Below are 55,426 nucleotides of genomic sequence, written 5' to 3'. Positions count from 1 at the left end.
GCTTCCAGGCGGGGAAGGCCCAGGAAGCCGCAAGTCCCTTTGATGGTGTGGAGAAGGCGGAAAATGTTGTCGAGAATGGCCCGGTCTTCCGGGTTGTTCTCGAAACGCACCAGCTCCGCGTCGATGACGTCCAGGCTTTCGGCTGTTTCCGTCAAAAACTCGCTGATGAGATCATCCATGGCAGGCCCCGTGCGGTCTTGATTCCAGCACAACCTGCCAGCCCTTAGTTAACGGACTGTTGGCTCGGGTAGCCTATTCTCATCTACAATACGAATAGAATATTATCTGGTTTGGCCTCGCCTTGCAGGCCTAGCCGATCATGCCTTCCGGCGGTTTGACCAGGGCCACGAATTCCACACGCTCGCCATCCACGTGTGCACTGACGCGGCCGCCGGCCGAGCGCGCGATGAGCGCCGTGTAGTAGGGCTGGATCGAGCGTCCGTCGAAACCGTGCTCCGGCGCCTGGCCTTCCAGGGCGAGCGCGGTGCCCGCTTCCAGCCGGGCCCGCGGGCCCTCCGTGACAATACGCAGACGCGCGCCGCCGGCGGCATCCGTCGCCTCGACCGTCACCGTGCCGCCGCGCGGGGCTGCATCGACGCCGAGCGTGCACAGATTGAGGAGCAGGCGTGCGGCGGCCTTCTCGAGACCCGAAGCCTCGACTTTCCAGACAATATCCGGCTTGAAGGCCGAGAACATGTTCTCGGTCAGCCGGCGCAGTTCCCGGGTATCCAGAATGCCCGGAGCCGATCCGCCGGCCCCGAATGCGAGACGCGAGAATTCCAGCTTCGCCTGGGCCTGGCGGGCGCTTTCGCGCACCAGTCCCATCGCATCTTCATGCATGTCCGCCGAGTCCTGGTCGTCCAGAACGCTCAGGGCAGCCCCCAGTGCAGAAACGGGGCTGACAAGGTCATGACACAGCCGGGCACACAGCAGTGCGGCAAGCTGTTCGGCGGTCAGTTCGGAGGGAAATTCGTCGAGCATGTCGTCATCGATACACGATTCTCGCTGCCTCTCGCCCCTTTTCGCAGTCAAATCTGCAATGCTCCGCCGTAAAGGACTTGGCAACCGGATCGGTCCAAGCCATGGTTTGCACGGCTTTCGAGGGGGCGCTCGGCCATTCCGGAGTGTTACAGCTTCGGACGGCGCGAGACTTGCTAGACATCACGTGTGACACGCCGTGTGTTAACGAGCTGACCGGAGTATGGACGCCGACATGTCCGGATTTGACGTATCCCGTGCCGACACCCACCGCACCCGTGGCCTTGTGGCTGCTGCCAGCCTGACGCTCTCCGCGGTGCTTCTTATAGCCCTCATGACCAGCAACGAGCCGCAAAGCGATGCGTCTCCGATCGACCGACAGACGGCGATCGACACGCCGGTCGCCGACAACAGCCAGCTGCTGACCGAAGCAAGCCAGATCGCGTCGAGCCAGGACGTGCTGCAACCGCCGCCGATGACGCTGGCGGTGGCGCTCGACCCGGTCGAACTGAATTATTCCGCTTTCACCGATTGCGTGAACTGTGCCACGACGATCCAGGTCGAACGGGTGGTGCCCAGCGGCGGTACGCTCGCCGGCCTGCTCGACGATGCGGGCATTGATCGCGTCGAGGCCGCGCGTGCGATTTCCGCGCTCAGCACGGTCTACGACCTGCGCCGCCTGCCCGTCGGTGAACGTATCCGGCTCTATGTCGAGACGACGCCGGACGCCGAAGGCGGCGACGAGGCTTCGGCGGTTCGCCTGAACGGCCTGTCTTTCCGGCCCGATGTCGAACGGTCGATCACCGTTGCCCGGACGTGGGACGACAACTACCGCGCCCGCGAAACCCACGCGACATTCGAACGGGAACTCGTCCGCGCGACCGGCGAGATCAACACCTCGCTCTATGTCGACGCGCTCAATGCCGGTGCCACCGATCGTGTGGTCGTCGAACTGGCCGGCGTTCTGGGCTATGCGATCGACTTCCAGCGCTCGATCCAGCCGGGTGACGGTTTCGATATCCTCTTCGAGCGCATGATCGACGATGAGGGCGATGTCGCCCGCACCGGCGACATCCTCTATGCGCGCTATGCCGGCCGCGGCGAACCGAAGGAATTCTTCCGCTTCGAGACACCGGACGGTATTGTCGGATATTACACCGCCGATGGCGCCAGCGCCCAGCGCCTGCTGATGCTCACGCCGATCAATGGCGCCCGCCTGTCCTCGCACTTCTCGCGCGCGCGCCGCCACCCGATCCTGGGCTATACGCGCCGCCATAACGGCACCGATTTCGCAGCGCCGACCGGTACGCCGATCATGGCGGCGGGCAATGGTGTCGTGGAGCGGGCCAACCGGTTCGGCAGCTTCGGCAATTATATCCGTATCCGCCACGCAAACGGCTACCAGACCGCCTATGCGCACCTCAACGGGTTTGCGCGGAATATCCGGGCCGGGTCCCGGGTGACCCAGGGCCAGACGATCGGCTATGTCGGCACGACCGGCCGCTCGACCGGTCCGCACCTGCATTACGAAGTGCATCACAACGGCAATCCGGTGAACCCGATGACGCTCGACCTGCCGACCGGCCGCCAGCTGGCGGACAACGAGATCGCGCTGTTCGAAGCCGAGCGGGACCGGATCCTGGCGATCCGCGATGCGGCACCGCCGGCATCTCGCGGCGACGCGCCGCTCATGGCCGATGCCGGGAACGGCGCCCAGTAGGCCTGCAGGACACCCTCATACCGGACACATAGGTGCGACATTGGGGCAACATTGACGTTGCGCCAGCGTCGCACTATGTGACGCTTTCGGGCACGGGAGATGCCTGCCGCCCGCAGGCGCGAGCCACGGTGAAATTCTCCCGCACATGATCTTTGCCGAAACAGTTGCTGTGCGGCGGGATGGCAAGGCGGGCACCCATCGAGAAGACCGCATGCAGCATCTGCATGAGGCTGAAGACATGACGACCCAACTCCTCCCTGCGCTCGACGGGCTGAAGGCCCAGGCGAAACGCCTGCGCAAATCGCTCGAGGCGGAGGGCAATTTCATTTCCCATTCCGAAGCGCTGGAGCTTGTCGCCCGGCAATACGGCTATCGCGACTGGAACACGATCCACGCCGCGGCCGGCAACCGGCCGGCCGAACCCCTGTCGCTCGGCGCGAAAGTGTCCGGCAGCTATCTCGGCCAGGCCTTTACCGCCGAGGTGATCGGCCTGACCCGGCTGAATGACGGGGCGCGCTATCGTGTGACGCTGGATCTGGACGAGGCTGTCGATGTGGTGACGTTCGACAGTTTTTCCGCCTGGCGCAAGCGCGTGAACGGCACGATCGGCCGCAATGGCGTTTCGGCGTCGCGGACATCGGACGGACGCCCGCACCTGGAAATCCGGATGTAGAAAAGAAAGCGGGCCCGGGGATCACCCGGGCCCGCTCCTTCTCATCAGTTCACCACGGCCTGGAGCGGCGGTTTCACACCGACGGCGACGCCGTTGACGGTGAGCACGCCGGCCTCGGTGGAGACCCTGATCGTGTCGCCGTCCTTGATGCGGCCTTCCAGCAGCAGCCGGGCCAGCGGGTCCTGCAGCTCCTTCTGGATCACCCGCTTGAGCGGACGCGCGCCATAGGCCGGGTCATAGCCCTTGGCGGCCAGCCAGTCGCGGGCGCTGCCGTCCAGCTCGATCGTCATGCGGCGATCTTCCAAGAGGTGGGCGAGACGCTCGATCTGGATGTCGACAATGGCACCCATATGCTCCTGCGCCAGCTTGCGGAACAGGATGATCTCGTCGACCCGGTTGAGGAATTCCGGCCGGAAATGTCCGCGCACGGCCGTCATCACCTGGTCTCGCGCCTGTTCGGCATCCTCGACCTGTTGCAGGAATTCGGCACCCAGGTTCGACGTCATGATGATGATCGTGTTGCGGAAATCCACCGTGCGGCCCTGACCGTCGGTCAGGCGGCCATCGTCGAGCACCTGCAGCAGCACGTTGAACACGTCCGGGTGCGCCTTCTCGATCTCGTCCAGCAGCACGACCTGGTAGGGCCGGCGGCGCACGGCTTCGGTCAGGGCACCGCCTTCCTCATAACCGACATAGCCCGGCGGCGCGCCGATCATGCGGGCGACGGAGTGTTTCTCCATGTATTCCGACATGTCCATGCGCGTGACCGCGGTCTCGTCGTCGAACAGGAATTCCGCGAGCGCCTTGGTCAGCTCGGTCTTGCCGACACCCGTGGGGCCGAGGAAGAGGAAGGAGCCGATCGGACGCGCCGGATCCTTCAGACCGGCCCGCGCCCGGCGGACCGCGTCGGACACGGCTTCCAGCGCCGCCTGCTGACCGACAACGCGGCCATGCAGCGCCTCTTCCATGCGCAGGAGCTTGTCGCGCTCGCCTTCCAGCATCTTGTCGACCGGCACGCCGGTCCAGCGCGAGACGACATGGGCGATCTGCTCGTCATCGACGACTTCCTGCACCATCTGGCCGTCAGCGCCATCGCCCTCGGCTTCGGCCTCGGCGAGCTGGCGTTCCAGTTCCGGCAGGCGGCCATACTTGATCTCGGAGGCCCGGCCCAGATCGCCGCGGCGCTCCGCATCGACCAGCTCGTTGCGGGCCCGCTCCAGCGCTTCCTTGATCGTGGTCGCGGAGGCGAGCTTTTCCTTCTCGGCGCGCCAGGCCGCGGTCAGCTCGGCAGAGCGGCTTTCCAGTTCGGCGATTTCCTTTTCGAGCGTCTTCAGGCGTTCCTTCGACGCGTCGTCATTTTCCTTCTTGAGCGCCTCGGCCTCTATCTTCAGCTGGATCGCCCGGCGATCGATCTCGTCGAGTTCCTCCGGCTTCGAGTCCACCTGCATGCGCAGGCGCGAGGCGGCCTCGTCCATCAGGTCGATGGCCTTGTCCGGCAGGAAACGGTCGGTGATGTAGCGGTTGGAGAGATTGGCCGCGGCCACAATGGCGCTGTCGGCGATGCGCACGCCATGGTGCACCTCGTACTTCTCCTTCAGCCCGCGCAGGATGGAGACGGTATCCTCCACCGAAGGCTCGTCGACGAAGACCGGCTGGAAACGGCGGGCGAGTGCGGCGTCCTTCTCGACATGCTTGCGGTATTCGTCGAGCGTCGTCGCGCCGACACAGTGCAGCTCGCCGCGCGCCAGGGCAGGTTTCAGCAGGTTGGACGCATCCATCGCGCCATCGGTCTTGCCGGCGCCGACCAGCGTGTGCATCTCGTCGATGAAGAGGATGATCTGGCCATTGGCCGACTGCACCTCGTTCAGCACGGACTTCAGGCGCTCCTCGAACTCGCCGCGATATTTCGCACCGGCGATCAGCGCGCCCATGTCCAGCGCCAGCAGTTTCTTCTCTTTCAGGCTTTCCGGCACATCGCCATTGACGATGCGCAGGGCCAGTCCTTCCGCGATGGCGGTCTTGCCGACACCGGGTTCGCCGATCAGCACGGGATTGTTCTTGGTGCGGCGGGAAAGGACCTGGATGGCGCGGCGGATCTCCTCGTCGCGGCCGATCACCGGATCGAGCTTGCCCTCACGCGCGACTTCGGTGAGGTCGCGGGCATATTTCTTCAGCGCCTCATAGCTGTCCTCGGCCGACTGGCTGTCGGCGGTGCGGCCCTGGCGCAGATCATTGATCGCCGTGTTGAGCGCCTGCGGCGTGACGCCGGACGCCTTGAGCACGTCATAGGCCTTGTTGCCGGCCGTCAGGCTGATCGCCTGCAGCAGGCGTTCGGCGGTGATGTACTGGTCGCCGGCCTTCTTGGCCGCTTCCTCGGCGGCGCCGAAAATCTTGGCGGTGTCCGGCGCGAGGTAGAGCTTGCCCTGCCCGCCTTCCACCTTGGGAATGGCGGCGAGCGCCTGGGCGGTGCCGTCCTGAACCTGGCGGATGCGGCCGCCGGCGGCCTCGATGAGGTTTGCGGCAAGCCCGGCCTCATCGTCGAGCAGCGCCTTGAGCAGGTGCTCGGGGGCAAATTGCTGATGGTTCGATTTCAGCGCCAGGCCCTGGGCAGCCTGGACGATCGACCGCGCACGGTCTGTATATTTCTCAAAATCCATATCGATCTCCCAAATCAGGCGAGATAACGTGCGGCCTGTCGCCTTGATCAAGCACGACGGCACCGCGTTCCGACCCTGATGTAGGTGTGGCCATTGAGTCACACAAGTGGACGGGTCGCGACATTCTGCCCCTGCCTCACCAACAGGTTATTGCCATGCCCCAGCTTACCGCCATCACCCGCTTTCCGGTAAAGGGGCTGGGCCCCGATCGCATGGACGCTGTCGGGCTGCAGGCCGGCAAGGTCCTGCCTGACGATCGCCGCTGGGCGATCGAGAACGGCCCCGGTCCCTTCGATGCGGACAATCCCGGCCATGTGAAGAAGAAGCACTTTCTCATGCTCGCCGGACAGGCAGAACTGGCGCGGCTGGATTGCCGCTATGAGGATGCGGGCCAGCGCCTGTCCGTGGCGGTCGATGCCAGGGAAGCCGTGACCGTCGACCTGGAGGACGCGACGACGCATGCGCCCCTGTTCGACCGGCTGGCAGGGCTTCTCGGCGACCAGCTGCGCGGTCCGATGCGCATCGTGTCTGCGCCCGGCCAGGCGATGACGGATATTCCCCAGCCGCACATCTCGCTGATCAATGCCGCCTCGGTGCGCGACCTGGCGGCCCGGACCGGACACGAACTCGACCCGGTGCGGTTTCGCGGCAATCTGCTGATCGACGGGCTCGATCCCTGGGCGGAGTTCGACTGGATCGGCCGGGACATCCACATCGGCGATGCCGTGCTGCGGGCTCGGGACCCGATCGGCCGCTGTGCCGCAACGAGCGTCAATCTGGATACGGGCGAACGGGATATCGACCTGCCCAAGGCCCTGTTCGAACACTATGGCCACACCCGCTGCGGGCTCTATCTGAGCGTCGAGCAGGGCGGCCGTATCGCGGTGGGCGACCCGGTTTTGCTTGACGGGACCGGGGCGACCGCCTAGCCATTCGCCTTCCGGGCTCCTGGGTGCCCGCCGCTGGCAGAGAGCCTGCCCGGTGAAACCCGCTTTCCGAATTCAACTTGTCCTGCCCGGCTTCTCGCCAAAGCGAACGCCGCCTTATGGCCCGTGCAGGATGTCGCGCCGTCCGGTATCCGGGCGGTGCCCGACCGGGATGTGACCCACGAGCCAGACTGCTGCCCGCAAGACCGGGTACCTGGAAGGACCGATCGGTCCCCTGTTTGCCAGGACCGCCCTGCCCATCGTCTTCCTGATGAGCGTGAACGGGCTTCTCACCGTCGTCGATGCGATCTTCCTCGGCGTGTTCGTCGGCGCCGATGCCCTCGCCGCCGTCACCCTGATGTTTCCGATCGTGATGATGTGCATCGCCCTGGCCACGCTCGTGGCCGACGGCATGGCCAGCGTGCTGGCCCGCCAGCTGGGTGCATCCGATCATGCCGGTGCCGAGGCCAGCTTCGCCGGTGCGCACGGGCTGAGCGTGCTCACCTGCCTTGCCCTCCTCGCGCTCTTCTTCCTGGGCGGCGAGCCCCTGGTGCGGCTGGCGGCCAACGGCTCGGCCACGCTGGCCGAGTACGGCTATCGCTATCTGCAGATCACCGTCATCGCCGCGCCGCTGGCCTTCGCCCTCGGCCTGCAGACCACCGCCCTGCGCGTGGAAGGCCGGGTCGCCTTCATGGCGATCACCGGCGCGCTGGTGACCGTCGCCAATATGGCGATCAATTTCGTGCTGATCGCGGGCCTGGGCTGGGGTGTCGCCGGCTCGGCCATCGGCACCGCGCTCGCCCAGGCGGCCGGCCTCATCATCGTGCTCGCCTTCCGGGCCAGCGGACGCGGCGATCTGCCGGCCTTCGCCCTGCCCTGGCACCGCTGGCGCACGGGCTGGCGCGACTTCCTGGCCCTGGGTGCCCCGCAGAGCCTGTCCTTCCTGGGCCTGTCGCTGGGATCGGGCACGATCCTGGTCATGCTGCAGAACACGGCGCTGGAGGATTACGACACCACGGTCGCCGCCTATGGCATCGCCACGCGTCTCCTGTCGTTCAGCTTTCTCGGCCTGATGGGAATGGCGCAGGCGCTGCAGGCCATTGTGGGCAATAATTTCGGCGCCGGACAGCGCGACCGGGTCGCCCGCACGCTGCGGCTGGGCCTCGTTTGCGGGCTGGTCTATGCCGGCACGGCGCAGGCGATTTTCAGCTTTGGCGCGACCGGGCTGGCCGGGCTCTTCGTCGACAATCCGGTCGTGATCGCCGAGGTCGGCCGCCTGCTGCCGGTGATCGTGGCCGCCTATGTGCTGGCAGGGCCTGCCGTGATGATCTCGACCTGTTTCCAGGCCGTCGGAGACGCGTTGCGCGCCGCCCTGCTCAGCCTGTCGCGCACCTATCTGTTCGCGATCCCGCTGACGCTGGTCCTGCCGGTCTGGTTCGGGGAATGGGGAATCTGGATGGCGGGCCCGTCGGCCGAGGTGCTGCTGGCCCTGATGGCGCTGGCCGTGCTGGTCCAGGCGGCCCGCAGCGACGGGCATGATTTCGGCCTGGTGCCGCGCGGCCTGCGCGGCCGGGCCGAGCTCTAGACAGGATCGTTTCCTGCGAAATCGTTCCCGCTCCGGATTCTTGAGCGGTCGCGTGATCGAACCGGTGAACCGGTTCCCACTTCACCTGATCACGCTCCAGATACGAAAAGGGCGGCCGGGAAACCGGCCGCCCATCTTTCACAGTCCGCAATGCGGTGCGCCCGTCAGGCGGCTTCGCTTTCGGAATCGTCCCCACCGCCGGTCTTGCCGTCGGCCGAAGCGCTGGCGCTTTCCAGCGCGGCTTCCGCTGCGGCCTTGTCGGCGGCGATTTCAGCCTTGGTGCGGCGCGGACGGCGGGTCCGGCGGCGCGCGCCGTCTTCACCATCCTCGGCCTTGGCGTCCGGCTTGGCCTCTTCAGCAGCCGGCTTTTCGGCTTCCGGCGTCACGACACCGAGCGGATCTTCCTTTTCGCCGCCCCGGTCGGAGGGGCGCTGCTGGCGCTGACGGCCACGGCCACGGCGCGGTTCGCGCTCGCGATCCCCGCCCTGGTCATTGCCGGATCCATTGTTGGAGTGGCCACCGTTGGAGCCGCCGCCATTGGAGCCGTAGGACATGTCGTCATTGTCCTCGTCATCACCATTGGCCTCGGCATTGTCGCCATTATCGTCCTGGCCCGGCTCGCGCCTGGGCTGGCTGGCCTGGAGGATGCGGTAATAATGCTCGGCGTGCTGATACAGATTTTCCGCACGCACCCGGTCACCGGCCGACGATGCATCGCGCGCCAGCTGAAGATACTTGTCGTAGATCTGGGAGGCATTGCCACGGATCTTTACTTCCGGACCGTTGCTCTCATAGCTGCGGTTAGCCGAATTGCCGGACTTACGTCCTCGACCGCGTTGACGCTTCATATCGCCTATCCCTGTTTAACAGCGATGCTTATCTAAACTTCTGGCTTTGCTGTGCATTTGCAGGTGCAAGCCTGTGCGCCACTGAACACGATGATCGTCGAATTGGCCGGATAATGGCAGGTGGCTCATCCGGCCGCGCGAGACCCCCGTACTGGCGCGATCCACCTGCCTTGTCGGTGACCCTAGACCGGCAAGCCACGCATTCCAAGCCCTTTTAGCGGTTTTCGCCGTTGTATCCGATGACCACGCGGTCCTGGCCCGCCAGGTCGCGCAGGACGGCGACGTCCGCGAGGCCGGCCGCTTGCGCCAGCGCGCTCACCGCTGCGCCCTGATCATAGCCGATCTCGACCGCCAAGAGACCGTTTTCCTTGAGGATCCGCCGCACATCACGAAAGATGTCGCGATAGGCGTCAAGACCGTCCGCCCCGCCATCCAGCGCCATGGCCGGCTCATGGTCGCGTACTTCCGGCTCCAGTCCGGCCAGCACGTCCGACACGATGTAGGGCGGATTGGAGACGACAATATCGAAGGCCGCGTCCGCCAGACCGTCCGACCACCGGCCGCGTGCGAAGCGGGTGCGATTCGCCAGGCCGCAGCGCCCGGCATTGCCGCGTGCCACGCCAAGCGCCGCATCGGACAGATCGATCCCGGTGCCATGCCAGCCCGGCCGCTCGCTCAGAAGCGCCAGCAGGATGGCGCCGGAACCGGTGCCCAGATCGAGCAGTTCGGCATCGCCGTCCGGGCAGCGGGCCAGCACGGCCTCGACCAGGGTCTCGGTATCGGCCCGCGGGGTCAGCACATCGGACGTCACCGCCAGATCGAGGGTCCAGAAGGGCTGGCTGCCCAGAACCTGGCTCAGCGGTTTGCGCGCAAGCCGGTCCCAGGCGAGATCGGCGAGGCTGGCGATACGCTGCCAGGAGACAAGGGCCGGATCGGCCAGGGCCTCGGCCAGCGTTGCCGGGGCGAGGACATGAGAGAGCATGTGGCGCGCCTCGATCTCGGCCTCGTCGATCCCGGCGGCGAGCAGACGCTGCACAAGATCGCGCCGGATATCGGCCAGGCCCAGCCCCTGCCAGGCTTCGCGCAACGGCTTGCTCGGCGCCTTGTCGAACGCGGCCCTCGCATCGCCAACCAGCTTGTCGAAAGGCCCGGTCATCGCCGGATCAGGCGTCTTCCAGCGCCGCCAGGCGGGCCGCCTGGTCTTCCGCGATCAGGGCGGAGATCACCTCGTCCAGCTCGTCGCCGGCGACGATCTGGTCCAGCTTGTAGAGGGTGAGGTTGATGCGGTGGTCGGAGACCCGGCCCTGCGGATAGTTGTAGGTGCGGATCCGCTCGGAACGGTCGCCGGAGCCGATCTGGCCCTTGCGCTCGGCGGCGCGTTCGGCCGCGGCGGCCTCGCGCTGCATGTCGTAGAGCTTGGCCTTGAGGAGTTCCTGGGCGCGGGCGCGGTTCTGGTGCTGGGACTTCTCGGCGCACACCACCATGATACCGGTCGGCAGGTGCGTCATGCGCACGGCCGACTCGGTCTTGTTGACGTGCTGGCCGCCGGCCCCGGAGGCACGCATCGTGTCGACGCGGACCTCGCTCATGTCGAGGTCGAAATCCACCTCTTCCGGCTTCGGCATGATCGCCACCGTGGCGGCGGAGGTATGGATGCGGCCCTGGCTTTCCGTCGCCGGCACGCGCTGCACACGGTGCACGCCGCTCTCGAATTTCAGCCGGCCGAACACGCCATTGCCGGAGACCTGGGCGATGACTTCCTTGTAGCCGCCATGCTCGCCTTCCGAGGCCGAGACCAGTTCCCAGCTCCAGCCGCGCAGCTGGGCATAGCGCTGGTACATGGCATAGAGATCGCCGGCGAACAGCGCCGCCTCGTCGCCGCCGGTCCCGGCGCGGATCTCGATCAGGGCGTCGGCGCTGTCATCCTTGTCCTTGGGCAGGAGCAGCAGCGACATCTCGTGCTCGAGCTCGGGCAGGCGCTCCTTGAGGGCGTAGTATTCCTCGCGCGCCATGTCGGCCATTTCCGCGTCGCCGCCCTCCATCATCTCGGCGAGATCATCGAGTTCGGCGCGCGCAGCCCTCAGCTCGCTGGCCTTCTCGGCCACCGGCTTCAGCTCGGCGTGCTCCTTGGAGAGCTTGACGATTTCATCGGGATCGCCCGCGGCGCCCAGGCGGGCTTCCACCTGTTCGAACCGGTCGATCACCTGGGAGAGTCGGGCTTCGGGTGCGTGCATGGGCTCCGGTTATCACCAAGCGATGGCGAAGAAAATCCTGATCGGCTGTTCAGCCGCTTCCGGCAGGCTTTTCACCCCGTCACATCGCCGCGATCACATTGCGCACCGTCATCACGACCAGCACGATCGAGGACGCCATGAAGACGGCGAAGCGGACGGGGACGAAATTCCACAGGGCCTGGATCAGCGAGTGGAGGATGCGCAGCGCGACATAGCCCCAGGCGAGCATGATGTTCAGCTCGTCGGCGACGCCGGCCAGATGGCCGTAGATGCACAGCACGTAGAAGATCAGCGGCTGCTCGTGCAGGTGGTTATAGTTGTGCGCGATGCGGCGGACTTCGATGGGCAGCGTGTTCAGCTCTGCCGGGTCCTGGATCTTCGTCGCATCGATCCCGGCCTTCTGCATGGCCGGCAGGCGCGTGGCATACATCCACAGCAACATCACCAGTGTCCACGCCGCGAGCGCGAGCACAGGCGTCATGATGGATTGAAACATCGGCGTCCTCCCCCGTCTTGTTTTCGCGAGATTAGGTCGAACCGGGCCGGCCGCGCGACAGAAATCGCAAGCGGGGTGCAAAACGTGCCTCAAAAGTCACACATCACGGCGATCCAACCTCACCGTGCCGATTTCGTCTTGAACGCGAAGGCGGGCGGCGTCATAAGCCGCCTCCCGATCACCACCCGCCCGCGAACGGGCGCGCAAAAGAGAGACGATGATGAACGCAGTTCAGACCGCATATCGCCTCCCAGGCTCGGCCTTCTGGCCGGCCGTGACTGCGCGCGCGGAAGGGTCCGCGATCACCTGGTAGACTGACCCCCAACAGTCCCGGTGACCCGCCCTCCCGAGCGTTGCTCGCGGAGGGTTTTTTCGTTCCGGCCACGGCTCTCTCTCCCCCAGCGGCCGGCCGGAACCCTGCCCCGGGAGGGTGCGTGCCCCCAACGCGCACCCTCCCAATTCCGGGGCCGGACACATCACAACGAGAAAAGAGAAAGGTCCCGCAGGCGCTGCGGGATGGACGAACCATGTCTGTGCAGTTTGAAGCCATCGAGACCCGTTCCGGCGTAATCAAGGCCTGGACCCGCGGCGTTCCCGTCGAGGATGCTGCCATCGAGCAATTGCGCAATGTCGCCGGCCTGCCCTTCGTGCACAGCCACGTCGCGGCCATGCCGGACGTGCATTTCGGACGCGGCGCGACGGTCGGTTCGGTGATCCCCACGAAGGGTGCGATCATTCCTGCCGCGGTCGGCGTGGATATCGGCTGCGGCATGATGGCAGTGCGCACCAGCCTGAAGGCCGCGCACCTGCCCGACAGCCTGAAGGCCACCCGCGACGCCATCGAACGCGCCGTGCCGGTGGGCAATGGCAAGGGCGGCGATCACCGGATCAATCCGGCCTCGGTGGAGACGCAGCTGAAGGCCTCCGGCCTGATGGAGCGGCTGGCCACGATCAAGGCCAAGCACCACAAGATCGGCACCCACAAGGTGGACGGTCAGCTGGGCACGCTGGGCGGCGGCAATCACTTCATCGAACTGTGCCTCGACGAGGCCGGCGCGGTGTGGGTGATGCTGCACTCGGGGTCGCGCGGCACCGGCAACATGATCGGCACCTATTTCATCGAGCGCGCCCGCGAGGAGCTCGCCCGCCGGGTGCTGGACTTCCATGTGCCGGACAAGGACCTCGCCTTCTTCCTGGAGGGCGAGCCCCTGTTCGACGATTATGTCGAGGCCGTCGGCTGGGCGCAGGATTATGCCCGCGAGAACCGCGAGGCGATGATGATGCGCGTCCTCGGCGCGCTGCGCACTACGCTGGGCCGGTTCAAGACCGACAAGGCCGCGGTGAACTGCCACCACAATTACGTGGAGCAGGAACACCATTTCGGCGCCGATGTCTGGCTGACCCGGAAGGGCGCGGTCTCGGCCCGCGACGGCGAGCTGGGGATCATTCCCGGCTCGATGGGCGCGCGCTCCTTCATCGTCCGCGGCAAGGGCGCGGCAGACAGCTTCTGCTCCTGCTCCCACGGCGCCGGGCGGACCATGTCGCGCTCGAAGGCCCGCCAGGCCTTCACCCTGGCCGATCACCGCAAGGCGACGGAGGGGGTGGAGTGCCGCAAGGACGCCGGCGTCATCGACGAAACGCCGATGGCCTACAAGGACATCGACGCCGTCATGGCGGCCCAGTCCGACCTGGTGGAGGTGGTCCACACGCTCAAGCAGGTGGTCTGCGTGAAGGGGTAGGGCCTTGCGGCCCTGCCCCGCACCGCCCGGGAGGACATCTCATGCGCAAGGACATGTTCAAGGTGATCGTCGAGCGGCCGCGGGCCGGCTGGCGCACGCAGAAGCTGGCACGCGGCAAGCTGGACCGGGCCGGCGATCTCCTGCCGAAAAAGCAGGGCCTGCGCCGCCAGCGCAAGGAGAACGGCACGCATTCCAAATGGCTGAACGAGAATCTCGCCCCGCTGAAACGCTACCTCGACCGGCAGGTCGGCCGGCCCTGGGACAAGGTGCATGCGGAGATCTGCGAGCATCTCGATCCCGGCCACACGGTGAAGCAGCACGTGCTGGAGCATCTCGACGACTTCGTCGACCGGCCGGCCATCGGACGCGACGGCAGATGGCTGTGGAGCCGGCGCTACTATCTCGCCGACGGTCCCGAACCGGGGCGGCTCTACGTCCACCCGGTCGACGGCCTGCTGAAACGCTGGAAGCTGAAGACCGGCGAGGCCCCGCGCCGCGACGGCCGGCTGCCGAAACGGCGTTAGCTTCTGGGCGGTCGCTTTTTCGCGGCCTCATGTATCAAACGCGCCAAGAGGGCGCAGCACTTTCTCGCCTCCGCACAAGCCCGCACCCCGCCCTGAAGTACATTTGCAAGGCGGGTGAGGACGCGACCTGCCAGACGTTCAAGGTCATGCGCTGGGCCGAGCGGCGAGGCTGTTTGCCAGCGCTGCGGCTGTGTCGAGACCTACGACATTGCCACCCGCCGCAAGTTCAAGTGCGGGGCGGACCATATGATCCATGGCCAGCACCACGAGGCCAGCCCGCAATACCTGCGCCAGTATGCTGGCGAGGCCGCTTGGAAGGAAGACCATCGCTCCGAGGCGAACGGCACTCAGGCAAGCCGCGCGCTCCGCAGCGTAATGACCTCTCCGGTTAACCGGACGTGGGCCGGATACTGGCAGCGGACGGCGTGAGAAAATTGCCCGGCTCTAAAGCCGGGCAGAACTATGGAGAAAATTGCGATCGATCACCGCGGCGCGCGTGCGCCTAGTCTTCTTATTTGCCCGTCTGTGCGGGGTAGAGATCGATTTTCATAAGATGCCGGGCTAACGGGCTTTCAGGATATTCTCCCAATCCGAGTCCGAGAACGTGCCTTTATGGGCGTGCTCTTTCTTGGACAGGTTGATAACGCCCATAATGTCTTTGGACGCATTGAACTCGGAGTTGAAATAGAGGTGATCGACAAGCCCGCTTGCGGACTTCTCGCTCCTGAGCAGATAGAACGACGTGGTTTCCTTCCACCATTCCCCTGGCGACTCCTCGCGAATTGCCTTCTCAAGGCTTTCGAGGCGTTCCGCGTAGCTCGAGTCGGTTTTGAGGCGGAAGGTGAGTGCATAAGCGTCAGTCATGGATCGGTCCTTTCTTCGGACATCGAAGGGCTGGACCGTGCTTGACACCGAGTGCCCCGGCCATCATGGTCGAGGCGCAATCGCCGGTCGGTCCGCACACGGCCCAAAACTGGTGCGGACGCGCAAAGGCAAAGGGGTCGCCGGGGTGTAGGAGCCCCGGCGGCTTCGCTTTTGCGCTCAACTAGGTATTAGTGATCAGGGGTTTCGAAGAGTCAACGGGTGGGGGTCGTTCTTGTTGCGTTCCCACAACATATAGAGAACACTCTACCAAAAAAAGCCTTAGTCACGTCCTTTACCCGCCGTGTCACATCTGACGGGCATGCGTCCGTGCATTCCGAGTCCACACGGGCGATCACTTCGCGGGCAATGTTCCGGTTGCCGGTGACGCCCTTGCGCAGGGCTTCACAGACCAGCCTCTTGAGCTGGTCGCGCTTGAATATCCGAACCGGAGCCAGCGAACCGCCGCACATCTCGATTGCGCGCTATGGTCCTTGTATACGCTTCAATGGCCTTGGTCCGGGCACGCAGTTCGTCGCGCTTTGAATAGAGAGGTTCCATGCCCGGCATCGTGCCGGATCAGCGTGCCAAAGTCCGCATGAGACTTGATGCGTTTGATACATGTGGCCGCCTTTTCGAACCGCAGAACCGCTTCCCACTTCTGCTGAAAATGATTCAGCCGACAGCCGCCTCATCGAGCGACCAGCCGCCCTTGCCGCTGAACTTGCGGATCAGGAGGTAAAGCAGGAGGCCCAGCGGTCCGAACATCAGCGACAGGAAGAGCGCCGGCAGGACGATCCAGTGGGCGATGCCGTGACGGCGCGCATCGCGAACGATCCAGGCACCGACAAAGAGGTCGTAGACGAGGAAATGCGTCCATCCCGTCAGCGCGCCGACCGGATGCGAGAACAGCGCCATCACACCGGCCAGCGTGCTCATCCCGGCGTCCGGATCGGCCTGTCCGAAGCCGATCGCGGCGGTCAGGAAGGCCAGATAGATGGCGCACAGGACGAGCGGGATCAGGGCGGCGTGTACGAGCCGCTGCGTCCAGCGCCAGCCCGGCGCGACGGCCAGCAGTATCCAGGCCGGTGCGACAATCGCATGCAGTGCCAGATAGATGGTCTCGTACATCGCCAACTCCCCCTTGCCGCCGGCCCCTTGAAGCAGGTGCGATCTGACACCGCTTCGCCGCGCCCGGCCAGTCAGGCTCGCGATATCTGGCCGGGCAGTGGCGCGCCAAAGGCTTCCGGCTCGATCTCCAGCCCGTTCGCGAAATAGGCCACCGTCCGGTAGAAGCCGGCCAGGGCGATGAGTTCGAGGATCTGCTCGTCGCCGAAATGTGTGGTGAGCCGGTCCCAGCAGGCGGCCGGTATCCGGCTTGCCGCATGAAGTTCGTCACACAGCCGGAGCAGGACGGCCTCTTCAGCCGGCCAGTCTTCCTCAATGATCGCCGGCGCGGCGAGCGCCTCGATCTCGGAGGGCGTCAGGCCGACCCGTTCGGCGAAAAAGGCGATATGCACGCCCCACTCATAGGCACAGCCATTGAGCGCACAGGTGCGGTCGATCACGAGTTCGCGCTGGCGCAGGGTGAGCGTGCCGCGGTCGAGCAGGCTGCCGGCGTTGAATTTCCGGTAGACCCGCTCGCTGCGTGCCAGCGTGGTGAAGAGGCGCAGCGGCGGCACGCCTGCGGGCATGATGCGGTCGAAAACCGCCTGCACATCTTGCGAATAGGGCGGCTCGACAGGGGCGATACGGGACATGCTGGACCTCCGGGACAATCGTTGCTACGAATTTCATAGCACACATTCATTCCAACGCTACGAAAATAATAGCATGACCCGATCCACACCCCTCCCCGGCCATCCGACACCCGCATCACAGTCCGGCCGCCCGGTCATGGCCCTGCTCGACCTTCTGGGCCGGCGCTGGCAATTGCGCCTGCTGTGGGAGTTGCGGGATGACCGGCATCTGCGCTTCCGCGCGCTGCAGGAGGCCGCCGGGATAAGCCCCAGCGTGCTCAATACACGCCTGGCCGAATGCATCGAGGCCGGCATCGTGGAACTGACCGATGAGGGCTATGCCCTCACCGCCCGCGGGCGCAGCCTGCAGGACCTCCTGCTGCCGCTGAACGGCTGGGCAGAGGACTGGGCGAGCGCGCTGAACACCGGCGACCCCACCCCCTAGAAAAGGGCCGATCCCCGGGCCTCGGAAATTTCCTTTGCAACTAACTGACCGGTCAGTTATTAAATCGGCATGAGCACGAAAACACGACGCCGCCGGCCTGAAGCCCGGCCCGACGAAATCCTGGACGCCGCCCTCTCCGTCTTCGTCGAACAGGGCTTCACCGCCGCGCGCGTTGAAGACATCGCCAGACGGGCCGGCCTCTCCAAGGGCGCGGTCTATCTCTATTTCCCGTCCAAGGAAGCGATGCTGAAAGCGTTGGTCGAGCAATCGGCCGGCGCCCTGGCCACGGCCGCGGAACGCCTGGTCTCGGTCGGTGCGCCGCGCGATCCGGAAGCGGCACTGCGCGGCGTCATCTTCATGATGATCACCGCCATGACCGATCCGGACATTTCCGCCGCCCCGCGCCTGGTCCTGACCGAAGCCCATCGCTTCCCCGACATCGCCGCCCATTATCGCGACCAGGTTCTGGAAACTGCGCGCCGCGCCATCGCGACCCTGGCTGCCGACGGCGTCGAGGCCGGAACATTCCGCCCCGTCGATGCCGACATGCTGATGCGCTGTATCGGCGGTCCCTGCCTCGGCCACATGATGCTGGCGAGCGCGTTCGACTTTCATCCGAAAAATCTCAGGGAGCCGGTCGATGTCGCGGACGCGCTGTCGGACCTGCTGCTCCATGGCCTCAAACCCCGCGAGGACGCGTGATGCGACTGAGCCGACATCTCCTGCTGGCCGGACTGGTGCTGGGCATCGCCGCCTGCAGCGATCAGCCCGACGACACGCTGCACGGCTATGCCGAGGGCGATTTCACCGCCATTGCGCCGGACGCGCCCGGCCGCATAGTCGAGACCCTGGCCCGCGAGGGCGCGCATGTCGCCGCGGGCGATACCCTGTTCTCGCTGGACGCGACCGCGGAACGGGCCGCCCTCGCCGCAGCCGAGGCCCGGATCGAGGCTGCGCTCGCCCGCTTCGACGATGCCGCCGCGGGTGCCCGCTCGCCGGAGATCGAGGCGGCACGGGACCAGCTCGACCAGGCCGACGCCGCCGCCCGCGAAGCGAATGACACGCTGACCCGCACGCGCGAACTGTTCGGGGACGGTCATGTCAGCCAGGCCCGGCTGGACCAGGCACTGGCGGCGGCCCGGACGGCCAATGCCCGTGTCGCGGAAATGCGCCAGCGGCTGAGCCTCGTTCAATTGCCGGCGCGGGAGAACCAGCTGCGCGCCCTGCAGGCCGAGATCGCGGCGGCCCAGGCCGAGCGCGAGCGCGCCGAGTATGCCCTGAACCGCCGGACCGTCGCTGCGCCGGCCGATGCCGCCGTGCATCGCCAGATCCGCTTTGCCGGCGAACAGGCCGGTCCGGCCCAGCCCGTCTATGAGCTGCTGCCCGATGGCGCGGTCCACGCCGTGCTGTTCATTCCGGAGACCGGGATTGGCGGCCATGCCACCGGCGACCGTTTCGCGGTGGATTGCGATGGCTGTGCGGCGGGCCTCACCGTCCGCCTGGCCTCGATCGCAGACGCGGCCGAGTTTACCCCGCCCGTGATCTATTCGGACAATGAGCGCGCCCGCCTGGTCTATCGCGCCGAGGCGCGCTTCGAGGGCACACCGCCCCCGCCGGGAACGCCGCTGCGCCTCAGGCCGCAGCCATGAGCGAAGCGCTTGCCATCGATGTGAAAGGCCTGACCAAGAGTTTCGGCGAGACCCGCGTCGTCGACGATTTCGACATGCAGGTTCCCAAAGGGTCGATCTACGGCTTTCTCGGCCCGAACGGATCCGGCAAGACGACAACGATCCGGATGATGTGCGGCCTGTTGAAACCGGACAGCGGCGGCGGCACGGCGCTGGGTCTCGACATCATCGAGGAGAGCCGGACCATCAAGTCGCGCGTCGGCTACATGACCCAGCGCTTCTCGCTGTATGGCGATCTTACCGTGCGCGAGAACCTGACTTTCATGGCGCGCCTGCATGCGCTGAAGAACCCGAAACAGATCGTCGCCGACACGCTGGAGGAATACGATCTGGGACCGCGGGCGCACCAGCTGGCCGATACGCTGTCGGGCGGCTGGAAACAGCGCCTCGCGCTGGCGGCGGCCTCGATGCACAATCCCGGCCTCTTGCTGCTCGACGAACCGACCGCGGGTGTCGATCCCAAGGCCCGGCGGGACTTCTGGGACCGGATCCGCGGGCTGGCCCGCAAGGGCGTCACCGTTCTGGTCTCGACCCACTACATGGATGAGGCCGCGCAGTGCGATTACATCGCCTTCATCGCCTATGGCAAGAAGCTGATCGACGCGCCCTCCGCCGACATTCCCGAACGGGTCGGCCTGGTGACCTGGCGGATCGAGGGCAAGGGGCTGCAGCCCATCTATGACGAACTCCTCAATGCCGAGGGCGTCGACCAGATCGCGCGCTTCGGCTCGGCCCTGCACGTGTCCGGACGCGATGCGGACGCGCTGGAGCGGACGGTTTGTGCCTATCGCGGGCGCGAGGGCATCAGTGTCGATCTCGCCAAGACCGGGCTGGAGGAAGCCTTCATCTGGCTGATGGCCGGCTCGCAGGACAATTTCACATGAACAGTTTCAGCCGCATCCTCGCCCTGATCGGCAAGGAATTCATCCAGATGCTCCGCGACCGGCTGACCTTCGGCATGATGGTCGGCATTCCTGTGATGCAGCTTTTGCTGTTCGGCTATGCCATCAACACCGATCCGCGCCATCTGCCCACCCTCGTGGAGATGGGCGATAACGGTCCGGCCAGCCGCGCCATCCTGCAGGCGATGGAAACGTCCGACTATTTCGACCTGATCGGCATCACCTACTCGCGGGCCGAAACCGATACGGCGCTGCAGACCGGCGAGGCCCTGTTCGTGGTGACCATTCCGCCGGATTTCGAGCGCGACCTGCTGCGCGGCGACCGCCCGCAGATCCTGCTCGACACCGACGCCTCGGACCCGGTCGCCGCCGGCGCCGGCACGGGCACCTTCCCCACCCTGGTGCAGGAAGCGCTGGCGCCCCTGCTCGGCGAGATGACACCGCCGGTCGAGACGGTTATCCACCGCCGCTACAATCCGGCCGGCCGCACGGCGCTGAATATCGTGCCCGGCCTGCTGGGCGTCATTCTCACCATGACGATGGCGATGATGACCTCGATGGCGCTGACCCGCGAGGCCGAGCGCGGTACGCTGGAAACCCTGCTGGCCACGCCGACACGGCCCTATGAGGTGATGGTGGGCAAGATCACGCCCTATGTCTTCGTCGGCTTCATCCAGGTGGTGATCATGCTGGCCGGCGCGCGCTTCCTGTTCGGCGTGCCCTTCCTGGGCTCGGCGCCGGCCTTCCTGGTCTGCGTGTCACTCTTTATCCTGGTGAACCTGTCGCTGGGCTTCCTCTTCTCCACCGTGGCGCGCACGCAGATGCAGGCGATGCAGATGACTTTCTTTGTCTTCCTGCCCTCGATCCTTTTGTCCGGCTTCATGTTCCCCTTTGCCGGCATGCCCGCCTGGGCGCAGACGCTGGGTCAGGCCCTGCCGACGACGCACTTCATCCGCGCCGTGCGGGCGATCATGCTGAAGGGCGCCAGCCTGGGCGATATCGTACCGCAGATCTGGCCGCTGGCCGTGATCTTTGCCGTGATCGCCACCGTGGCGATGCTGCGCTACCGGCGGACATTGGATTGAGGCCGCGAGCAATGGCGAGGATCTGCCCGCTTAGGGTTGGAACCCCCTGATTTTGTCATCCCGGATGCATGCCCCGCAAAAGCGGGGCGGAAGTCCGGGACCCATACACGCGCCGCTCGTCGAGTTATTTGCGGCGGTGGTACAGCGCCTGCTGGCGGCCAATGATCGTGTTTATGGGTCCCGGCCCTGCGCCCGGCCCGAGGCCGGGCATCCGGCCGGGATGACAACCGGTTTCGCTTGTTCTCTGCTGAACCTAACCCTCCACCTCATCGTCGAAGATCGCCTCGATCGGCTGGCCGAAGAGGCGGGCGATCCTGAAGGCGAGCGGCAGGGACGGGTCGTACTTGCCCGTCTCCAGCGCATTGACGGTCTGGCGCGACACGTCGAGGCGGTCGGCCAGGGCCTGCTGGCTCCAGCCGTGCTCGCCGCGAAGCTCCCTGAGCCGGTTCTTCATTGCACCCGGACCTGCTGGATCAGGGATGCAACGCTGTGCGCGACCGCCGCGATGGGCAGCAGCATCGTCATGTTGAGCGGCTCCATCACGCCATAGATCTCCGCCACGCCGAACACGGCGGCGGCCAGCAGCATGGCCAGCATGGCGACCGCTGCAGCGCGGATCTGGAAGCGCGCCAGCATTTCGTCGATCGAGCGGACATAGCGGATCACCTCCCAGCCATAGACGAGGAGCGGCAGGCAGGTGAGCCCGACCAGCGGCCAGGCCTGCACTGCCGGCCAGCCATTGCGCGACGGGTCGAGCGTCTTGTCGATCGCCACCAGGAGACCGGTGAAGATCAGCATCAGGACGAGGGTGCGCCAGGTGTAGCGTTTCATTTCGGGGGTCATGATTTCTTCGCCGTGTCCGCGCGCAAGCCCAGCAGAACCGCAATCCGCGCGATGGCCATCAGGCCGAGGATCACAGCCGCCAGCGCACCGGCTTTCAAGCTTGCCGGCAGGCCGGCCAGGGCCGCGCGAAGCGGTTCGATCAGTCCGCTGCCGAATTCAACGGCAAGCAGGGCGGAAAAGAAGATGACGGCGAAGAGTGCCAGCGACACCAGGGTCGGCGCACCACCCTCGCCTGTCATCAGATCACGATCGTCCATATCGGCCTCCTAAGCTGTAAAGCACCCTTGTCATATCTGTAAAGCGAGCTTGTCGTCAAGGAGACTTGTCAAACCCGGGCCGGGAAAAGGCGCCCGGGAATCCCCCGGGCGCCTCCAAACCGTCAGCGATGCGTGCAGCCTTACTTGTTGGGCTGCTTGGTCACGCGCAGATAGGGCTTGATCTTGTTGTAGCCGGCGGGGAAGAGCTTGTCGGCTTCCTCGTCCGAGATCGACGGGACCACGATCACGTCCTGGCCGTCTTCCCAGTTCACCGGCGTGGCGACCTTGTAGCCATCGGTCAGCTGCAGGCTGTCGAGCAGGCGCAGCACTTCGTTGAAATTCCGGCCGGCGCTGGGCGGGTAGGTGAAGGTGGCGCGGATCTTCTTGTTCGGGTCGATGATGTAGACCGAGCGCACCGTGACTTTCGGATCGGCATTCGGGTGGATCATCGAATAGAGTTCGGACACCTTGCGCTCGGTGTCGGCGATGATCGGGAAGTTGACCGCGCAGTTCTGCGTTTCCTCGATATCCTTGATCCAGCCCTTGTGGTCCTCGACGCTGTCGACGGAGAGCGCGATCGCCTTGGCATTGCGCTTGGCGAACTCGTCCTTCAGCTTGGCCGTGAAGCCCAGCTCGGTCGTGCAGACGGGCGTGTAGTCGGCCGGGTGGGAGAAGAAGATCACCCAGTTGTCGCCGATCCAGTCGTGGAAATTGATTGCGCCTTCACTCGTCTCGACGTCGAAATTCGGGGCGATATCACCCAACAGCAGACCCATGTCGTCCTCCTCGGTTCAATTGGCGGCAAAAACACCTTAGGACTAGGTGCGCTTCCGGCCACGCGATTGCAAGACCGCCGCCGGAGCGCCTACATCCGCACCAGCATCCGGACTGCGCCGACACGATGACGACCACCCTGATCCTCATGCGCCATGCCAAGGCCGTCGACCGGCTGGAGGCGGAAGACGATTTCCAGCGCGGACTCACAGCGCGCGGACGCGAAGACAGTGCCGCCGCTGCCGACGTGCTGGCCGGGCGGGGTATCCGCGTCGATCTCGCACTGGTCTCGCCGGCCTGGCGCACACGGCAGACCTATGACCAGATGCTGCCGCAGATCGGCGAGCCGCAGATGGACGATCCGATGGCGCTCTATCACGCCTCCACGGAAATGCTGGAACGCGCCACCCGCCAGGTCCTCGGCACAGCCGGCACCATCCTGCTGGTCGGACACAATCCGGGCATTGGCGGCTTTGCCCACAAGCTGGCCCAGATGTGTGGCGAGACACCCCGCATGCCGCTGGGCTACCCCACGGCAACAGCCAGCATCTTTGTGCTCGACGGCGATGATCTGTCCCGGCCCCGCCTCGACTTCGTGATCAACCCCAAGGCTTGATTTTTTCAGATTCGCGTTTTGCGTGTGTTTCTGCTTTGATGCGCCCGGACGGTGAGCCCGGAGCTGGAAATGGACGGCGCACAGGGGATTGACGCGGCCGGGACGCTTGCACGCAGCGCGCCCCGGAGAGCCGGATCATGCAGCGCTTCGGCGCGCGTCGCTCCGGCCCACGCCACTCCAGAACGGGGCGGCCGGCTGCAGACGCCACCAGGCATTCTCGCACGGTTGTGGACAGACGAAGCCGCGGGCGGCCTGTCGCGCCGCTGCCCGGAACTGAGTGCCCGGAACCGGAGTTTCCCGCACCTGGTCAGCCTGCTCTGCGGCCTTGTCCTGGCCAGTATCCTGGCATCGCCGGCCCTGCCCTTTTCCACATCGGCCTTGCTGCTGGCTGTGCTGGCGCCGACCTGTCTGTCACTGGCTCTGCTGCGCATCGCCGGCACGCTGAACAGGCCCCGCCATGCGCCGCGTCGCGACCTGTGCGAGGCCGCCCTGCCGAAAGCGAGCATCATCGTGGCTCTCTATCGCGAAGCCGCGGTCATCCCCCAGCTCGTCACCACCCTCGCGGCGATCGACTATCCGGCGGGCAAGCTGGAAGTGCGTCTGGTTCTGGAAGCGGACGACACCGAGACGCTGGCAGCCATAGAGCGGTGCCGGCTGGATCGCCGCTTCGGCGTCATCATCGCGCCGGCCGGACACCCGCGCACCAAGCCGCGCGCGCTCAACTACGCCCTGCGCTTCTGCAGTGGCGAGATCATTGCGGTGCACGACGCCGAGGACCGGCCGCATCCGCACCAGTTGCGCCACGCCGCCGAGAGCTTCAGCCTTGCCCCGCCGCGTCTGGCCTGCCTGCAGGCCCCGCTCAACTGGTACAATCGGGGCGAGACCTGGCTGACACGCCAGTTCGCGATGGAATACGCCGCGCATTTTCATGTCATGCTGCCGCTCTACCAGCGGCTCGGCTGGCCATTGCCACTTGGCGGAACCAGCAATTATTTCCGTGCGAAGGCCCTGCAGCGCAGTGGCGGCTGGGATGCCTGGAATGTCACCGAAGATGCCGATCTGGGCGTGCGCCTTCACCGGCTCGGCTATCGTTGCGGTCTCATCGCGCCGACCACACTGGAAGAAGCGCCCGTAAGCCTGCGCGGCTGGACCCCGCAAAGGACCCGCTGGCTGAAAGGGTACTGGCAGACGCTCGGGGTTCACTTCGGACTGGATGCCGAACGCCGGCGCCTCAGCCTGCCGCTCGTGATGACGCTGGGCGGCGCGGTCCTGTCGGCACTCATCCACGGCCCGACACTCGCCGCGGCGCTGGCGGTGGCTGTCATGGAACAAGGCGTGTCACTGCCCGTCCTGGCCTGTCTGTCGATCCTCGGCGCGGGATATGCCGGCGGCCTCATGGGCGCGGTCGAAGGCATGGCCCGGGCAGGCCTGCCGGTGCGGATCGCCGATCTCGCCCTGCTGCCCGCCTACTGGTCGATCCAGGTCGTGCCTGCTGTCCGCGCTCTGGTGCAGCTCGTGCAAAACCCCTATCTCTGGGAAAAGACAGAACACGGTGTCAGCTCGCTGGCAGAACCCCCATGTACCTCTCCCTGCCCGCGACCCTCATCGCCCTCACGATCTGCATTGCAGGCTTCTTTCTCGCCCGCTGGCGGGCCGGCCAGCCGGTCAGACCGGAGCGCGGCCCGCGGATGATCCCCTGGACACTGATCGCCGTCGTGATGGGCGGCCTCGCCGTGATCTTCCTCGTTCATCTCGCCGAGCTGGGCGGCTTCGATATGGGACAGCGGCCGCGGATCTAGCGGTCCGCGGGATAGTGCTCGGCCAGGAAGTCGCGGCTGGCGCGCAAGAAGGCGGTCCGGGCCGTCTGCGTGTCCAGATAGTGGTTCTCGCCGGGCAGCATGATGAATTCGGCATCCCCACGCCCGTCGAGTTCGCGGCGCAGCAGGCGCAGCTGGCCCGGCGGGACCACAGTATCCTCGTCGCCATGCATGACCAGAAGGGGCTGGGAGAACTCGCCGGCCCGGTCGACAGGCGAGATCGCCTGACGATAGGCGCGGTCATCGAACCGGCTGCCGATATAGCGTTCCCAGTAGCGCACCAGGGTGTCCGAGTAATCACGCGTGCCGATGAAGGCGAAGGGCGCGGTCACCCCGCCGAAGGAGATCGCGCAGCGCACATGTTCGGGATCCTCCAGCGCGAGCATCAGCGCGGCATAGCCGCCATAGCTGCCGCCGACGGCGCAATAGTCCGCGTCCGCAAGCCCGTTGGCACTGACATGGCGGGCGCCATCGATCATGTCGGCGATCATGCCGGTGCCGAACTCGCCGATCCCGGCCGCGATGAAGGCCTCGCCCTGCCCGGTCGAGCCACGGTAATTGGGCTGCAGGACGGCATAGCCCAGGGAGGAGAAATACGCCGCCTGCCAGTCGAATACGCCGCTGTCGCGGGCGCGCGGCCCGCCGTGCGGCAAGAGGATCAGCGGCAGGGGGCCTTCAACGCCGGCCGGCCGCGTCAGCCAGGCCTCGATCTCCTGGCCTTCGCGATTGGCATAGGTCAGCCGCTCACGCACCCCGGCCCCACCGTCGGGCAAGGCATAGGCAGTGTCGAGCAGTCCCAGTCCCCCGGTCTGCAGGTCGAGCAGGTAGTAGTTCGGCGGCCGCCCGACATCCCAGCCAATCACCACGAATTTGGTCTTGGCCTGGTTCCACGAGCGTAGTTCGACGACCGCTTCGGTGAGAATGCCCGACAATTCCTCACGAAGGGCTGTGAAGTCGGAGCGCAGAAAGCGCTGCTCGGGCAACGCACCCTGCGAGCTGTAGCCGATCACTTCGCGGGACACCGTGTCCACCATCAAACTCGCTTCGGACAACCCGGTTCCCGACAGATCGTAGTCCGACAACTCACCCGTCGCGATCTCGAGCCGGCGGATTCCAACGCCGGGAATGTCGAGGGCAACGGCCTCGCCATTGTCGGTGAAGCCGGGGATCTGTGGATATTCCGCCTCGAACACCTCCGAATAGAGCCGCTGAGAAGCCCCGTCCACGACCCGGTAAATGCCGAACTCCCCGGTTTCGTCCTCGATGCGGACCTCCAGCACCGGAACGCCGTGCGCGTCGAGCACGACGAACGCGTTCTGCCCGGTCTCGAAAATCTGCTCATCGCGATTGCCGTCCTCCAGGCTGACCTTGAAGACAGTGGTCTCGTACCGGGCGTCCGAACCCAGGCGCGACGCGTTCGGACGGTCACTCCACCGGCCCGACATGGCCTCCAGCGCGACATGCTCGTCATCATCGACAAGCGCGGAAACGATCTGTCCCGGCACGAAGGCGCCGGGCATGTCGTCCAGCAGCAGCACCGTCTCGCGGGTCCTCACATTGAAGGAGGCCGCACGCGCCACCGTGATCTCCAACTGGCCATTCATCGTCATGATTTCGCGAAAGGCGGAGATCGTGTAGATCAGATAGGTATCGTTGACCCAGTAGAAGCCGGTGATGCGCCCGCCATCCGGCGCCGGTATCGCGCTCAGCGCCCCGCCATCTTCCAGGTCGTAGAGACATATCTCGCGAGTTCCGCGCGGGCTACAGCCCGTCGCCAGCATCGAACCGTCCGGCGACAGTTCGGCATCCCAGATACGCGGCAGCGCGGCGTAGTTTTCCAGTTGGTCCTGTGCTTGCGCACTCGCGAACGACATTGCCACTGCAGCAATGCCAGCCAGAATTTCCCGCATGTATCCCCCCGGTAGAAAACGGGGGCAGCCTACGGCATTCAACTGCAAATTCAACGAAGAAGGGCAACAATTCCGGATAGCGCCAAGGCCGGACCGGAAATGGAGCGGGTGAAGGGAATCGAACCCTCGTCGTAAGCTTGGGAAGCTTCTGCTCTACCATTGAGCTACACCCGCCCGGGCGCTGGATATCCGCATGATTACAGCGAAATTCCGGCATCGTGCAAGTGTCCAGGAACGGTGCTTGGCAGCCTTTAGTCCCAGAAGCTGGGCAGGCACACCACGAGGAAGGTCAGCACCTCCAGGCGACCCAGCACCATCTCCGCGGAGAGCAGCCATTTGGCCGTATCGGGCAGCGTGGAGAAATTGCCCGCAGGGCCGATGATATCGCCCAGTCCGGGCCCGACATTGGTGATCGCGGTGGCGCTGCCGGACAGGGCCGTCATGAAGTCCAGTCCCGTCATGGCCAGGCCGATGGCGAAGAGCAGGAAGGTCGCCAGGAAGACGACCACCATCACCAGCACGCCGATCCACGCATCTTCCTCCATTCGCCGGCCGTCAAAAGTGCGCGCCACGACGCGCGACGGCATGACGGTCAGCATGAGGTGCCGCCGCACGACCTGGAACAGCACCAGGATGCGATAGGTCTTCACCCCGCCGCTGGTCGATCCGGTACAGCCGCCCAGAAAGGTGAGCGCAAAGAAGGTCGCGATCGTGGCGCTGCCCCAGGCGGTGTAGTCGGTGCTGGCAAAACCGGTCGTGGTGACCACGGACACCACGTTGAAGGCGGCATAGATGATTGACTGGCCCAGCCCGTCCTCGGACTGGGTCGCGTGCCACAGGCCCAGAACCAGCGACACGCCGGCGAGCAGCGCGAGAAGCGAGCGAACCTGCGGATCACGCAGGAAGATGGTGCGCTGGCCGTCAAGGAATTTCATGTAGGCCACAAACGGGATCGCACCGGCGATCATGAACACGATCGCGATGGCGTGCAGCGCGCGCGGCTCGAAGAAGGCGAAGCTGGCATCGTGGGTCGAGAAGCCGCCGGTGGAGAGCGTCGTCATCGCGTGATTGATCGCATCGAAGCCGGACATGCCGAAAGTGGCGTACAGTGCCGCACAGCCCGCCGTCATGCACAGATAGATCACCAGGATCCGCACCACGAAGACATGGGCCCGCGCCTCGAATTTCTCGGAATGGTCGGAGCTTTCCGCCTTGAACAACTGCATGCCGCCCACCCGCATGAAGGGCAGCAGCGCCACCGCCGTCACGATGATGCCGACACCGCCGATCCATTGCAGGAAGGAACGCCAGAGCAGAAGGCTGGCCGGCCAGGCATCCAGCCCCTGCACCACGGTCGAGCCGGTCGTTGTCAGGCCCGAAGCGGCCTCGAAAATCGCGTCGGTCCAGCTCAGCCCGGCAAACACGAAAGGAATGGCCGCGAAGACGGGCAGGACTGTCCAGCTGCCGGCCGTCACGATGAAGGCTTGGCGATTGTCCAGCTCCAGATCGGCATCGCTGCGTGTCGCGGCGAACAGGACGATACCCGTCCCTATGGCTGTCAGCATAGGTACGGCGAACATGGTGGGATGTGCGTCGGGCGATGCCCATTCGACCAGGAGCGGGATGACCATCGTCGCACCCAGCCCCAGGACCAGAAGCGATAGGATGTAGACGACGGGATTGACCTGTCCCGGAACGCTCGCATTCCGGCGGCCGGCCTGCGCGCCCGTTGAAGACCGGTTGTTCATGCCGGCAAGCTACTCCCAAGATCTGCCTGCCTGCCAGCCCAAATTCAGCAACCCCGCAGACGGCCGGCGGGACGAAGTGCCGCTATCGTCATGCGCCCGCCGATCAGCTACCAACCGGCCGGTGCGGCGGCAGACGCCGCCAGGCGGGAGAAACGGTCTTGGTCCAGCGCCTCTACATGATCCGCGTGCGCGGCCTGATGCGCAGCCAGCTCTGGGCGCAGATCCTTGTTGCCATGCTGCTGGCGATCGCCACCGGTCTCGTGCTCTCGCCGGATCTCGGCTCGCCCCTCGCCGTGCCGGGCGACACCGTTGCCGTCGTGGGCGAATGGCTGCGCCTGCCGGGCCAGATCTTTCTCAACCTGATCCAGATGGTGGTGATCGGCCTGGTCGCGACCTCGATCGTTCTGGGCATCACCTCCAGCGGCAACGCCAACATGCTGGCACGCGTTGCCGGGCGCATTGCCCCCTATTTCCTGATGACGACCACGATCGCGGTGCTGATCGGCTATGCCATCGCGACCCTGGTGCAGCCCGGCAGCTTCATCAGCCTGAGCGATGTCGCACCGGCCGCCGCAGGGTCCGGCGATGTCGATCTGGCCGCCACGCCGGCGCCCACCCTGGCCGGCTCCATTGCCGATATCATCCCGGCCAGCCTCGCCGAGGCGACGCTGAACGCCAACATGTTCCAGATCGTGGTGGCCAGCCTGATCGGCGGCACCGCCCTCGCTTCGCTCGGCATCGGCCGCGCAGCCCCGCTGATCCAGATCATCCAGCTGGTGCAGGACGCCTCGCTGACCATTGTCGGCTGGGCGATGCGGCTGGCACCGTTTGCCGTGTTCGGCCTGATTTCGGACTTCGTGATGCGGATCGGCATTTCCGCCCTTCTGGGCATGTCGGTCTATATTCTCTGCGTCGCCGGCGGACTGCTGGTGCTGCTGGGCGTCTATCTGCTGATCGTTGCGGTTCTGGGCCGCCGTTCGCCGCTGGCCTTTGCCGGCACGGTCGCAAGCGCCCAGCTGCTGGCTTTCTCGACATCCAGCTCGGCCGCCACCATGCCGCTCTCGCTGAAGACCGCCGAGCAGGGGCTGAAAGTGCACCCCGCCGTCGCCCGCTTCGTCATTCCGCTGGGCGCGACGGTGAATATGGACGGGACCGCACTCTACCAGGTCATCGCGGCGCTCTTCATCGCCCAGATCTACCAGGTCGAACTCAGCGCGCCGGGCTTCGTGATGCTGGTAGTGACGGTGGTCGGGGCGTCGATCGGCAGCCCCTCGACACCGGGCGTCGGCATCATCATCCTGGCCGGCATCCTGCACTCGCTGGGCATTCCGGCCTCGGGCGTCGCCATCCTGCTCGGCGTCGACCGTATCCTCGACATGTGCCGCACGGCGATCAACGTCACCGGCGACCTCGTCGCCTGCGTCGTCATGGACCGCTGGCTCGCCGGCGCCCTGGACGAAACCGACGTGGTGGCGGCCCAGCCCGAAAACGAAGTCCGGTCATAGCCGCCCCCTAGCCCGCTACTCCGGCGGATTGTGCTCCTGCAGGAACGCAATCAGATTTTCTAGAGCTGGCGCTTGCGGCTGGTCGTCATCTGCGAGGAATAGTAGCGCCCCATCGATGGTCATCAGCTCATAGGGCCGCCCCGCAGCATCCATCGCCTCGGCCATGGTCTCGGCCTGCTCGTAGGGAACCACGATGCCCTCGCTGCCGTGGATGATCATCAGCGGTGCCTGTACCCGACCAGCATGCAGAGCCGGCGAGATCGCATCGACATTTTCACGATGACGCCCCCGCCAATCACCGATATTCCGCGCCCAATAGAGTTGAGAACCACCGCTGAGACGTTCCTGCTCATACCCCATCATGGCGACAATATGCGACACACCGGCACCGGCAATCCCGCACCGGTAGCGCTCCAGCGTTAGTGTCATCGCGGCCAGCATCGCATAGCTGCCATAACTCCAACCGAATACACAAACGCGATCTGGATCGACGATCCCCTAGGCCACGAGATGATCGACTCCTTCGTCGAGGTCGTGCCGCATCTCCTGCCCCCAACGGGTGTAGCCCATCTCCGCGAACTCGGTCCCAAACCCGCCGGATCCGCGAAACTGCGGTTGAAACACCGCATGCACAAGGGACGCTAGCAGCTGTACCCACTCATCGAAGCCGTAGCTGTCGCGCGTCTCGGGACCGCCATGCGGCATCAACACCATTGGCAGGCTCGACGCATCCCGCCCTGGAGGCAGTGTAAGATATCCAAACAAGTCCAAGCCGTCACGAGACTCATAGCGGACGACTTCGATGGGGGCCACCGCAGCATCCGGGATACCCGGACGCGCCGCGCCAAGCGGCTGGACGTCCCCCGTAGACCTGGCGATCAGATAGCAGGCCCTGGCCGTGCGTCCAGCTCCGATATAGATGAGTACTCTCCGCAAAGCCCGGTCCCAATTGATCAGGTGGACACTAGAACCCGGAAAGAATCCTTCGATCTGAACTTGAAGCTCCGCGAAGTCGGGATCGAAGAACTCGACTTGCCGCCGGCCATCGTCCCAGACTGCGCCGATAACCGCGTTGTTGCGCCAGTCGCGGACAAGGCTGGAGATGTCGGCGATCTCCGAGGCAACAACCGGTCCCTCAATCGCCTCCTCGACGAAGTCGTAGCGGAACAGGGCGGTCCGTCGTCCCGGCTGCCGCCCTGCTGGCAAACCATTTGTTTCTGAAAGAAAGTAGCCATAACTGTCGGTACGATCGAGGCCGGATACCCATTCGATCACACCAATCCAGTCCTGCCAGGTCCCTGCTGCGAAGCGGAACTCCCGGTCAAGTTGATGGCGTTCGGTGTAGACCCGGCGCCAGCTGTCGCTGTCACCCCTCGACCCTTGTCCACAATTCATAGGACACACCAGGCTCTCGCCCGCCGCGCTGTCGCACGACGCTGCGATCATTGGCGTCGAGCACCATCTCAAAGTCCTGCGAACCAAGCTCCACGCGGGTGCGGCCGTTCACGCGATCGAGATTCTGGGCGAACAAGCTATAGCCTGTTCCGCCCCGGACCCGGGTCCGGACATCGCCACCATGACGCTCAGCGGGCACCCAGGTCAGGACGGACCGCGGATCGGCCTCGTTTATCGAGGCGAATTCGGTGCCGATATCCAGCTCGACCATATGCCGATCTTCAATCCGCATGAGATAGGAGCGGCGAAAACTGGCCTGGTCGCCAATACCGAACCAGTTGCCTCGGTCGATATAGTTCAGCCATAGATGCGTGTCGGAGATGAGAAAACGTTGGAAATCGCCTGGTCATCGCCAACATCGATCACCACCGGCGTCTGAGAACCGTCCAGCGGGAAAACAATCAGATTGCGTTGTTCCCAGCTGTCCCCGGATACAAACACCAGCCTCTCGCCGTTCGGCGATATCCGCACATTCGATATGTTCGGCAGGACAACATAATCCTCGATGGCTAGCGTCTGCCCCATGGCCGCACTCGTCAGCACGAGCGCGGCTACTACCGCACTGAAAAACTTCATAACGCCCCGCGCCATAATTGCCACATAGAATAAATACAATTATAAATTGCGCATAAAGATCAAAAAAAGGGCCGGCCCATCGACCGGCCCTTCTTCAGGAGGCCCCTACATCAATCCGGTGGATTGTGCTCCAACAGGAAACGCTCAAGATTGCTGTAGAGCTGCTCCATATTCGCAACCGTCATCCGATACGACTGGTGCGGCCCATCCTCGATGCGGACAAGTTCGTAAGGCTTGCCTACGCGATCCATTGCTTGGGCCATCAACTCAGCCTGCTCATAGGGCACGATCAAGTCGTCGGTACCGTGGATCAACATCAGCGGTGCCTGCACATGCTCGACCTGGCGGGCCGGCGAAATCCGCGTGATGTAGTCGGTCTCGCTGCGCCAGTCCCCGATATACTCGGCCCAGTAGGTCACCGATGCACCACCGAACCGACCAGTAACATAGTCCATCATCGCGAACACGTCGGAAACAGGCGCTCCAGCGATCACGCATCGGTAGAGTTCCGGTGTCAGTGTAGCGCCCGCGAGCGCGGCATATCCCCCATAAGACCAGCCGAAGATACAGACTCGGTCCTGGGCCGCCACGCCGGATTCCACCAGGTGATGAACGGCGTCGGAGATGTCGTCCTGCATCGAACGGCCCCACTCGCCGTGCGCCATGGTGATGAAATCGCGACCGAAGCCCTCTGAGCCGCGGAACTGGGGTTGGAACACAGCATAACCGCGCGAGGCCAGGAACTGGGCCCAAGGGTCGAACCCATAGAAGTCACGAGCTTGGGGACCACCGTGCGGCAACATGATCAGCGGCAGGTCTTGCGCTTCCCGCCCCGGCGGCAGCGTCAGATATCCGAACAGATCTAGACCATCGCGTGCCTCATACTGGACGACCTGAACCTCGGCAACGACCTCGTCGGGAATCCGAGGCCGGCTCTGCGCCAGCAACGTGACGTCGCCTGTCTCGCGGTTAAGCAGGTAATAGGCGCCAGCCGTCGAGCCGCCTTCGATATTGACGATCACTTTGCGGAAATCGGTATCCCAGCTGGAGATGGTCACGTTCGAGGACGGAAAAAACCCTTCCAGCTGCTCCTGAAGAGCCGCAAAGTCGGGATCAAAGTAGTGGACCTTTTCCCGCTCCTCGTTCCAGCGAACACCAATGATCGCATTGGTGCGCCAATCCGTTATGAAATTGCCGACATCAGCGAGCTCGGACTGCAGCACCGGCCCTTCGATCTCGTTGGTCTCGAAATCGAAACGGAAGACTGCAGTCCGATCGTCATTGACCCGCGATGTGAAATAGCCGTAGCGGCCCGTGATATCGAGACCGGCCATATTGGTCATCCGTCCGGTCCAGCGGTCAGAACGGCGGGCCCCAAACCGGAAACGCTCACGCTCAAGGTTCTCGGCGTAGACTCGCTGCCAGCGACCGCTGCGTCGCGACCACAGCTCGAACTCGCCGCCATCACTCGTATAGCGAACGATCGGTTCGTTCTCGGCATTCAGGATATAGTCGAAACCGCCCTCGCCGATAAAAACACGATCTCTATTGCGGTCGCGATCAAGGCCCTGACGATAGAGACCTACGGCTTGATCGACCCCGCCGCCGGCAGCGGGCGATCCCCGATTGTCTTGCAGAACAGGAAGCCATACCAAAATGCTATCAGGGTCCGACAAGTCGCGATTCGCTATCGTCGCGTAGTTGTTAAGCTCCCAGTTATCGCTTCCGTCATAGTCCACAACATAATTGCGGAAAACGTCAGCACGCTCACCTGCAGCAATGATGTCGCGCCGCTCGGAATAGGTGGCCGAGATGTGGTCGTCGTTCAGCCAGCTGACATTGACAAGTACTTGATCGTCACCGCCGTCGATGACATGAGACCCCTCACCCACGAGCGAATAGATGATGATGTTCCGCTCGGCTCGGGTCTCACCGGAAATAAATACCACACGCTCGCCATTCGGCGACAGCCGCACCGACGACATGTTCGTCATCGCTGCATAGTCTTCAACACTGGGCGCAGGGGCCTGCGCCTGAACGGCCGAGCCAAAGCAAATAGCCGCAATCGCCCCTAGAAAACGGGCCATAAATCCCCTCCCTTACTAAACCCCAATACGAGCGTCACCTTACGGTAAGATTTTACGCCGTGCGCGGTAGATCAAGGGATTTCCCCAGTTTGCCCCAAAAAGTCAGCGGAAAAACTTCGAAAGCTTCAGCCCCTGGGCCTGATAGTTCGAGGCCACGCGGCCATAGGGGATTTCGGGTGCTTCGCGCATCGGCTCGTAGACCAGCCGGGCGATCGGCTGGCCGTGTTCGAGAATGAAGGGCACGTCGCGGCCGCGCACTTCCAGCACTGCGCGCGAGCCTGTCCCGCCCGCCTCGGCGATGCCGAAGCCGGGATCGAAGAAGCCGGCATAGTGAGCGCGGAACTCGCCGATCTCGGTGGCGATGGGGGCCATCTCCGCCGCTTCTTCCGCGCCGATCGACACGGCCTCTCGCGATGCCAGGATGTAGAACTCGCCCGGATCCAGGATCAGGCGGCGGTCCGGCGCGTACATCGGCTCCCAGAACCGCGTGCGCTCATGCCCTCCGATCTTCGCCAGATCGACCAGCCCGGCATGGCGGCGGGCGCGATAACCCACAATCCCGTCCTCGAAACCGGCCAGATCGACACTCACCGTCACATCGCGCAGCGGCACGTGCGCGCCTTCGCGGAAGCGGATCTGGCTGAGCCGGTCGCCCGTGCGGGCAAGGATGGAGAAGGTGCAGGGGCAGATTTCCGCATAGAGCGGCCCGTCATAATCCGCCGGCGCCTGGTCGAAGGCGACGCCGTGATCGGTGATGACCCGCGTGAAAACATCGATCCGGCCGGTCGAGCTCTTCGGATTCATCGCGGCGCTGAGGCCCGGCGGCAGTTTCAGCCGCTCCTGCAGGGGCGCGAGATAGACGCACCCCGTCTCCAGCACCGCCCCGTTGGTCAAATCGACCGTGTGCATGACGACGTCTTCATTGAGCCGGTCCGACACGGTCCGGCCCGGCCCGGGCAGAAAGCTCGCCCGCAAGCGCCAGGCATGGCTGCCCAGTCTGAGATCTATACTGGCGGGCTGGATCTGGCCCTCTGCCGGAGGCGTGTCGGCGGAAATGACGCCGGTGTCGAACAGGGTCTTCAGCCGGTGGTCGGGCAGGATTCCGGAGGCGGTCATGATCGTCCGTGCGGTTGCCGAGCGGGGACGACCACATGTCCCCCATCTGCCGCGCCCTGTCCAGACGCGCTGACCGTGGGGGTTGAGCCGGACCCGCGCGAAGAGGATTATGCGCGCCGGAGCGCGCCTGAAGGCTGCGCAGTGAGGGCGGAAGCGCAGCATGTACGAGCACGAGAGCAGCGGCGTGAAGATCAGCGTGATGCCGGACTATCTGGAGGACGAATCCGATCCGGATGAGGGCCGCTATGTCTGGGCCTACACGATCGAGATCGAGAATACCGGTCATGAGGCCGTGCAGCTGCTCGCCCGCAAATGGGTCATCACCGACTCCATGGGCCGCACCGAGCACGTACAGGGCGAAGGCGTTGTCGGCGAGCAGCCGGTCATCGAGCCGGGCGAATGCTTCCGCTACACCTCCGGCGCACCGCTGAGCACACCGTCGGGCTTCATGCAGGGCAGCTATGAAATGCGCCGCCGCAATGGCGAGAGTTTCGCGGCGATCATTCCCGGCTTCTCGCTCGACAGGCCGACCGACCGGGTCCAGCTGCACTGATGCTGCCGCACCGGCCGGTTTCCTGGGGTTCGCCGTGACCACATCCCTGCGACAGGTCCTGTTCATGGTCGGCATCATGGTGGCCGTCCTGGCCGCCGCGATGGTCTTCCCGGCCATGCTGGATGCGGCCGAAGGCGACGGGGAAAGCGCCAGCGCCTTCTTCATCTCCTCGATCCTGGGCATGTTCATCGGCGGCGCCACGGCGCTGGTCAATCGCGGCCCGGTCGACTCGATCACACCACGCACGGCCTTTGTCCTGACGGTCGGCGCCTGGTTTGCCCTGTCCGTCTGCGCCGCGCTGCCGTTGCGTCTGTCCGGCGAGGGACTGAGCTGGACGGACGCCTTCTTCGAGGCGGTCTCGGGCCTGACGACGACCGGAGCGACCGTGATTACCGGCCTCGACTACCGGCCGGAGGGCCTCCTGCTCTGGCGCGCCATCCTGCAATGGATCGGCGGGATCGGCATTATTGTGACGGCGATGGCCTTCTGGCCGATGCTGGGCATTGGCGGCATGCAGCTCTTCCAGCTGGAGACCGGCGACAAGTCCGACAAGATCCTGCCGCGCGCGACCCAGATCGCCGCTAGTATCTCGCTGATCTATCTGGTCCTGACGCTTGTCTGCTTCTTTGCCTTCATGGCGGTCGGCATGGACTGGCTGCATGCGCTCTGCCACGCCATGTCGACGCTCTCGACCGGCGGCTTCTCGGCGTCCGACAATTCCATGGGCAATTACGTGCACATGGGCGCGGACATCATCACCACGATCTTCATGATCCTGGCCTCGCTGCCCTTCGTCCTTTTCGTCGTGGCGATCCGCGGCAAGCCCGTGGCGCTGTGGCGCGACGCCCAGGTGCGCGGCTTTCTGCTCGTGGTGACGGTTGCGACGGCCTCCCTGACGGTCCTGCTCTGGATGACAGGCGCGCATGAGGAAGGCGGCGCGATCCGGCAGGCGGCCTTCAATTCGGTCTCGATCATCACGGGGACCGGGTTTGCCACGGCGGACTACGGCGCCTGGGGTCCGATCTCGCAGGCCGCCTTCTTCGTCTTCATGTTCATCGGGGGCTGTGCCGGGTCGACGACGTGTTCGGTGAAGATCTTCCGCTACCAGATCGCCGGCACTGCGATGCGGCGCTACCTGGCGAAACTTCTGCGTCCCAATGCGGTGATACCGATGCACTATAACGGTCGCATAGTGGATGAAAAAACGCTCCACTCCGTACTCGGATTCTTCTTCGTCTTCTTCGCCGTCTACGCGATCACCGCGGCGCTGCTGTCGGCGATGGGGATGGACACGGTGTCGGCGCTGTCGGGTGCCGCGACCAGCCTGACCAATACCGGTCCGGGCCTGGGTCCGATCATCGGCCCGTCAGGGACGTTCGCCCCCCTCTCCGATCCGGAGAAGTGGCTCCTGACCTTCAACATGTTCATCGGCCGGCTGGAAGTGATCGCGGTCCTGGTCTTCCTCAGCCCGCGCTTCTGGCGGAACTAGGAGCGTTTCCAGCGAAAGTGGGAACCGGTTTCGCGGTTCGGAAATGCGACCACCAGGGACCAGGCATTTCCAGCGAAAACGGGAACCGGTTTCGCGGTCCCGAAATGCGCTAGCGACTAGCCACCGCAGCCACCTCTTCGAGGTCGAAGCCCCAGTCCTTGTTGCAGTACTCGCAGGTCATCACGATGGCGCCGCCGGTTTCCATTTCCGCGCGGTCTTCCGGCGGGAAGCTGGCGACGATGCCGAGCAGGCGCTCGCGTTCGCACGAGCAACGCCGGGCGATCTGCGCGGGCTCGAACAGGCGCACGCCATCCTCGTTGAACAGGCGATAGAGCAGAGTGCCGGCGGAGAGGTCGGGATCCAGGAGTTCAGCGTCCTCGACGGTCTCGTAGAGCGCGCGCACATGATCCCAGTCATCCCGGGCCGAACCGCGGGTCTCGTCGCCGGCGACCTGCTGCAGCATGGCTCCGCCGCCACGCCAGGCGCGGGCCTCGCCTTCCTTCCAGCTTTCGCCGATGGCGATCCGCAGGCGCGTGGGTGTCTGTTCGGACTGGGCGAAATAGCCTTCCGCGACCTGCGACAGGGACGTGCCCTCGAGCGGAACGACGCCCTGGTACTGGTCCTTGTCGGGACCATAATCGAGCGTCATCGCGAAAGCGCCCTTGCCCAGGAGACGCTCCATCAGCGTGTCGCGGGGCGGGCTATCGGCGAGCACGGCCTCGACGGCTTCACGGTCGATCTTGGCAAAGCCGCGCACGCCCTCGCCGCTGACATATTCGGCCACGACAAAGCGGATCGGCCCCGACCCGTTCGCCTGCACGATCAGCCGGCCGTTGAATTTCAGCGCATCCCCGACGAGGGCGGCGATGATCACCGCCTCGCCGAGCAGATGGGCCACCGGTTCGGGATAGGCGTGCGCCGACAGGATCGCGTCCAGCGTCGATCCCAGGCGGCAGACACGGCCGCGCACGGCCCGTCCCTCAACCTGGAAACCGGCCACGATATTGTCATGCTCTCCAAGCGGATCGCTCACGCCGTCTCTCCGTTCGGCAGGGGGTGGTCTAGCTGGCCTCGAGTGCGCCGAGCGCTTCGTCGAGAACGGCCACCGCCTCGCTGGCATCGTCCTTGGTGATGATCAGCGGCGGCGCCATGCGGCAGACATTGTCGCCCGCCGCGCCGACCAGGAGATGGCGATCGCGGGCCAGTCCTGCAAGCTTCTTGGGATCGAAACCGTCTTTCAGCTTCACCCCGACCAGCAGACCCTTGCCGCGGATCTCGGCGATCTTGTCGCCATGACGGTCCATCAGCCCGTGCAATTGCTGACGCAGATAGTTCGACACGTCGACCACATGATCCATGAAACCGTCGGAGGTCAGCTCGTCGAACACGACATTGCCGACCGCCATGGCCAGCGGGCCGCCGCCATAGGTCGAACCGTGCGTACCGACGACCATGCCGGCCGCCGCCGCTTCCGTCGCCAGGCAGGCGCCCATCGGGAAACCGCCGCCAATGCCCTTGGCCGCGGCCATGATGTCCGGCTCGGCGCCTTCAACCCATTGGTGGGCGAAAAGCTTGCCGGTCCGGCCGGCACCCGACTGGACCTCGTCAAAGATCAGCATCAGGCCGTGCTCGTCACAGATCTGGCGCAGGCCGCGCAGGAAGCTGTCTTCCGGTGCGCGCACACCGCCCTCGCCCTGGACCGGCTCGACGCAGATCGCGGCGGTCTCTTCGGTGACGGCATTCTTCACGGCATCCAGATCGCCGAATTCGACCTGGTCGAACCCTTCCATCGCCGGGCCGAAACCTTCGAGGTATTTCGGGTTTCCGCCGGCATTGATCGCGCCATAGGTGCGGCCGTGGAAGGCGCCGGTGAAGGTGATGATGCGATAGCGCTGCGGATTGCCGTTCACATAGTGATAGCGGCGCGCCGTCTTCAGGGCGCATTCCATCGCCTCGGCGCCGGAATTGGTGAAGAAGACGCGGTCAGCGAAGGTCGCCGCGCAGAGCTTCTCGGCCAGTTCGATCCCCTTGGGCACCTTGAACATGTTGGACAGGTGCCAGAGCTTGCCGGCCTGCTCGTTGAGGGCGGCCACAGCCTTGGGATGGGCATGGCCCAGACAGTTCACCGCAATGCCCGAAATGAAGTCCAGATAGGCATCGCCGGCCTCGGTATACAGGCGCGTTCCCTTACCGTGGTCGAACACGAGATCCGGCGGCGAATAGGTATCCATCATCGGGGCAGGCATGCGGTCCTCCAAAAGCATCGCGGCGCCCGTTTTCGGACGCCTTTGATACTCGTCTAGGCCTCCGCGCTCAGCTCTTCAAGCGCCAGCCTGCGCGCAAGAGCAGATAACAGGCCGCGGCCAGCGCAAGGTTGATCGCGAGCACCAGCACGGCCCCGATGGCGAGATGTCCGTCGGCATGGCCCGTGAAGCCGTAGCGGAAGCCGTCGATCATGTAGAAAAAGGGGTTGAAATGGCTGATCGTGGCGATCGGTTCGGGCAGCGCCGTGACCGAATAGAAGGTGCCCGACAGGAAGGTCAACGGCGTGATCACGAAGGTCGTCACGGCCGCCATGTGATCGAACTTCTCGGCCCACAGACCGCCGATAACGCCGACCATGCCCAGCATGGCCGAGGCCGATATCCCGAAATAGAGGACCGCCCACCAGTGCTGCGGCATGATGTTCATGAAGGGGATCAGCGTCACCGCCGTCACCACCGCCACCATGATGCCGCGCGTCATCGCGCCGGCAATGAAGCCGATCGACAATTCCAGCGCCGACAGCGGCGGCATCAGGAAGTCGACGGCATTGCCCTGCACCTTGGACACCAGGATCGAGGAGCCCGAATTGGCGAAGGCATTGTTCAACAGGCCCATCAGGATGAGGCCCGGCGCCAGGAATTCGATGAAGGGAATACCGTTCACATCGCCCCGCCGCGAGCCGATCGCGACGGCAAAAACGGTCATGTAAAGCAGCGTCGTTGCGACCGGTGCAGCGACCGTCTGGGTGTAGACCTTGAGAAAACGCCGCACTTCCTTCTTGTACAGCGTCCAAAGACCTAACCAATTGATAAAGCCGAATTTTCTGGGCCCGTTAAGGCCGGTTAAACTGGCGTTACTCATATCGAATTACCCTTAAGATCCCGGTAACCATCCGCGTTAACGATTAGGCGTGCAAGTGAGCTTTCCACAGGAATGGTCATCCCCCGATCTTGTGGCCTCAGTTAGCGCGGGTACAATATCTAGTGTAATTAAACATGAATTGAGATATGCGCTCTTAGCCGACATTCAAGGCAATGAAGCGCATCCAACTCAGGAGATGAGTGCGATGGCCTGGACTGACGAACGCGTCGAGCAACTCAAGAAGCTCTGGTCGGAAGGCCTGAGCGCCAGTCAGATTGCCAAACAATTGGGGGGTGTGACCCGTAATGCCGTGATTGGCAAGGTCCACCGTCTCGGTTTGTCAGGCCGCGCGACCCCGTCGCGCCCGGCCCGCCGCACTGTCAAACCCTCCCGTCCGCGCACCACAACGGCTTCCACCGCGCCGGCCCAGCGCCCGGTGTCGCGTCCCTCCCCCTCAACTCCGACCCCGGCCGCTCCCAAGCCGGCGCCGGTGGAGCCTGCCGTCCTGCCGTCTGGCGAGTTTGCCACCGTGCTCACCCTGCGTGACTCGATGTGCAAATGGCCGATCGGCGACCCCGCCCAGGCCGAGTTCCGCTTCTGCGGCCGCAAGACCGCCGGCGGCAATGCCTATTGCGAGGCCCACTCCTCGATGGCCTATCAGCCGAGCGCGAAACGCCGCCGCCGCACCAGCGATGCCGGTGCCGCCCTCGACGCGATCGCAGCAACCCGGCGCTATAATTTCTGATAACCGGCCCTGCCCTCACCCTCGGGTCCGGTAATACGGCCGCCTTTCGGGGCGGCCGTTTTCTTTTTGTGCTTCCGTATGAACGGTCAGTCGCGCGGATCGCCCACCAGCGCCTCGCGCATTTCAGGGATCCAGCTGTCCGTGCGGCGATTATAGGCCCGCAAAGTGGTGGCAAAGCCCCAGTGGCACCAGGCAAAGCCGCGGTCTTCCGAGGCCTGGCGCACCGCCCCCACCCAGCGCGCGCGCAGATGTTCGGGCACTTCGTAATAGACCCCGAACTCGCCGATCAGGACCGGCACGTTCTGGGCGTGCGCATACTGCGCCACGATGTCGAAGTCGCGGGCCAGTTCTGCCTCGTCGGCCGGACCGCCCCATTCGATGCCGGTGCGTGACTGGTTCGACCAGGGCGCGCCCTGATGGGTGAATTCGAAGGGCGAATAATAGTGCACCGTCGTCATGACCCGCGGATCGTCAGCGGGCACTTCGGTCTGCACGAGGCCTTCGATATTATTCCAGCGGGCCGAGGACAGGATCACCCAGCGCTCCGGCGACACCGCACGGACAACGTCTAGCAGGTGCGCATTGATGGCATTGACCTGGGCCGCGCCGACCCGGTCGGTCGGCTCGTTCAGCAGCTCGAAGATCAGCGTGTCGGGATAGCCGGCATAGTGCTCGGCCAATTGCCGCCAGATCGCCGCCAGTTGCGGCAGACGGCCCTCGGGATCGCGCATCAGAGCGTCGAAATGGTGGACGTCGACAATGACGCTCAGCCCGCGCGACAGGGCGTGATCGATGATCGCATCGACCCGGGCCAGCACATCGGGGGCGATCCGGTCGCCGGCACCCAGATGCGCCGACCAGCGCACGGGAAGACGGATCGTGTCGAACCCGGCCCCGGCAATCGCATCGATATGGCCGAACTCGATCGTATAGCCCCAGGCGCCCTCGTATTCGGCCTCCAGCGCACCGGACAGATTCATGCAGCGCGCGACCGGCGGCGTGTCGACAGCGAGTGACTGCCGCACCGGGTCGGGCGTGGCCTGCACGCGGGAGTCCGCCGGTCCTTCGCACGCCGCAAGAAGGGCCGTACCCAAGATCACGGTTCTGGAAATCGCGTGCATCGTGTCTCCCCTGACCGGCGGCCGCGCCCGGTCCTGATCACAGCCTCTCACGATCCGCATCATTCGTTTCATAGGTTTTAACTATCATATTGACGGTATTTTTGAATTAGAAGGCATGGAAGACAGGCCCCAAATCCTCAGCGGCTCAAGACAAAGGAGACGCCATGAAATATGTGATTGCGGGTTTGCTGGCCGCGACGGTTCCGGCCGGAACCGCCCTGGCTGACGAATGGGGTTATGCCGGCGACGGAGCACCGGTGAACTGGGGCGCGCTGTCGCCCGATTTCGCCGTGTGCAGCGCGGGTGTGCAGCAAAGCCCGGTCGACCTGGTTCCGGGCATTATTGCCGACGGCGTCCGGCCAGTCCTCGACTTCGCCGATGTTTCCGGTGTCGAGGCCGAGCGCAGTGCGCATGGCGTGACCTATCACGTCCCGTCCGGCTCGGCGCAGCTGTCGCTGAACGGCCGCAGCTTCGACCTCCTGCAGTTCCACTTCCATGCCGCATCCGAGCATTAGGTGGAGGGACAGTCCTATCCGCTGGAAGTCCACTTTGTGACGGCCAGCGAGGGCGATCTTGCCGTGGTCGGCGTGTTGTTCGAGCGCGGCGAGGCGCATGCCACTGTCGACACATTGTGGGATGCCATCGGCGAACCGGGCGACCGCGAGGAGATCGACGGGCCGGTCAGCCTGGCCTCCCTGCTGCCGCAGGACCAGGCCGCCTTCCGCTATGAGGGCTCGCTCACCACGCCGCCCTGCTCGGAAATCGTGTCCTGGACGGTGTTCACCACCCCGCTCAGCGTCTCGGACGCCCAGATCGACGCCTTTGTCGAAACTGTCGGCGAGAACGCCCGGCCGCCACAGCCCCTCAATCGGCGCTACGTCCTGCTGGACAACTGACGCTCCGGACACCCACCTTGAAAGGGCGCACACCTTCCCGGTGCGCCCTCTTTTTTGGCTTGTTTCAGGGCGTCATGACCGGATAGGTCACGATCTCGCCGTTCAGCCGCACCATCTCGTCCTGCAGGGCATCGCGGATCGTTTCGGCCAGCGCCGTGGTGATGGTGAAGACGACCAGCATGCGCCGGCCGGACGCGGTGACCTGGCCTGCCCGGCTCCATCGGCCGTCAGCGCTTCGACCGGAATGCGCCGACAGTACGATCCAGCCCGTGACGCCCAGCGCCTCGATGCGCGTTTCCACCTGATCGACCTGGACCGCATCCACTTCCAGCTCGACACGAAGACACGTCTTCCAACCCGTCATTGCACGCCTCCAGGAACCATTTGCGCCGTGGTGAAATAGAGCGGAATTCCGATCAGCAGGTTGAACGGAAAGGTGATGCCCAGGGACAGGGTGAGCGACAGCGCCGGCCTCGCCTTCGGCAAGGCGAGCCGCATTGCAGCGGGCACCGCGATGTAGGAGGCCGATGCCGCAAGCGTCATCAGCAAGGCCGCATTGCCGGGCGACAGGCCGAGACCGCGGCTGATGGCCAGGGCGATGCCCGCCGCGATGAGCGGCATGTAGAGCCCGTGCAGCACCACGCCCGGCCGCATCTTGCGACCGTGCTCGACAAGGCCCCGGCCGGCGATCAGCCCCATATCCAGCAGGAACAGGCACAGCACACCGCGGAACGCGTCGACGAACAGGGGTGAGACCGCCGCCATCCCGGTTTCACCGGAGATCCAGCCGATGGCGAAGGCACCCAGCAGAAGGACGATCGAGCCATTGGTCAACGGTTCGGCCAGCCGCAAGCCGCCGCTGCGCCCTGCAGCACCGGCCAGCAGGAGACCGGTCAGGATGGCCGGCGCTTCCATCGCCGCTGCTACCGCCACCATGGCGCCGCCGGTTTCCAGCTGCAGCATGCGCGCGGCGTCGGATGCGGCGATGAATGTGACGATGGATATCGATCCGTAGTGGGCGGCGATCGCGGCAATGTCGACCCGTGGCAGCGAGGTCGTGGCGCGCAGGAGGCCGAAGCTGAGGGCCGGCAAGACTGCCGACAGAACCACCCCGGCCAGCAGGACCGGGATGATGTCACCCAGGCTCGCGCGCGCCATTTCGGCCCCGCCCTTGAAGCCGATCGCCATGATCAGGAAGAGCGACAGGCCCTTTGCAAAGGCTTCGGGGAATTTCAGGTCGGACCGTATGAACGCCGCGGCCAGTCCGAGAACGAAGAACAGGACCGGCGGCGAGGCCAGCGTCGCAAGCGCAATGGAGCCGTGTTCCAAAACCCAATCCTTTTGATGAGATCAGTCCGGCAACCGCCGCGAGGGGGGGGGCAAGGGGCGGTTGCCGGACAATTCTCTGCACCGGCGGCTTCGGGACCGGAGGTGAGGCCGGCGCAGAGGCGAGTGGGTACGCTCTAGACTGCGGTCATAATGAGTGGAAATATATGGATACTGTTCTTCCATTAGGAAAAAACTATATATGCGTCCGACCTTCCGGCAGCTCGAATACCTGGTCGCGATCGACGAGACCGGACGCTTTTCCAGCGCCGCCCACAGCATGCATGTCAGCCAGCCCAGCCTCTCCGCGCAGGTGGCCGAGGCGGAAAGCCATCTCGGCTTCAAAGTGTTCGAACGGGGGCGGAATGGCGCGATCGCGACACCGCTCGGCCGCGAATTGCTGACCCGCGCACGCGAAGTCCTGCAGTCCATGTCCGATATCAAGCGGCTCGCCCAGTACGGCCGGGACGGGCTGGTCGGACAGGTCCGCCTCGGCGTGCTGCCGACGATCGGTCCCTACCTGCTACCGCGCTGCACGGCCCGCCTGCATGCGCGCTATCCCCAGCTTCGCCTGTCGATCCGGGAAGAATCCTCCGTGGTGCTGAACCAGGCCCTGAGCGACGGGCGCATGGATGTCGTCATTTCCGCGCCGGAGGATCATCCCGGCTGTACCAGCGCCGCCCTGTTCCACGAGCGCCTGTGGATCGCCGTCCCGCCCGACGATCCGCTGGCACAGACACGCGGGCCCGTCGGCCTGGCCGAACTGTCCGGCCGTGCCTTCCTGACGCTGGCGCTCGGTCACCGCCTGAACCGGCTGGTCGCGGATCTGGCCGAACGGTCGGGCGGGCATCTGCCGGCCGATTATGAAGGGACCAGCCTGGATGCCATCCGCCATATGGCTGCGCTGGGCGCCGGTGTCGCCGTGCTGCCGGAACTCTATGTCCGCTGCGAGGCCGAACGCGATGACAGCCTGGTCTTCCGGCGGATCGACGATCCGGGCGCCGAACGCGATATCGCGCTGATCTGGCGGCCCGGATCACCCCTGTCGACCGGCTTCAACGCGGTCGCGGACATCATGCGCGAGGCGGCCCACGCCGCGCTCGCACCGCGGACGCGCTGACAGCGCCCGCCACGCCTACCAGCCGACCGTGAAACTGCGTCCGGCATGGGCGTGGCTCTCGGCCTCATCGACAATCGCAATGGCGAAGTCCTCGACCGAGATGGCCGAACGGCCGTCTTCTCCCGTCACCAGCATGTCTGCTCCCAGCCGGTAGCGACCCGTACGCCGGCCCGGTTCAAGGCTGGCGGGCGGACAGATGTGTGACCAGCCGTCACCGCCCTCGGACAGCACGGCTTGACGCTGGGCGTGGCAGGCCTGGGCGATGGGCCGCACGGCATCGGGCAGGAAGCCCGGCCGGGTCAGCACGGTCCAGGCCGGCTGGTCGGGAAAGCGCAGGCTCGCCGCCCCGCCGACGACCACGGCCGGCACGCCGGTCTCGAGGGCGGCGTCGAGCAGGGTGCGGGTATAGCCGACCAGTTCGGCTTCCCGGCCCGCCGGCGGACGCAGTGCCATCACGGCCACATCCTGGTGGCGCAGCACGGCGCGGATCGCCGTCCCGTCGCTCGCCTCGGCAAAGGCGGGAATGGCCAGCCCAGGCAAGCCGGCCGCCCGCTGAGGATTACGCACCACAGCGGTGACCTCATGCCCCCGGTCGAGCGCCTCTTTCACGACACAGCGCCCGACAGACCCGGCCGCACCAAATACAGCAATCCGTTTCATGCCGTGCCTCCCTGTTTTACGGATAACGTCACCGCCGGCGTGCGTGCGGCACGCTGACTGAGCCAGATACTGGCCAGGACCAGGGCGGCGCCGGCAAACTGGATCGCATCCAGCCGCTCGCCCAGCACCACCCAGCCCAGCACGACCGCGCTGACCGGGCTCAGAAAGCCGAGCATGGTTGCGACCGACGGCCCCAGCCGGGCAATGCCGCGGAACCACAGGACATAGGTCAGCGCCGCACCGATCAGGGCCAGATAGGCGAAGCCGGCTATGTGTCCGGCGTCCAGCGCGGGAAGCGGCGGTTCGACGATGAGGGCGAGCGGCAGCAGCAACACTCCGCCCGCGGTCAGCTGCCACGCGGTCAGGGTGAGCAGCGGAACCTGCGGCCCCCAGCGCCGGGTCAGCACGGTCCCGGTGGCCATAGATGCCGCACCGCCCAGGGCTGCCAGGACGCCGACCGGGTCGAAGCCGGCCTGTGGCGATGCCAGGAGCAGGGCCACGCCGGCCAGTCCGCCGGCGGCCGCGATCACCGCGAGCGGGCGGATGGCCGTGCCCAGCGCCAGACGGGCCAGGCCCAGCACGATCAGCGGCTGGACCGCACCGACCGTCGCCGCGATCCCGCCGGGCAGGCGGTAGGCCGCCACGAAGAGGCAGATCCAGAACACGGTGAAGTTCAGCGCACCGAGCACGAAGGCCCGGCCCCACCAGGCGCCGGCGGGCAGTCGGCGCACGAACAGCAGCAGGAGGAACCCGGCGGGCAGGGCCCGCAGCAGGGCGAGCGTGACGGGGTATCCGTCCGGCAGCCACTGGGTGGTCACCAGATAGGTGCTGCCCCAGATCGCCGGCGCCAGCGCCGTCAGGAGAATGTCGAACAGGCGTGGCATGGACTACTCCACCGGCAGGGCGACGGGACGCATCGGCGCGGCATCGGCCCCGCGCAGTTTCAGCGATCCGCCGATGAATGCGAATTCGTGGACACCGTCCCGGGCGAGCCCTTCCAGATTGACGAGTTCCATGATCGGAACGCCGTGCCGGGCGAGCAGATAGGTGTGCAGCGGAACATAATTGCCCGGCACTTCGGACGGGAAGGCTTCGAGGCTGAGATTGTCGGCACCGACAATCATCGCACCGCCCTCCTCGACCAGGAAGCGCGCCGCATCCATGCCCAGGCCCGGCGGATTGTGCATATAGCGCGCCGCCGTCTCATAGTCCTGCATGCGGCCGGTGCGGATCAGCACCACATCACCTTCGCGCAGCGGCGTGCCCTGGCGCTCCAGCGCCTGCTGCAGATCGGCACGCGTGATGCGATAACCGTCCTCCAGCCGGTCAACGCCCAGCGCCGCGGCGACATCGATCATCACGCCGCGGGCGACGATGGGCGGAATGGTTTCAGCACCGGTCACCTGCCAGCCGCGGTCGCCGAGATACTCGTCGGCCGAGAAGCCATTCCAGATGCGGCCGTCGACACCGAAATGGTTGAGCGCATCGATATGCGTGCCGGTGTGGGTGTACATCGAGATCGCGGAACCCGTGTAGGAGACGTGCCCGTTCTGCGCCTCGCCCACCCCCATCGGATCGTCAACCACGGTGCCTCGCGGCGTGTGGGTCATCCATATCTGGTAGCGGGGGTCGCCGGCCGCGTGCCAGCCGGGCATGCCGATGAAATACTCGACCGACAGGTCATAGGCACGGCCGCCGGCGATCCGGCCGAGAATGGCGGCGCGGCTCTCGTCGGTCATGAGGTTCAGGCGCCCGAGCTCGTCATCCGGCCCCCAGGGGCTGGTTCCGACGGTATCCTGGCCCATGGCCGGGGCGAAGCTTGTCAGCGGGGCCAGCAGGCTGGCGATCAGGAAATGTCTCATGTCGTCCTCCGGGATTGTCGCCGGACCGATCCGGCGCTCCCGTATTTATTCGTTCACACAAGAAGACAAAGACGGCATGATCGAGAACTCTTTTCACCCGGAGTAAACAATGGATAAGTTTCGCGCCTTGCAGGTCTTCCGCCGTGTGGTGGAGCTGAACGGGTTCAGCGCAGCGGCGCGCGATCTCGATCTGTCCAATGCCGGGGTCAGCAAGACCGTCAGCGCTCTGGAGGCGGAACTCGGTGCCCAGCTCCTCGTGCGTACAACACGCAAACTCCGGCTCACCGATACCGGGCAGGCCTATTACGACCGGGCTGTGGAGATCCTCGAAGCGCTTGCCCACGCGGATGAGGCCGCCAGCGGGTCCGCGGCGTCGCCGCGGGGACGGCTGCGCATCTCCGCCCCCATGTCCTTCGGACTGACGGACCTGGCCGAGCGGTTGCCGCGCTTCCAGCAGCGCTATCCGGAGCTGGTCCTCGATATCGAGTTCAACGACCGGCAGGCCGATCTTCTGGAGGACGGGTTCGATGTGGCACTGCGCGGCAGCGGCCCCCTGCCCGATTCAAGCCTGAAGGCGCGGCGCCTGCGGCCGCTGCACCGCCTCTTGTGTGCTTCAGACGCGTATCTGGCCCGCCACGGAACGCCGGAGACGCCCGAGGCGCTGACCGGCCACAACTGCCTCGTCTTCACAATGGCGGCACAGCCGAACAGCTGGGTCTTCCGGCGCGGCGGCGAGACGGTCGAGATTGTCGTCGGCGGCAATCAGCGCATCAATAACTCGATTGCGCTGTGCACTGCGGCGATCGCGGGCTGCGGCATTGTCCTTTTGCCGGATTTCGTCGCCAGTGCGCCACTGGCCGGGGGCAGACTGCAGCGCCTCCTGCCGGACTGGCATGTCGACGACCAGCATATTCATGCCGTCTATCCCGCCCATCGCGAGCGCGCGCCGAAAGTGCGCGCGCTCATCGACTTTCTGGTCGCCGAATACGCGGACGCTCAGGCGTTGACGTCGAAAGCGTAGCCCGCCGAGCGCACCGTGCGGATGGGATCGCGCTCTTCCTTGGTGTTCAGCGCCTTGCGCAAGCGGCCGACATGGACGTCCACCGTGCGGGCCTCGACATAGACATCCGAACCCCAGACCGCGTCGAGCAATTGTTCGCGCGAGAAAACCCGGCCGGGATGCTGCATGAGATAGTCCAGCAGGCGGAATTCCGTCGGCCCGAGATGGATTTCACGGTCGGAGCGTTTCACGCGGTGCGCGACGCGATCCATCGTGATGTCACCGGCGGTGATCACATCCTCGGCAAGGCCCGGGCGGATCCGGCGCAGCACGGCGCGGATACGGGCAAAGAGCTCGGTCATGGAGAAGGGTTTCACGACATAGTCGTCAGCGCCGGTATCGAGCCCGCGTACCCGGTCGGTCTCCTCGCCGCGCGCCGTCAGCATGATGATCGGCACATTGGCGGTTTCCTGGCGGCCGCGCAGGCGGCGGCACACCTCGATCCCGGAAACCTTGGGCAGCATCCAGTCGACGAGCACCAGGTCCGGCGTGGTCTCCTCGGCCTGGATCAGGGCGTCCTCGCCGTCGCCGGCGACGGAGACCTGATAACCTTCCTTTTCCAGATTGTACTGCAACAGGGTGGCGAGGGCGTCTTCGTCTTCGACCACGAGAACTTGAGGCTTCATCGTTCCGTCTCCACGATCAAGGTCATCAAGATTTGGCGTCGTCCGCCTCGAGCGGCCCGGCCGTCACCATGAAGTGCACAGCCTCGGCGACATTCGTCGCGTGGTCGCCGATACGTTCGAGATTCTTCGCCACAAAAAGGATGTGAACACCCGGCTCCACCTGGCCCGGGTCTTCGGTCATGCTCATCAGCATCTGCCGCACAAGCGCGTTGTAGCGTTCGTCGACCTCGTCATCGGTGCGCCAGACCCGGATTGCCGGTTCGACATCGGCCGAGGACAGGGCATCGAGCACTTCGTGCAGCTGCTTCACGACGATCGCGCCGAGCCGCTCGACCTGGTCGAGCAGGGAGAGCGGTGCATATTCGGCCAGGTCTTCCGCGCGGTAGGCGATATTCTTGGCCAGATCGCCGACGCGTTCGAGATCATTGGCGATCTTCAGCGCGGAGATCGTCATGCGCAGATCGGTGGCCAGCGGCTGGCGCAGCGCGAAAAGGCGCAGCACGCGCTTTTCGACATCGTCCTGCATGGCATTGACCTGCTTCTCGCGCTCGCGCACGCCGGCAACGAGGCTGGCATCGCGGCGGACAATGGCAGCAAGCGCTGTTTCCAGCTGGGTCTCCACCATGCCGCCCATGCGGGCGAGTTCGTCGGCCAGCTGGTCGAGCTCCTCGCCGTAGGCGGTGACGATATGTGCGGTCTTGGACAGCGCCATTGCGCTACCTCCTCATCTGGCGCCAGCCCCTAGCCGAAGCGCCCCGTGATGTAGTCCTGCGTGCGCGGATCGCGCGGGTTCGTGAAGATGTCCTCGGTACGGCCGAACTCGACCAGCGTGCCCATGTGGAAGAAGGCAGTGCGCTGGGACACGCGGGCGGCCTGCTGCATCGAGTGGGTCACGATGATGATGCAGTAATTCTCGCGCAGCTCGTCGATCAGTTCCTCGATCTTGGCCGTCGCGATCGGGTCGAGCGCCGAACACGGCTCGTCCATCAGGATCACTTCCGGGTTGATCGCGATCGCGCGGGCAATCACCAGACGCTGCTGCTGGCCACCGGACAGGCTGGTGCCCGGATCGTTCAGGCGATCGGCCACCTCCTCCCACAGTCCGGCCTTTTTCAGACTGCTCTCGACAATCCCGTCCAGATCGTCGCGCGACAGGGCCAGGCCATGAATGCGCGGACCGTAGGCGACATTGTCATAGATCGACTTGGGAAACGGGTTGGGCTTCTGGAACACCATGCCGACGCTGGCGCGCAGCACGACGGGGTCGATCGACTTGTCGTTCACCTCGGCGCCGTCGATCTTCAGCGAGCCGGTCACCCGGGCGCCCTCGATCGTGTCATTCATGCGATTGAGGCAGCGCAGGAAGGTCGACTTGCCGCAGCCGGACGGGCCGATGAAAGCCGTCACCGAGCGGTCCGGAATGTCTATCGAGACGTGGTTGAGCGCCTGCTTGCCGTCATAGGCGACACAGACATCCCGAGCCGCCACCTTGATCGGCGGCTCGGTCGCGCCGAAGCCGGCATTCTGGTCGAGGATGTGGGACTGATTGTCGGGCATGGGGTTACCATCTCCGCTCGAAACGGCGGCGCAGATAGATCGCCAGGGCATTGAAGCCGATCATCAGCGCCAGAAGAACAAGAATGGCGGCCGCGGTGCGCGCCTCGAAGGCCCGCTCGGCACCGTCGGACCACAGGAAGACCTGCACGGGCATCACGGTCGCCGGCTGGGTGAGGCCTTCCAGGCCCAGCGTCGGCGCGTCGGCGATGAAGGCGACCATGCCGATCATCAGGAGCGGCGCGGTTTCACCCAGCGCCTGGGCCAGGCCGATGATCGAACCGGTGAGGATGCCCGGCGCGGCGAGCGGCAGGACGTGATGGAACACGGACTGGGTCTTCGATGCGCCAACTGCGAGCGCGGCCTGGCGGATCGATTGCGGCACGGCCTTCAGAGCCGCACGCGATGCGATGATCACGGTCGGCAGCGTCATCAGCGAGAGCACCAGACCGCCCACCAGCGGTGCCGAGCGCGGCAGGCCGAAGGCGTTGATGAAGACCGCGAGGCCCAGCAGGCCGAACACGATGGACGGCACGGCGGCCAGATTGTTGATGTTGACTTCGATGAAGTCGGTCAGCCGGTTCTTCGGCGCGTATTCTTCCAGATAGATCGCGGTGAACACACCGACCGGCACTGACAGGCAGATCACGATCAGCATGGTCAGGATCGACCCGAACAGCGCGCCCTTCACACCCGCCAGTTCCGGCTCCCGGCTGTCGGCATTGGTGAAGAGATAGGTGTTGAAATCGGTACGCACGAGACCGCGCGCCTCCAGCGCCCGCGTCCAGACGATGGCCTGGTCGGAGACCCGGCGGCGGCTTTCCGGCGTGTCGATCACGTAGAGCGTCCAGTCCGACGCCCCGGAGATGTCCGACGCATCGCCCAGCATCGCCTCGCCGCTGGCCGTGCGGCCATCGGCGCCGAGCGCGGTCAGCCGGACGGCGACACCGCTGAGCTCGACAAGGATGGTCGGCAGGTCGCGGTTCAGCTCGATCCGGCCATCATTCTCGGCCAGTTCCTCGCGCAAGGCCTGCGCCTGGGCAGACAGGCGCCCGGCTTCATAGAGCGCATCCTCGGCATCGCTCCCCTCAAGCTCGGCTGCGAGATTGCGCGCCCGTGCAGCCCGCGCATCGAGCGCCGTGGCCTCGGCCCGCATGGTCGCCATTGCGTCCTCGACCAGACTCTCGAAGTCCGGCGCGCTGGAATTCAGCGCCAGGGCATCGCCATCGGCACTGATCGTGAGAAGTCCGCCGGTTGCCAGCGTCCGGTCCTCGACGAGCCGGCCCTTGAGGTAAAGGTCGAGATCGTCGGCGATCGGCATCCGGAAAGTGTAGGTCTCGCCGACCAGCGACGGGTCGGCCAGGACGGCATCCATCAGCCGGGTCGCATTGAGCGGGGTGTAGAGACCGAACAGGTTGCGCAGGTCACGGCGCGCCGTGACCTCGGGGAATTCGGCCCGGATCGCGTCCTGGAGAACGCGGCTGTAGGCACCGCGGCGCAGCGACGCCTCGCTGGCATCGCCCTCCGGATCGACCATGGAGCGGTCGAGATGCACCGGCAGGACCAGCTGGTTGACGGTGAAGGCGGGCAGACCCTGCGACAGGATCGAGATCAGCAGGATCACCAGGATGCCCACGGCCGACGCCACGGCTGCCAGTCCGGCCGCGCGGAAGCGCAGCTCGGCCCGGTAGCGTCGCGGCAATTGACGGCTCACCGCATCGCGAATGGACGTGGTGTCGGACGTATCAGTCATATTTTTCCCGGTATCTCTGCACCACGCGCAGGGCGATGACATTCATGATCAGGGTGATGACGAACAGGACGAGACCCAGCGCAAAGGCCGACAGGGTCTTGGGACTGTCGAATTCCTGGTCGCCTGTCAGCAGCATGACGATCTGAACGGTGATGGTGGTCACCGATTCCAGCGGGTTTGCGGTCAGATTGGCGCCCTGGCCCGCGGCCATGACGACGATCATGGTCTCGCCCACCGCGCGCGACACGGCCAGCAGGATCGCGCCGACAATACCCGGCAGGGCCGCCGGCATCACCACGCGGGTGATGGTCTCCGAACGGGTCGCGCCCATGGCATAGGAGCCGTCGCGCAGCGTCTGCGGCACGGAATTGATCACATCGTCCGACAGCGAGGAGATGAAGGGAATGATCATCACGCCCATCACCAGCCCGGCCGACAGCGCGCTCTGGGTCACCACATCGTCGAAACCGAGCCAGGTGAACAGGCCGCGGATCGCCGGGCCCACCGTCAGCAACGCAAAGAAGCCGTAGACCACCGTCGGGATGCCGGCGAGGATTTCCAGCACGGGCTTGGCCGTCGCCCGGAAGCGCGGGCCCGCATATTCGGACAGGTAGATCGCCGACAGGAGACCGATCGGCACGGCCACTGCCATCGCGATCAGCGTGATCAGCGCCGTACCGGCGAACAGCGGCACCGCCCCGAAGGCGCCGGACTGGCCGACCTGGTCGGCGCGCAGGGCGATCTGCGGCGACCATTGCAGGCCGAACAGGAATTCGGAGACCGGCACGGTCGAGAAGAAACGGATGCTCTCGAACAGCAGCGAGAAGACGATGCCGACCGTGGTCAGGATCGCGAGCACCGAGGAGAGGAGCAGGAGGCCGGTGATCAGCCGTTCGACATGATTGCGGGCGCGGAAGTCGGGCACGACCTGGCCGCGTGTGCGCAACAGGCCGCCGGCCGCGAAAGCGAGTGCCAGAACCGCCACGAAGTAGCGGATGCGGTCCTGATAGCGGGCCACGATGCGGGCAGCCGCATTCAGCTCGGCGCTCTCGCGGCTGGACAGTGCCCCGTTGGCGATCTGCATGGCGTCGGACAGGAAGAGCTGACGCTGTTCGCGCGGCGCCTGGACAAGCTCGAAGCCGGCGAGCTGACGCATCGACGCGCCGGCGGCCTCGGCCTCGCTGCCGACGGCTGCGACCAGTTCGGCGCGCCGGGCGATCGCGGCCTCTTCGGCTGCCGTTGCGGAATTCAGCGTCTCGCGCTGCTCCTGCTGCAACTGCTCGAGACGGGCAGGATCGCGCTCCTCGCCGCGTGCGCTGCGCAGGCGTTGCATGTCATCGCCGATGGCGTTGACACGTTCGCGCAGCTGCAGGGCCGCGCCCCGGAATTCCTCATACTCGGCATCCGACAGAAGACGTTCTTCCAGACGGGCGTTGAGGGTGCCGGCTTCGCGCTGAAGCTCGGAAAAGGTCAGACGTTCGACGGCCTGGCCGCCGAAAATACCGTAGGCCGCCAGCAGCAGGAAAGCCGGCAGGCCGGTCCAGATCGCAACGTAATAGCCATGATAGTTCGGCAGCGAGTGGAGACGGACCGTATTGCCGTTCACGGCGCCGATCGCCCGCGCCCGGCCGACATAGAATCCGCCCGCCAGCATGACGATGACCATGAGAGCAACGATGGCGATCACTGACATTCAAAGTGTCCTTCGGACGTCCGGCTTCGGGCCGGCTG

Annotated in this window: 54 protein-coding genes, 1 tRNA gene and 3 pseudogenes (1 of these 58 running past the window's edge); 22 read left to right on the top strand and 36 right to left on the bottom strand. The window is 65.2% G+C overall.

Features of this window, described 5'->3' with window-relative positions; genetic code table 11:
- On the bottom strand, nt 1–179 hold the 5' end (the start) of the coding sequence (locus PKE71_RS03885; RefSeq protein WP_271185645.1) for a hybrid sensor histidine kinase/response regulator. The gene continues 2,608 nt to the left of window position 1, outside the view; only the first 179 of its 2,787 coding nucleotides appear in the window; its start codon is at nt 177–179; the stop codon falls past the left edge of the window.
- A gap of 130 nt (nt 180–309) precedes the next feature.
- The gene (gene chpT / locus PKE71_RS03880) at nt 310–981 is read right to left on the bottom strand and encodes a histidine phosphotransferase ChpT (protein WP_271185644.1); all 672 of its coding nucleotides are present in this window, start codon (nt 979–981) and stop codon (nt 310–312) included.
- Between the two features lie 232 nt (nt 982–1,213).
- Between chpT and PKE71_RS03875 the strand changes: the two genes are divergently transcribed.
- Both PKE71_RS03875 and PKE71_RS03870 read left to right on the top strand, forming a co-directional pair.
- The gene (locus PKE71_RS03875) at nt 1,214–2,698 is read left to right on the top strand and encodes a M23 family metallopeptidase (protein ID WP_271185643.1); all 1,485 of its coding nucleotides are present in this window, start codon (nt 1,214–1,216) and stop codon (nt 2,696–2,698) included.
- Nucleotides 2,699–2,936: 238 nt separating this feature from the next.
- Nucleotides 2,937–3,371 carry a glyoxalase superfamily protein gene (locus tag PKE71_RS03870; protein ID WP_373878792.1) on the top strand — a complete coding sequence of 145 codons (435 nt, stop codon included), beginning with the start codon at nt 2,937–2,939 and terminating at the stop codon, nt 3,369–3,371.
- A gap of 44 nt (nt 3,372–3,415) precedes the next feature.
- Here the strand turns inward: PKE71_RS03870 and clpB are convergent, their stop codons facing one another.
- Nucleotides 3,416–6,028, bottom strand: a complete 2,613-nt coding sequence (gene clpB, locus PKE71_RS03865) for an ATP-dependent chaperone ClpB (RefSeq protein WP_271185641.1) — start codon at nt 6,026–6,028, stop codon at nt 3,416–3,418.
- A gap of 155 nt (nt 6,029–6,183) precedes the next feature.
- On the opposite strand from clpB, the gene PKE71_RS03860 reads away from it, so the two are divergent.
- Both PKE71_RS03860 and PKE71_RS03855 read left to right on the top strand, forming a co-directional pair.
- A complete protein-coding gene (locus tag PKE71_RS03860; protein WP_271185640.1) occupies nt 6,184–6,957 on the top strand; it encodes an MOSC domain-containing protein in 774 nt (257 codons plus the stop codon).
- Between the two features lie 211 nt (nt 6,958–7,168).
- Nucleotides 7,169–8,539 (top strand): MATE family efflux transporter, encoded by a 1,371-nt coding sequence (locus PKE71_RS03855; protein WP_309297592.1) that lies wholly within the window; start codon nt 7,169–7,171, stop codon nt 8,537–8,539.
- Between the two features lie 164 nt (nt 8,540–8,703).
- On the opposite strand, the gene PKE71_RS03850 is transcribed toward PKE71_RS03855, so the two are convergent.
- From PKE71_RS03850 to PKE71_RS03835, 4 genes are all read right to left on the bottom strand, one after another.
- Nucleotides 8,704–9,387 carry a DUF4167 domain-containing protein gene (locus PKE71_RS03850; protein ID WP_271185639.1) on the bottom strand — a complete coding sequence of 228 codons (684 nt, stop codon included), beginning with the start codon at nt 9,385–9,387 and terminating at the stop codon, nt 8,704–8,706.
- A gap of 214 nt (nt 9,388–9,601) precedes the next feature.
- Complete coding sequence (prmC, locus tag PKE71_RS03845; protein WP_271185638.1) at nt 9,602–10,543, bottom strand: peptide chain release factor N(5)-glutamine methyltransferase; 942 nt, start codon at nt 10,541–10,543, stop codon at nt 9,602–9,604.
- A gap of 7 nt (nt 10,544–10,550) precedes the next feature.
- A complete protein-coding gene (prfA, locus tag PKE71_RS03840) occupies nt 10,551–11,621 on the bottom strand; it encodes a peptide chain release factor 1 (protein ID WP_271185637.1) in 1,071 nt (356 codons plus the stop codon).
- 79 nt (nt 11,622–11,700) lie between these two features.
- Nucleotides 11,701–12,117 (bottom strand): MAPEG family protein, encoded by a 417-nt coding sequence (locus tag PKE71_RS03835; RefSeq protein WP_271185636.1) that lies wholly within the window; start codon nt 12,115–12,117, stop codon nt 11,701–11,703.
- A 527-nt stretch (nt 12,118–12,644) separates the two neighbouring features.
- On the opposite strand from PKE71_RS03835, the gene PKE71_RS03830 reads away from it, so the two are divergent.
- From PKE71_RS03830 to PKE71_RS17620, 3 genes and pseudogenes are all read left to right on the top strand, one after another.
- Nucleotides 12,645–13,856, top strand: coding sequence for an RtcB family protein (locus PKE71_RS03830; protein WP_271185635.1), 1,212 nt, complete (start codon nt 12,645–12,647; stop codon nt 13,854–13,856).
- Nucleotides 13,857–13,897: 41 nt separating this feature from the next.
- Nucleotides 13,898–14,380: a hypothetical protein gene (locus tag PKE71_RS03825; protein ID WP_271185634.1), complete on the top strand. Its 483-nt coding sequence runs from the start codon at nt 13,898–13,900 to the stop codon at nt 14,378–14,380.
- A 33-nt stretch (nt 14,381–14,413) separates the two neighbouring features.
- A pseudogene (locus PKE71_RS17620) lies at nt 14,414–14,620 on the top strand (transposase); the annotation flags it as partial.
- Nucleotides 14,621–14,941: 321 nt separating this feature from the next.
- On the opposite strand, the gene PKE71_RS03815 reads toward PKE71_RS17620, so the two are convergent.
- The 3 genes from PKE71_RS03815 to PKE71_RS03805 form a co-directional block, all read right to left on the bottom strand.
- Complete coding sequence (locus PKE71_RS03815; RefSeq protein ID WP_271185633.1) at nt 14,942–15,244, bottom strand: hypothetical protein; 303 nt, start codon at nt 15,242–15,244, stop codon at nt 14,942–14,944.
- Nucleotides 15,245–15,916: 672 nt separating this feature from the next.
- Nucleotides 15,917–16,372, bottom strand: a complete 456-nt coding sequence (locus PKE71_RS03810; RefSeq protein ID WP_271185632.1) for an ABA4-like family protein — start codon at nt 16,370–16,372, stop codon at nt 15,917–15,919.
- Between the two features lie 71 nt (nt 16,373–16,443).
- Nucleotides 16,444–17,001, bottom strand: a complete 558-nt coding sequence (locus PKE71_RS03805; RefSeq protein ID WP_271185631.1) for a carboxymuconolactone decarboxylase family protein — start codon at nt 16,999–17,001, stop codon at nt 16,444–16,446.
- A gap of 73 nt (nt 17,002–17,074) precedes the next feature.
- On the opposite strand from PKE71_RS03805, the gene PKE71_RS03800 reads away from it, so the two are divergent.
- The 5 genes from PKE71_RS03800 to PKE71_RS03780 all read left to right on the top strand — a co-directional run bounded on the left by PKE71_RS03800 (nt 17,075) and on the right by PKE71_RS03780 (nt 21,100).
- A complete protein-coding gene (locus PKE71_RS03800) occupies nt 17,075–17,425 on the top strand; it encodes a winged helix-turn-helix transcriptional regulator (protein ID WP_271185630.1) in 351 nt (116 codons plus the stop codon).
- Nucleotides 17,426–17,494: 69 nt separating this feature from the next.
- Nucleotides 17,495–18,127 carry a TetR/AcrR family transcriptional regulator gene (locus tag PKE71_RS03795; RefSeq protein WP_271185629.1) on the top strand — a complete coding sequence of 211 codons (633 nt, stop codon included), beginning with the start codon at nt 17,495–17,497 and terminating at the stop codon, nt 18,125–18,127.
- Nucleotides 18,127–19,074 carry an HlyD family secretion protein gene (locus PKE71_RS03790; RefSeq protein ID WP_271185628.1) on the top strand — a complete coding sequence of 316 codons (948 nt, stop codon included), beginning with the start codon at nt 18,127–18,129 and terminating at the stop codon, nt 19,072–19,074. Before PKE71_RS03795 ends, PKE71_RS03790 begins: the two co-directional genes overlap by 1 nt.
- Nucleotides 19,071–19,997: an ABC transporter ATP-binding protein gene (locus PKE71_RS03785; protein WP_271185627.1), complete on the top strand. Its 927-nt coding sequence runs from the start codon at nt 19,071–19,073 to the stop codon at nt 19,995–19,997. The genes PKE71_RS03790 and PKE71_RS03785 overlap by 4 nt, the downstream gene beginning before the upstream one ends.
- Complete coding sequence (locus PKE71_RS03780) at nt 19,994–21,100, top strand: ABC transporter permease (RefSeq protein ID WP_271185626.1); 1,107 nt, start codon at nt 19,994–19,996, stop codon at nt 21,098–21,100. The genes PKE71_RS03785 and PKE71_RS03780 overlap by 4 nt, the downstream gene beginning before the upstream one ends.
- Nucleotides 21,101–21,353: 253 nt before the next feature.
- Here the strand turns inward: PKE71_RS03780 and PKE71_RS03775 are convergent, their stop codons facing one another.
- The 4 genes from PKE71_RS03775 to PKE71_RS03760 all read right to left on the bottom strand — a co-directional run bounded on the left by PKE71_RS03775 (nt 21,354) and on the right by PKE71_RS03760 (nt 22,976).
- The gene (locus PKE71_RS03775) at nt 21,354–21,554 is read right to left on the bottom strand and encodes a helix-turn-helix transcriptional regulator (RefSeq protein WP_271185625.1); all 201 of its coding nucleotides are present in this window, start codon (nt 21,552–21,554) and stop codon (nt 21,354–21,356) included.
- Nucleotides 21,551–21,943, bottom strand: coding sequence for a hypothetical protein (locus PKE71_RS03770; protein WP_271185624.1), 393 nt, complete (start codon nt 21,941–21,943; stop codon nt 21,551–21,553). Before PKE71_RS03770 ends, PKE71_RS03775 begins: the two co-directional genes overlap by 4 nt.
- Nucleotides 21,940–22,200 (bottom strand): hypothetical protein, encoded by a 261-nt coding sequence (locus tag PKE71_RS03765; protein WP_271185623.1) that lies wholly within the window; start codon nt 22,198–22,200, stop codon nt 21,940–21,942. The genes PKE71_RS03770 and PKE71_RS03765 overlap by 4 nt, the downstream gene beginning before the upstream one ends.
- A gap of 140 nt (nt 22,201–22,340) precedes the next feature.
- Nucleotides 22,341–22,976: a peroxiredoxin gene (locus PKE71_RS03760; protein ID WP_271185622.1), complete on the bottom strand. Its 636-nt coding sequence runs from the start codon at nt 22,974–22,976 to the stop codon at nt 22,341–22,343.
- 125 nt (nt 22,977–23,101) lie between these two features.
- Here PKE71_RS03760 and PKE71_RS03755 point away from each other — a divergent pair, with 125 nt between their 5' ends.
- A complete protein-coding gene (locus PKE71_RS03755; RefSeq protein ID WP_271185621.1) occupies nt 23,102–23,590 on the top strand; it encodes a SixA phosphatase family protein in 489 nt (162 codons plus the stop codon).
- Between the two features lie 225 nt (nt 23,591–23,815).
- On the top strand, nt 23,816–25,282 hold the full coding sequence (locus PKE71_RS03750) for a glycosyltransferase (RefSeq protein ID WP_271185620.1): 1,467 nt from the start codon (nt 23,816–23,818) through the stop codon (nt 25,280–25,282).
- A 103-nt stretch (nt 25,283–25,385) separates the two neighbouring features.
- On the opposite strand, the gene PKE71_RS03745 is transcribed toward PKE71_RS03750, so the two are convergent.
- The 3 genes from PKE71_RS03745 to PKE71_RS03735 all read right to left on the bottom strand — a co-directional run bounded on the left by PKE71_RS03745 (nt 25,386) and on the right by PKE71_RS03735 (nt 29,065).
- On the bottom strand, nt 25,386–27,317 hold the full coding sequence (locus PKE71_RS03745; RefSeq protein ID WP_271185619.1) for an alpha/beta hydrolase family protein: 1,932 nt from the start codon (nt 27,315–27,317) through the stop codon (nt 25,386–25,388).
- 100 nt (nt 27,318–27,417) lie between these two features.
- A tRNA-Gly gene (locus PKE71_RS03740) sits at nt 27,418–27,491 on the bottom strand.
- A 77-nt stretch (nt 27,492–27,568) separates the two neighbouring features.
- Nucleotides 27,569–29,065: a TrkH family potassium uptake protein gene (locus PKE71_RS03735; RefSeq protein ID WP_271185618.1), complete on the bottom strand. Its 1,497-nt coding sequence runs from the start codon at nt 29,063–29,065 to the stop codon at nt 27,569–27,571.
- Between the two features lie 158 nt (nt 29,066–29,223).
- Between PKE71_RS03735 and PKE71_RS03730 the strand changes: the two genes are divergently transcribed.
- Nucleotides 29,224–30,570 carry a dicarboxylate/amino acid:cation symporter gene (locus PKE71_RS03730; RefSeq protein ID WP_271185617.1) on the top strand — a complete coding sequence of 449 codons (1,347 nt, stop codon included), beginning with the start codon at nt 29,224–29,226 and terminating at the stop codon, nt 30,568–30,570.
- Nucleotides 30,571–30,585: 15 nt separating this feature from the next.
- Here PKE71_RS03730 and PKE71_RS17615 read toward each other — a convergent pair.
- From PKE71_RS17615 to PKE71_RS03705, 5 genes and pseudogenes are all read right to left on the bottom strand, one after another.
- A pseudogene (locus PKE71_RS17615) lies at nt 30,586–31,845 on the bottom strand (alpha/beta hydrolase family protein).
- Between the two features lie 91 nt (nt 31,846–31,936).
- On the bottom strand, nt 31,937–32,236 hold the full coding sequence (locus PKE71_RS03720; RefSeq protein WP_271185616.1) for a hypothetical protein: 300 nt from the start codon (nt 32,234–32,236) through the stop codon (nt 31,937–31,939).
- Nucleotides 32,237–32,322: 86 nt separating this feature from the next.
- The gene (locus tag PKE71_RS03715; protein ID WP_271185615.1) at nt 32,323–32,601 is read right to left on the bottom strand and encodes a hypothetical protein; all 279 of its coding nucleotides are present in this window, start codon (nt 32,599–32,601) and stop codon (nt 32,323–32,325) included.
- Nucleotides 32,602–32,711: 110 nt separating this feature from the next.
- On the bottom strand, nt 32,712–34,688 hold the full coding sequence (locus PKE71_RS03710) for an alpha/beta hydrolase family protein (RefSeq protein ID WP_271185614.1): 1,977 nt from the start codon (nt 34,686–34,688) through the stop codon (nt 32,712–32,714).
- Between the two features lie 102 nt (nt 34,689–34,790).
- Nucleotides 34,791–35,804, bottom strand: a complete 1,014-nt coding sequence (locus tag PKE71_RS03705) for a 2'-deoxycytidine 5'-triphosphate deaminase (RefSeq protein WP_271185613.1) — start codon at nt 35,802–35,804, stop codon at nt 34,791–34,793.
- Between the two features lie 160 nt (nt 35,805–35,964).
- Between PKE71_RS03705 and apaG the strand changes: the two genes are divergently transcribed.
- A complete protein-coding gene (gene apaG, locus PKE71_RS03700) occupies nt 35,965–36,357 on the top strand; it encodes a Co2+/Mg2+ efflux protein ApaG (protein ID WP_271185612.1) in 393 nt (130 codons plus the stop codon).
- Nucleotides 36,358–36,391: 34 nt separating this feature from the next.
- Complete coding sequence (locus PKE71_RS03695; protein ID WP_271185611.1) at nt 36,392–37,846, top strand: TrkH family potassium uptake protein; 1,455 nt, start codon at nt 36,392–36,394, stop codon at nt 37,844–37,846.
- 109 nt (nt 37,847–37,955) lie between these two features.
- Here PKE71_RS03695 and PKE71_RS03690 read toward each other — a convergent pair whose 3' ends face one another.
- The 3 genes from PKE71_RS03690 to PKE71_RS03680 all read right to left on the bottom strand — a co-directional run bounded on the left by PKE71_RS03690 (nt 37,956) and on the right by PKE71_RS03680 (nt 40,972).
- Nucleotides 37,956–38,879, bottom strand: a complete 924-nt coding sequence (locus PKE71_RS03690) for an Hsp33 family molecular chaperone (RefSeq protein ID WP_271185610.1) — start codon at nt 38,877–38,879, stop codon at nt 37,956–37,958.
- Nucleotides 38,880–38,907: 28 nt separating this feature from the next.
- Nucleotides 38,908–40,092, bottom strand: a complete 1,185-nt coding sequence (locus PKE71_RS03685; RefSeq protein ID WP_271185609.1) for an aspartate aminotransferase family protein — start codon at nt 40,090–40,092, stop codon at nt 38,908–38,910.
- Nucleotides 40,093–40,159: 67 nt separating this feature from the next.
- Nucleotides 40,160–40,972, bottom strand: a complete 813-nt coding sequence (locus tag PKE71_RS03680; protein WP_271185608.1) for an ABC transporter permease — start codon at nt 40,970–40,972, stop codon at nt 40,160–40,162.
- Between the two features lie 205 nt (nt 40,973–41,177).
- Between PKE71_RS03680 and PKE71_RS03675 the strand changes: the two genes are divergently transcribed.
- Complete coding sequence (locus PKE71_RS03675; RefSeq protein WP_271185607.1) at nt 41,178–41,717, top strand: GcrA family cell cycle regulator; 540 nt, start codon at nt 41,178–41,180, stop codon at nt 41,715–41,717.
- 86 nt (nt 41,718–41,803) lie between these two features.
- Here PKE71_RS03675 and PKE71_RS03670 read toward each other — a convergent pair whose 3' ends face one another.
- Nucleotides 41,804–42,763 (bottom strand): glycoside hydrolase family 5 protein, encoded by a 960-nt coding sequence (locus PKE71_RS03670; RefSeq protein ID WP_271185606.1) that lies wholly within the window; start codon nt 42,761–42,763, stop codon nt 41,804–41,806.
- A 239-nt stretch (nt 42,764–43,002) separates the two neighbouring features.
- On the opposite strand from PKE71_RS03670, the gene PKE71_RS03665 reads away from it, so the two are divergent.
- Both PKE71_RS03665 and PKE71_RS03660 read left to right on the top strand, forming a co-directional pair.
- Nucleotides 43,003–43,353 (top strand): hypothetical protein, encoded by a 351-nt coding sequence (locus PKE71_RS03665; protein ID WP_271185605.1) that lies wholly within the window; start codon nt 43,003–43,005, stop codon nt 43,351–43,353.
- Nucleotides 43,354–43,734, top strand: coding sequence for a carbonic anhydrase family protein (locus PKE71_RS03660; protein ID WP_271185604.1), 381 nt, complete (start codon nt 43,354–43,356; stop codon nt 43,732–43,734).
- Nucleotides 43,735–43,798: 64 nt separating this feature from the next.
- Here the strand turns inward: PKE71_RS03660 and PKE71_RS03655 are convergent, their stop codons facing one another.
- Nucleotides 43,799–44,098 (bottom strand): hypothetical protein, encoded by a 300-nt coding sequence (locus tag PKE71_RS03655; protein WP_271185603.1) that lies wholly within the window; start codon nt 44,096–44,098, stop codon nt 43,799–43,801.
- On the bottom strand, nt 44,095–45,063 hold the full coding sequence (locus tag PKE71_RS03650) for a sodium-dependent bicarbonate transport family permease (protein ID WP_271185602.1): 969 nt from the start codon (nt 45,061–45,063) through the stop codon (nt 44,095–44,097). Before PKE71_RS03650 ends, PKE71_RS03655 begins: the two co-directional genes overlap by 4 nt.
- Before the next feature lie 199 nt (nt 45,064–45,262).
- Between PKE71_RS03650 and PKE71_RS03645 the strand changes: the two genes are divergently transcribed.
- Nucleotides 45,263–46,180, top strand: a complete 918-nt coding sequence (locus tag PKE71_RS03645) for a hydrogen peroxide-inducible genes activator (RefSeq protein WP_271185601.1) — start codon at nt 45,263–45,265, stop codon at nt 46,178–46,180.
- 15 nt (nt 46,181–46,195) lie between these two features.
- Here the strand turns inward: PKE71_RS03645 and PKE71_RS03640 are convergent, their stop codons facing one another.
- From PKE71_RS03640 to PKE71_RS03630, 3 genes are read right to left on the bottom strand one after another with little or no spacing between them, the layout of a single operon-like run.
- Nucleotides 46,196–46,840 carry an NAD(P)-dependent oxidoreductase gene (locus PKE71_RS03640; protein ID WP_271185600.1) on the bottom strand — a complete coding sequence of 215 codons (645 nt, stop codon included), beginning with the start codon at nt 46,838–46,840 and terminating at the stop codon, nt 46,196–46,198.
- A complete protein-coding gene (locus PKE71_RS03635) occupies nt 46,837–47,724 on the bottom strand; it encodes an EamA family transporter (RefSeq protein WP_271185599.1) in 888 nt (295 codons plus the stop codon). Before PKE71_RS03635 ends, PKE71_RS03640 begins: the two co-directional genes overlap by 4 nt.
- Before the next feature lie 3 nt (nt 47,725–47,727).
- Nucleotides 47,728–48,645, bottom strand: coding sequence for a cyclase family protein (locus PKE71_RS03630; RefSeq protein WP_373878791.1), 918 nt, complete (start codon nt 48,643–48,645; stop codon nt 47,728–47,730).
- Nucleotides 48,646–48,811: 166 nt separating this feature from the next.
- Here PKE71_RS03630 and PKE71_RS03625 point away from each other — a divergent pair, with 166 nt between their 5' ends.
- A complete protein-coding gene (locus PKE71_RS03625) occupies nt 48,812–49,723 on the top strand; it encodes a LysR family transcriptional regulator (protein ID WP_271185597.1) in 912 nt (303 codons plus the stop codon).
- Here PKE71_RS03625 and phoB read toward each other — a convergent pair.
- The 5 genes and pseudogenes from phoB to pstC all read right to left on the bottom strand — a co-directional run bounded on the left by phoB (nt 49,699) and on the right by pstC (nt 55,388).
- Entirely contained in the window at nt 49,699–50,388 is a 690-nt protein-coding gene (gene phoB / locus PKE71_RS03620; protein WP_271185596.1) for a phosphate regulon transcriptional regulator PhoB, read from the bottom strand. The two genes, PKE71_RS03625 and phoB, sit on opposite strands and share 25 nt — an antisense overlap.
- Before the next feature lie 25 nt (nt 50,389–50,413).
- Nucleotides 50,414–51,100, bottom strand: a complete 687-nt coding sequence (gene phoU, locus PKE71_RS03615; protein WP_271185595.1) for a phosphate signaling complex protein PhoU — start codon at nt 51,098–51,100, stop codon at nt 50,414–50,416.
- Between the two features lie 29 nt (nt 51,101–51,129).
- Nucleotides 51,130–51,956, bottom strand: a pseudogene (pstB, locus tag PKE71_RS03610) (phosphate ABC transporter ATP-binding protein PstB).
- Entirely contained in the window at nt 51,950–53,695 is a 1,746-nt protein-coding gene (gene pstA, locus PKE71_RS03605) for a phosphate ABC transporter permease PstA (protein ID WP_271185593.1), read from the bottom strand. Before pstA ends, pstB begins: the two are co-directional and overlap by 7 nt.
- Nucleotides 53,688–55,388: a phosphate ABC transporter permease subunit PstC gene (pstC, locus tag PKE71_RS03600; RefSeq protein ID WP_271185592.1), complete on the bottom strand. Its 1,701-nt coding sequence runs from the start codon at nt 55,386–55,388 to the stop codon at nt 53,688–53,690. Before pstC ends, pstA begins: the two co-directional genes overlap by 8 nt.
- Nucleotides 55,389–55,426: the final 38 nt, after the last annotated feature.

Source organism: Maricaulis virginensis (assembly GCF_027922185.1).
In the GTDB taxonomy this organism is placed as follows: domain Bacteria; phylum Pseudomonadota; class Alphaproteobacteria; order Caulobacterales; family Maricaulaceae; genus Maricaulis; species Maricaulis virginensis.
The sequence above is the reverse complement of the archived record's forward strand: the minus strand, read 5'-3'. Positions and strand labels throughout refer to the sequence as shown.

Coding starts and splice junctions, on each gene's coding strand:
- chpT (WP_271185644.1), bottom strand. CDS start 981: ATGCTCGACGAATTTCCCTCCGAACTGACCGCCGAACAGCTTGCCGCA.
- PKE71_RS03875 (WP_271185643.1), top strand. CDS start 1,214: ATGTCCGGATTTGACGTATCCCGTGCCGACACCCACCGCACCCGTGGC.
- PKE71_RS03870 (WP_373878792.1), top strand. CDS start 2,937: ATGACGACCCAACTCCTCCCTGCGCTCGACGGGCTGAAGGCCCAGGCG.
- clpB (WP_271185641.1), bottom strand. CDS start 6,028: ATGGATTTTGAGAAATATACAGACCGTGCGCGGTCGATCGTCCAGGCT.
- PKE71_RS03860 (WP_271185640.1), top strand. CDS start 6,184: ATGCCCCAGCTTACCGCCATCACCCGCTTTCCGGTAAAGGGGCTGGGC.
- PKE71_RS03850 (WP_271185639.1), bottom strand. CDS start 9,387: ATGAAGCGTCAACGCGGTCGAGGACGTAAGTCCGGCAATTCGGCTAAC.
- prmC (WP_271185638.1), bottom strand. CDS start 10,543: ATGACCGGGCCTTTCGACAAGCTGGTTGGCGATGCGAGGGCCGCGTTC.
- prfA (WP_271185637.1), bottom strand. CDS start 11,621: ATGCACGCACCCGAAGCCCGACTCTCCCAGGTGATCGACCGGTTCGAA.
- PKE71_RS03835 (WP_271185636.1), bottom strand. CDS start 12,117: ATGTTTCAATCCATCATGACGCCTGTGCTCGCGCTCGCGGCGTGGACA.
- PKE71_RS03830 (WP_271185635.1), top strand. CDS start 12,645: ATGTCTGTGCAGTTTGAAGCCATCGAGACCCGTTCCGGCGTAATCAAG.
- PKE71_RS03825 (WP_271185634.1), top strand. CDS start 13,898: ATGCGCAAGGACATGTTCAAGGTGATCGTCGAGCGGCCGCGGGCCGGC.
- PKE71_RS03815 (WP_271185633.1), bottom strand. CDS start 15,244: ATGACTGACGCTTATGCACTCACCTTCCGCCTCAAAACCGACTCGAGC.
- PKE71_RS03810 (WP_271185632.1), bottom strand. CDS start 16,372: ATGTACGAGACCATCTATCTGGCACTGCATGCGATTGTCGCACCGGCC.
- PKE71_RS03805 (WP_271185631.1), bottom strand. CDS start 17,001: ATGTCCCGTATCGCCCCTGTCGAGCCGCCCTATTCGCAAGATGTGCAG.
- PKE71_RS03800 (WP_271185630.1), top strand. CDS start 17,075: ATGACCCGATCCACACCCCTCCCCGGCCATCCGACACCCGCATCACAG.
- PKE71_RS03795 (WP_271185629.1), top strand. CDS start 17,495: ATGAGCACGAAAACACGACGCCGCCGGCCTGAAGCCCGGCCCGACGAA.
- PKE71_RS03790 (WP_271185628.1), top strand. CDS start 18,127: ATGCGACTGAGCCGACATCTCCTGCTGGCCGGACTGGTGCTGGGCATC.
- PKE71_RS03785 (WP_271185627.1), top strand. CDS start 19,071: ATGAGCGAAGCGCTTGCCATCGATGTGAAAGGCCTGACCAAGAGTTTC.
- PKE71_RS03780 (WP_271185626.1), top strand. CDS start 19,994: ATGAACAGTTTCAGCCGCATCCTCGCCCTGATCGGCAAGGAATTCATC.
- PKE71_RS03775 (WP_271185625.1), bottom strand. CDS start 21,554: ATGAAGAACCGGCTCAGGGAGCTTCGCGGCGAGCACGGCTGGAGCCAG.
- PKE71_RS03770 (WP_271185624.1), bottom strand. CDS start 21,943: ATGACCCCCGAAATGAAACGCTACACCTGGCGCACCCTCGTCCTGATG.
- PKE71_RS03765 (WP_271185623.1), bottom strand. CDS start 22,200: ATGGACGATCGTGATCTGATGACAGGCGAGGGTGGTGCGCCGACCCTG.
- PKE71_RS03760 (WP_271185622.1), bottom strand. CDS start 22,976: ATGGGTCTGCTGTTGGGTGATATCGCCCCGAATTTCGACGTCGAGACG.
- PKE71_RS03755 (WP_271185621.1), top strand. CDS start 23,102: ATGACGACCACCCTGATCCTCATGCGCCATGCCAAGGCCGTCGACCGG.
- PKE71_RS03745 (WP_271185619.1), bottom strand. CDS start 27,317: ATGCGGGAAATTCTGGCTGGCATTGCTGCAGTGGCAATGTCGTTCGCG.
- PKE71_RS03735 (WP_271185618.1), bottom strand. CDS start 29,065: ATGAACAACCGGTCTTCAACGGGCGCGCAGGCCGGCCGCCGGAATGCG.
- PKE71_RS03720 (WP_271185616.1), bottom strand. CDS start 32,236: ATGGTCGAGCTGGATATCGGCACCGAATTCGCCTCGATAAACGAGGCC.
- PKE71_RS03715 (WP_271185615.1), bottom strand. CDS start 32,601: ATGAAGTTTTTCAGTGCGGTAGTAGCCGCGCTCGTGCTGACGAGTGCG.
- PKE71_RS03710 (WP_271185614.1), bottom strand. CDS start 34,688: ATGGCCCGTTTTCTAGGGGCGATTGCGGCTATTTGCTTTGGCTCGGCC.
- PKE71_RS03705 (WP_271185613.1), bottom strand. CDS start 35,804: ATGACCGCCTCCGGAATCCTGCCCGACCACCGGCTGAAGACCCTGTTC.
- apaG (WP_271185612.1), top strand. CDS start 35,965: ATGTACGAGCACGAGAGCAGCGGCGTGAAGATCAGCGTGATGCCGGAC.
- PKE71_RS03685 (WP_271185609.1), bottom strand. CDS start 40,092: ATGCCTGCCCCGATGATGGATACCTATTCGCCGCCGGATCTCGTGTTC.
- PKE71_RS03680 (WP_271185608.1), bottom strand. CDS start 40,972: ATGAGTAACGCCAGTTTAACCGGCCTTAACGGGCCCAGAAAATTCGGC.
- PKE71_RS03675 (WP_271185607.1), top strand. CDS start 41,178: ATGGCCTGGACTGACGAACGCGTCGAGCAACTCAAGAAGCTCTGGTCG.
- PKE71_RS03665 (WP_271185605.1), top strand. CDS start 43,003: ATGAAATATGTGATTGCGGGTTTGCTGGCCGCGACGGTTCCGGCCGGA.
- PKE71_RS03655 (WP_271185603.1), bottom strand. CDS start 44,098: ATGACGGGTTGGAAGACGTGTCTTCGTGTCGAGCTGGAAGTGGATGCG.
- PKE71_RS03645 (WP_271185601.1), top strand. CDS start 45,263: ATGCGTCCGACCTTCCGGCAGCTCGAATACCTGGTCGCGATCGACGAG.
- PKE71_RS03640 (WP_271185600.1), bottom strand. CDS start 46,840: ATGAAACGGATTGCTGTATTTGGTGCGGCCGGGTCTGTCGGGCGCTGT.
- PKE71_RS03635 (WP_271185599.1), bottom strand. CDS start 47,724: ATGCCACGCCTGTTCGACATTCTCCTGACGGCGCTGGCGCCGGCGATC.
- PKE71_RS03630 (WP_373878791.1), bottom strand. CDS start 48,645: ATGGGCCAGGATACCGTCGGAACCAGCCCCTGGGGGCCGGATGACGAG.
- PKE71_RS03625 (WP_271185597.1), top strand. CDS start 48,812: ATGGATAAGTTTCGCGCCTTGCAGGTCTTCCGCCGTGTGGTGGAGCTG.
- phoB (WP_271185596.1), bottom strand. CDS start 50,388: ATGAAGCCTCAAGTTCTCGTGGTCGAAGACGAAGACGCCCTCGCCACC.
- phoU (WP_271185595.1), bottom strand. CDS start 51,100: ATGGCGCTGTCCAAGACCGCACATATCGTCACCGCCTACGGCGAGGAG.
- pstA (WP_271185593.1), bottom strand. CDS start 53,695: ATGACTGATACGTCCGACACCACGTCCATTCGCGATGCGGTGAGCCGT.
- pstC (WP_271185592.1), bottom strand. CDS start 55,388: ATGTCAGTGATCGCCATCGTTGCTCTCATGGTCATCGTCATGCTGGCG.